The following is a 55644-nucleotide window of genomic DNA, read 5'->3' as shown; positions in this document are numbered from 1 at the left end:
GGGATCGACGTTCTACCGCTGTCGGTGGACACGTTTCGGCTCAATCATAGAGCGGCGATTGGTGTAAGCGGCGATATTCGCACAACCAGACGTGGCGACGTCGAGCAGATGACCGGACTCAAGGCCGGGGATGTCGATGTGATCATAGGAGGCCCTCCATGCCAGGGCTTCTCTTCTATCCGGCCATTCCGCTCATCTAAAGATGACGACCCCCGCAACACCTTGTTCGAAGAATTTGCGTCTCATGTCAATTGGTTCAGGCCTCCAGTTTTCGTTATGGAAAACGTGGTCGGACTCGGAACCCATAATGGCGGGAACCAGATTGAAAGTATTCAAGAAGCATTTAACTCGCTTGGATACGACACGGACTGGCGAATACTAAATGCGGCTCACTTTGGGGTTCCACAAAAGCGGGAGCGGCTTGTCATGATCGGCGTCGAACGAGGTGGTTCGATTCAGTTCCCTAAGCCAACCCACGAAGGATCGTTCAGAACTATCGGTCTCGCAGAGCGGTGGCGTATGCTGCGACCTGGTGAGCCTGATCTACTATCCATCGATCGACCACCGTTGCCGTCCGCTGTCACAGTCGCAGAAGCTATAGGCGACCTGCCCGCAATTGGGAGTGGCGAAGTCGCTTACTCCTACGCGCAACCGCCTGAGACAGAGTATCAACGGGCCAGAAGGGATACGAAGCTCCTAACCTGGCATTCTGCCACAAAGCACTCCGATAAGATGATGGAAATAATCCGACATTCGGGGCCAAATATATCATGCATCCCCAAACACCTCATCAGTAGCGGCTTTAGTTCGTGCTACTCAAGACTTGCCGCTGACGAGCCCGCCGTGACAATGACGGTCAACTTTATACATCCTGCATCTAACAAGTGCATCCACCCGACTCTCGATCGCGCACTCACCCCGCGTGAAGGCGCGCGACTACAATCGTATGACGACTCGTTTCAATTTGCCGGCACCAACAGAGGGCAAATCGCTAAGCAAATCGGGAATGCGGTTCCCCCGCTACTCGGAAAAGCCATCGGACGCGCCGTGCTGAATATACTCGGGGAAGGAATCTCCCGTCCCATCTCAGACGAGCTCCGCGCGGGCTAGCACCGCGGTATTGCGGAACACGCCCATCGCGGCACCGTAGCGTGGGTTAGGTTGATAAAATAACTCTCCACAAAAAGTCTTTTACAGCACTAAGAACGCTTGGGGACGCAATTCCCGTCGGCGTCAAACGGGATATACACTGACATTTAACAATACGTATACCTACGGCGGTCCAACAGAGTTTCAGGCAGGGTCAAACATCAGATGCGTTCCAAGGTGCGATTTTTAGAATAATTGGGCTTCTCACGTATAGACGAGGCATACCGCAGGTCCCCATCTCGCGGCCCACCTGTTACGTAGCGCCCGCATTTCGTTGATCCGTTTTCGCAACATCTTTCGGAATGGCTTCGGCTCGCAATGCTTCTAATGCAGCAGCCGCAACTCGACGGTGACACCCACGACCACGTCTTGCCGTGGTCGCGGGTGCCCATCGACGGACCGACGAGCTTGGTACCCGCTTGCCAGCGGTGCGATGGAGACAAGTCCGATCTGCTCCCAATCCCAGCTCATTGCAACGGGCCCTGGCACATGGCAGGCAGACTCTCGAGAACCTGGCCTCATGATCAACAGGCCCAGTCAGTTCGGCCGGGTCGAAGCCGCGGCCAGCGGCATCTACGCCACAACTGCCGAAGGCAGTCCGACGTGACAGGCTGCGAGGGACGTTTGCCTCAGCTTGCGCGCTGACTTCAGCTGGTGATCCGACAAACTTCCCCAGCGAATCTGCCAACGTGCATGGCCGATTTGTGATGAGCTAACGCGGTGGGCACAAAAATTGGAATGTGGCGAATTGATGGTATACCGACCAGAGTAGCTCCGGGAAAAATGGCTCTTGAGACCCGGCTTGAAGATATCGTCGAGGCAGAGACCGATATTCTCGGGCAGACTATGCTGATCATAGGACGCCAGGTTCCGACGAAATACGGAAAATACGTTGACCTACTCGGGGTCAACGCCGACGGCGACGTGATCATCATTGAACTCAAACGAGACAAAACACCTCGCGACGTCGTTGCTCAGGTACTTGATTACGCATCGTGGGTTCAATATCTGTCGAACAACGACGTGCGCGAGATATACGAAGAATACCAGCGCACCCAAGAGACGAGTCGCTCGTTTGATGAAGCGTTCGACGCCGTCTTCGGTGAAAGCGCACCCGAGGAGCTCAACACGCGCCACGAACTCGTTGTCGTAGCGAGCGACATGGACGATGCGACCGAACGTCTGGTTGGGTACTTATCGGGCGGGTACAACGTTCCGATCAACGTGCTTCTGCTCGACTATTTCCGAGACGGCGACCGCGAGTACCTCGCTCGAACCTGGCTAATTGACGATGCGACGGTGGCGGCTACGCGCACCGGATCGACGAATTTGGGCGGCAAGCAAGCTCAATGGAACGGTCACGACTGGTTTGTTAGCTTCGGCGAGGAATCCGGCGGTCGCGCCTGGTCTGATGCCAAGCAGTACGGGTTTGTGTCCGCCGGAGGGAAGACGTGGTTCTCTCGGACTCTCCGGCAGCTTCCTGTCGGCGGCCGAGTGTTCACTCACGTTCCAAAAAATGGATACGTTGGCGTCGGCGAGGTCATCGGAGAGGCACAACCCTTCGAAACGGCCACGGTCGAATACAACGGAGACACCACGCGCCTAGCCGATCTCCCTTTGCGCGGGAACTATTCGTTTCAGGCATCCGATCAAGACCCGTCCCAAGATTACCGCGAGTGGGTGGTACCCGTCCAATGGATTGCCACAGTTGATGTTAAGGAGGCATTTTGGAAATCCGGTCTTTTTGCAAACCAAAACTCGGCTTGTCGCTTGAAATTCGATTTCACAATTACCGAGGTGACTAAGCACTTTGACATTGATTGACTACTCCGGACCGGAGAAAGCGGCTCACATAAATCTAGCGCGGCCCCACCCCGCTGAGTCGCTTCATCGGTGAGAGCATCGATAGCGGGGCCAGGTAATCTATGCTCTGCAGCTTCGTCGGTGCCACTTGTTCCGTCGATCTCCGAGCCCACAGGCCCCAACGAGCCCTTGAACACACCGCCACCTTCGACGGTCCCGAAATCAAGTTTCGATGCAACGGTTGGAAATCCAATGGGCGGAGCAACCGACAAAGGGATGTCGACCGATTGCGGGGCAAGCTCGGTTCCCGGCTCTGTCGAGCCATCCGGGTTGGTGGCGTTGGCCGTCGTGACCTTCAGCGTCAGCCGGAGCGTTGCCTGACCTGGCGGTACCGAGGCGAGGTTGAGGTCGACCGTCTCGCCGATCCGATCTTTGGTGATGTCTGAGGCCACGGTGCGGGTCTCACCGTCCGCACCAGTCAATTGCACCGTGAGAGACGCCTTGCCCAGCAAAGATTTTGACCGGCGCACCTCTTCGCGGCCCCGGCTTGAAGACGATGCCGGTCGGCTTGTCATCGCGACCTTCTCGCTGCCCTGGTTTCCGCCAAGCTGTAACCCAGCCAACCGGCGGAATCCGTCCGACCGCGACTTCGCCGATGCGGCGGGGGCTACGTTCGCCGAGCGGCTTCCTCAGAACGGGTTCGTCTTCATCACTCGTGCAAACGGCGCTGCCGCCGACGGCATGCAGATTCACCAGACCTCGAGCGGTTGGCGGCTCATCGAGCTCGATTGTTCCGCCATTCCGAACAGCGATACGTGAAGTACATCGACCCCACCTCGGTCTCCGCCGTCCATCCCCCTCTCCTCTCCGAGAGACGCATCGTAAACAGGCCGGCGCATGACAGAAAGCTCCCGCGGCGTTCGGTCTCCGATGGTTCACCGGCGACATGGGTGACGCATCGAAGCGACGGCCGCGACGTTGGGCCGATGTCCGCAGCCGTCTTCGGGCGTCGATGTCGCCAACGGCTCCCACCCCCACCGAGACACCGCTGCAGGCGCTCGCGCGCGAGCTGACCAGTCACTACGTGGAGCGGTCGAAGCGGAGCACCGCGATTCGCGATGCGACCAAGGCGTCGATCAAGAAGCGCGATCGGCTCGCCGACCGCGACGTCCACGCACTCGAGGCCGTGGCACTCGACGTCTGGCACGGTCGAGACTTCGCCCGCCGCAATCGCTCCCGGGCGTGGAGCTGGGTTCCGTTCTATGACGGTGAGCTCGATCCGACACCGGACACCCCGGACACCACAGCGGCCCGGCTCCGGCGGACCTACACCTTGAGCGGTGACGAGCAGAAGGACCACGCTGCGATGGTCGCTGATCCCATCGGCCAGTTCGCCGTCACCGCCGCCGTTCTAGCCGCCCGCATCAATGCTTACCCAGTGTGGCGGCACGACTTCTTCGACGAGCACTCCGTGCGAATCGACCTCGCGAACGAGGTGTCGGTCTTCACCGACCGCGCGCGGCGATTGCGCCACACGCAGAAAGTGCTGGGTCCTCAGCCGACCGGCGATCTCCGGCATGACACCAAGGTGGTCGACACCTACATCAGCAAGGCGACCGCGATCGACCGCGGCATCGGCGCGCTGATGGAGCGACTCGAGGCCCTCGACAGCTATTGCGACGTGGTGGCGAGCATTCAACGCCGAAAGAACAAGTACGACTATCTCGCTCGACTCAACGGGATCGACGACCTCGAGCTACTCGTCGACGATGATCTCGACCGCCGCGAGAGCGAGCGCGTCCGCGACGCCGGCAGCCTGTCGGATGCCCTGGCGGTGGTCTACCTCGACACGCGCGCGCCGCTCACCAAGACGTTGGCGGGGACCGACTGAGTCGTAGTCCATCGAGGTCGACCATTGTTGTCGGTGCCCCGCGTTAGCTTCTTTACAATCAGAAGGAGCGGCCAACCATGCCCGTAGAAGTCACTGGGTCGTCACTGACCTTCAGCTTTCCCACTATTGCCGCCGACGCATCGATGTCTGTGACTTTCGAGCGCGCTAAGGGTTCCCGACGACGCGACGACCTACGGACTCCCGCCATCATTGGGAACCTTCGAGGTGAGAACGCTCGACAACGCTACTGATGCGCTCATGCCCATGTGGCAGTCGGAAGCATCGTGGATCAATTTCTCCGAACCTACGCTTGGCAGCTAAGGTCGTCGAGGCCTACGTTCGCAACCGCTTTCAAACGGCGTCACTTGTCAGGGCAGACTCGGGCTTGATCTCGGACCCGCAGAAGAAATTCGCGGCATGTTTCACCCACTGCCTCCGAGTTGAATCGGATTCCCATATTGAGCAGCGTCTGCCTGATATCGACTTCTTGCGTGCGGCGAGACAGAAGACGATCGATGTCCTGTACGAGTTCACGCGATCGAGCAGTTCCCTCGTCGCCCAGAAATCTTTGTAGTGCGCCCCACTCGTCTCCCTCGAGATCGAAGTCCTGATGTAGATAGGCACCGATGAAATGCTCCAATGCGCCGCTTGCGTCGGACATCTGCTCCCTCAACCATCAACTGCCAAGACGAATCCGGTCGGCAACTCTCTAATCCTCCGGCGCTCGGAGGCGAAATCTTTTGCGGGCTTGCAACCGATGCCCGCAGGCTCCTCAGCTGCTAATGAGTGCCGAGACCACCCAGATCAGGCGAGTGGCCCCGCTCGAGCGCTGCGGTGGCATACGTATTAAATTCTTCACCGCATTAGGGTGGACCCAGACATCTCCGCCCATCCGTCGTTCTGAGCGGTTTGCCAGACGCCTCAACCCCGTCTGGGCCTCGGCAGTGCTAGAGGTCGACATGAGGGCGCAGTTCTTCTCGCGACCACGCGGCGACCGCACTGCCGCATTGAATTCGGAGACTTCGCGACCCTTCCCATTGACACAAGAGCACAGTGTCTGCGCCCTCCGTGCTGACCTCGACCAGCGCAACTTCGCTCAAGCCCCAGTTGACCGCGCCTGGATTCGCCTTGATGTGATCATTCAGGCCGCCATGCATGACAATCTCGGCTACACCGACCAGCACGATCCGCAACGTCCGCTCCTCTGTGATCGGCCGACCGGACGCATCGACGATGATCTCGAACTCGATGAGGGCGGAGAACCCATTGTTGACCAAGCAGAAGCCCGTCATCAGGGACTCCGACAGCTGGCCATGCGATGACAGGACATCGCGAAGCTCTTTTGCACCGGTGAATATCATCGCGAGTAGGTCTCTATTCCGTGTGAGTCCGGCTGTCTTTGAGTGTTACCCAGAAGGTCCATTCGCCGGACGCTGCTTTCAACGCCGTCACGAACTCTGCCATCCACTCGGTCGCCGGCCCGCGTTCCTGATGAATCGTGTCCATGCGCCGCTTCTAGCTGTCGACGACGCTGTAGGCGCCCCACGTCGAAAGTTGAAGTCTTCGAAGAACTCACTGCTCTCGCAAAAACGCGCTTGACCTCCGGATCCAACGTGATTCACTGACGTAACCCGCCGAACAGCTATCCGTTGGGACTCGAGCGCTTGACTATCTCAAGATCACCGCGCCCCACGACACCCTGAAACAGCGTCTCGCCCGTGTCGTCAACAACCTCCACTTCGTACCCTTCGCGTGGCGATGTGTATATCGCCAGCACGACCGCCAAGGACCCCGCCGGGATGCCGAGCTTCTCGATGCCCGCTGTGAGCCTCACAGTGTCATGTTCCGCAATCCGATCCCTCATCGCGGGATCACCGTTGTCAGGGAGGGGGTGGATGACCCGGGGGTGTAAATCCAGCCGGTCCTTATCAAGCCGGATCCCGTCGGTCCCTCAACGCGCATGTCAACTGTGAAACGTTGCCCCCACTCATCAGATTTTCCAAGAACAGGGTTGTTCTCCATAACTCCCTCGCGGATCTGTCTCATCAAGTCTTCTGCGTTAGATTGATTGAAGCCGAAAGCAGAATCAAAGACCCGAGGAGCTTGACCCGGTTCTCCGGACACTTGATCTGTAGCGTTGCCGCTGCAGGAGAGGAGTCCACGTCATGCCAGCTGCCCATCCTGAGGAGTTCCGTCGCCGAGCGGTTGATCTTGCGCGTCAGCCGGGCGCGAGCGTGATTCGTATCGCTGCCGATCTGGGTATCAGTGAGTCATGTCTGCGTCGATGGATGAAACTCGACGACGTCGATACCGGTCGGGTCGACGGCCTGACCTCGACAGAGCGCGCAGAATTGGTGCAGTTGCGCCGCGATAAGAAGCGCCTGGAGACCGAGGTCGAGATCCTCAAGCGGGCCAGCGCCTATTTCGCGCGGGAGAACATCCTCCCAAAATAGGTTTCCGGCTCGTCCATGAGTTGGCCGCGGACGGCTATCCCGTCGCGGTGACCTGCCGGATCCTGAAAGTGTCAACGTCGGGCTACTACGAGTGGCGTCACCGACCTGCTTGCGCGCGAGACCAGTCAGATGCTCTGCTGGCGAACGTGATCCGAGATATTCCCGCTGGCTCGCGTGGCTGTTACGGGGCGCCGCGGGTGCACGCCGAGTTGCGGCTGGGCAACGCTGAGCGGGTCGGCCGTAAACGGGTTGCCCGGTTGATGCGGCTACTCGACATCACCGGTATCGGCGCCCGCCGTAAACGCCGTGACAGGCCCGCGCCGGCCGTCCATGACGACCTCGTTGCCCGCCAATTCGTCGCCGAGCGCCCCGATCAGATCTGGTGCACCGACATCACCGAACACCCCACCGCGACGGGAAAGGTGTACTGCTGCGGGGTACTCGACACGTTCTCCCGTCGCATCGTCGGATGGTCGATCGCGGATCACATGCGCACCGATCTCGTCGTCGACGCGTTACAGATGGCGCTATGGCGACGGCAACCAGACGCCGGCACAATCATGCATTCGGACCGCGGATCGCAATACACCAGTTGGGTTTTCGGCCAACGACTACGTACCGCCGGGCTCCTCGGATCCATGGGTCGAGTGGCATCGAGCGTGGACAACACGATGATGGAATCGTTCTGGTCGACCATGCAACGCGAACTGCTCGACACCCGAACCTGGGAAAGCCGAGACCAGCTGGCATCAGCCATCTTCGAATGGATCGAAGCCTGGTACAACCCCCACCGTCGACACTCAGGAATCGAGTACTCCTCGCCAGCCGACTACGAACACGCCTACCATCAACAAGCCGCCACTGCGGTGGCCTGACCGCCAACACCAGCAGTCCGGGAAACCGGGTCAAGCTCCCTGCGCGAACAAGCCACCCATCACCCGTTTAACCAACCTGTCGGGTCAGTACAACTAGATCCGTCAAGAAGATTACTGGCACTTCTGAGCGGCTCGCTTGCGTACTTCACCCAGCCAGCCGCGGTAGGTCTCCTCTTCCGGACTGGGAACTATGCCGATGCCCCATGCTCTGAGCTGATCCGCAATCTTGCCGTCATCTCCGCCCGCCGCGGAGAGCAGGTCATCTATGTCGCTCACGAGGTTCTCGACCGCAACAGTCCCGCCATACTCGCTGACAAAGACGGCCAAAGCACCCCATTCGTCGCCGTACAGATCGAAATCCTCATGCAGATAACCTTTTACCAGCTGCTCAAGGTAGTTCACTGCCCTCCTCAATAGCGGTGGGAACGCGGTCAGTATGTGGTACCCCAGCGAATCGAGTCCGCCCGCACAAAGAAATACTCTCAATTTCGACGTCGCCACACAGCCGTCCGAATATCGGGTCATCACCAGCACGCCGTGCGCACTCGCCGAACCCTGCGTTTCAAATCGACTGGGCACAAGGGCAATACCGGAAGTCTCAGCGGTTGCGGCAACAGCAATCGGTTCCGGACTGGTCGTCGTCGGTGTGTTGGGCGTTCGCCCTCAACGAGTTTCAGCGAATCTCGCCAGGCACATTCATCACACTATTTCTCGCGCACCGGCAATCTCGAGCCGAAGAGGGCGTGGCGGTAGACGAAAGTCAGGCCCACCTCGCGGTCATCGAACTCACCAAACGGAAACACAACGAGGTCGTCGCCCGTAACCCGACCCCTCAGCCATACCCAACCCCCTTGCCGTTGATCAATACCGGGAACTCGTGTCGCAGCGATCGGCGTGCCCGACGGACTCGGCAACTTGCCCGCGGCCAGCAGTCCGATGGCGTCACTTCGGATCGACAAGACCTGAAGCAAATCCTCAACTCCACCGAGTTGAGCCACGGAAACCATCCATTCCCGTCCGCCAACCGGAATCGAGGTCGTCGAGCGATCCGCTTCCTGCGTCTGAACTCCTGCTTCATGAAGCGCGCGCCACAACGCATCGCGGCCGCGCCGGCGCATCAGTTCATTCTCCGGCTTCATTTCGCGTTGTGACAGCACCACACGCGGTGTCAACCTCAAATCTGCCTCGTCATCAACCCAAGGGGTAATTCGACCAGAGATTTCCTGTCGAAGAGTGGTCGCATCCTCACCCGGCTCGCGCTTTACGATCACTTCAGAAACGATCAGAGATTCAACGGTCCGCTCCAGCACCGGCGCCAACAGTGGCCAGTCTGACGCTGGGCTGTGGACGACGTGAAGGTCCTCAATAGTCATAGTGTGCGCCATCTGGTGTGTTGAAATGCGGGCCGCGATTCTGCACTGGGTCGTCGGGGAAGATGTGTCCCTGCGCGTCATCTCGGATAGCTCGCTCTACTATCTCGCCTGTAAGCGACTGATCTTGAAAAATGTACTGCCTGCCGGGTTGCAGGTTGCCGCGTCGATCGAAATTGGGCCGAACCTCATCAGGTTGGCGCGACACAGGAATCCCCATGTCCCTCTTAGCCGCGCCGAACGCACCCCTCCGACCACTACCCTCAGGTGCCAGATTCGGCGGTCGGGCATTCCTACATCCATCGGGCATCAGCCCCAGCGGATCGCACTCGACTGTCGGATTAGGCGGATACGAGTACGGATTCGGGGCGGGCGCAAGGCCAAGCGGGTCCGACGAGAGGTAGCGGCCGGTGTCGGGGTTGTAGTAGCGGAAGAGGTTGTAGAACAGACCCGATTCGACGTCGGCGTACTGACCGGGGAAGCGCAGCGGTGTCGATTCACCCGTCCACGTCGACTGGCCCCACAGGCGCGTGACCGCTCGGCCGGCGAAGCCACCGCTGACCGGATCGACGAGCCCGACCGGCATCCCGATCTGGTCGGCGACGATCGCGAAGAACCGCCTGTCGACCTCGGACTGCGTCAGACCGGTCGACAGAACCGAATCACCTTCGGCGCCCGCCATGTTGAGCGAGCCATCGACAGCAACCGCGTCTCCGACGGAGCCGGCCCGACCGACGATCTGCGCCACAGGGGTCAAGCCGTCGGCGCCATAGACCCAGCTGATCGACTCACCGGTGAGCTCGTCGATCTGCTCGACAAGCTGCGTACCCGACCACGCGAAGCGGACGTGAACCGAACCGTCACTCGACCGCTTTGATACCCGCCGACCCAGGGGGTCGTACTCGTACTCCCATCGCACGCCGGCCGGATCGACCAACGCCTGCAAACGATCCCAGGCATCCCACTCGTAGCGCCAGACGTCGGGTGTGCGGCTCAAGCGTCGCCGCACCACCTGCGTCACGCGACCTGCACCGTCGTAGGAATACGTCGACTTGCCGTCCGAGGCCAATCGGCCGGCCTCGTAACGCCACTGGTCCCCGGGCGACGCGGCACCCGCACCTACGATGTTGTGGCCTCCGTCGTAAGCGAACGACTCCACCACCCCACCCACGGCGTCGCTCACCGATTGCACGCGGCCCATCACATCGAGGTCGAAACGCGCGTCGGGGACGAGTGACTGCACCGCCGGCCCCTCGGCTCCGGTCGACACGAGGGACCCATCCGGTCGATAGCTGAAACGCGTCGCAGCCGCGACGGTTTCAGTGTCGGTCCCAGCGGTGCCGAGGTTGAGCCGTCCGGTGTCGCGGAGGCCATTGATTACCGATCGGCCCACCAACCGACCGACACGATCCCACAGCGAGTCGATCGCGACGGTCCCGACAGTGCGCCTCGTCTCGCGGCCGGCGGCGTCGCGGGACACGTCGATCACCGTGCCGTCGCACACCACCGCCGACAACGCGCCGCGGCCGTCGTAGCTGAGTTCTGTGCGGACGCCCGACGGCGTGCTCTGCTCGGTCAGCGACCCGTCGCGATCCCAGCGCGACCCCACCGTGCTGCCATTCCACGACTCCCCCACGGTGCGGCCCATGACGTCGAGCGCGATCTCGAGGCGTCCGGAACCGCTGAACGCGGCAATCATTCGTCCGACGGCATCGAACCCATAGGTCACGATGTCGTCGCCACTGGCCTCGCCGATGCGGCGGCCCAGAGCGTCGTAGGTGAACTCGATCCGTTGACCGGCACCGTTTGTGCGACTCGCGACTCGGCCCGCGTCGTCGTAGGTGTAGACGGTCTCCGCGCCGGAGAAGTCGACCTCGCGCGCAATCTGCCCATCCGCGAAGTACTCATAGGTCCACCGCCGGCCGAGCGGATTGAGGACCGCCACCAGCCGCCGCGCCCTGTCGTACGCGAACTCCGTGCGCGACCCGTCAGCATCGATGCGGGCAATCGGGAGGTCGAAGAACCCGTACTCCCAGCGTGTCTGTGCCCCCGAGGCATCGACGTGCGCGACGCGGTTGCCCTCACCGTCGTAGGTCCACTGCTGACGACCACCGTCGGGTGCGACCACGGCGATCACGCGGCCGTCGATGTCGTACTCGCGGAGTGTCTGCGCGCCGTCGGGGCCGGTGATGCGCACTGGTCGACCCAGGTCGTCGTAGTCGATCTCGGTCGCGTTGCCCAGGGCGTCGGTCGCGCGCACCGGCAACCCGGCCGCGTTGTTGTCGATGGTGACGAGCCGCCCGGCCGGATCGCGCTGCTGGGTCACCGCGCCCGTCGGGTCGTAGTTCATGGACGACACTGCACCGGCTGCGTCCGTCACCTCGATGACGTCACCGGTGTCGTTGTAGCGCAATGACTGTTGCGCGCCGTCGGGTGAACGCATCCACACGGGTTTACCGACCGAGGCGTAGCGAACCTCGGTGGCGCCGCCGACTGCGTCGGTCACCCGGACGATGTCGCCGTTGTCGTCGGCGTCGAAGGTGGTGGTGGCGCCGGCCGCGTCGGTCACGCTGATCGGGTTGCGGCGCAGATCCCATCGCCGGACCGTGGTGCGGCCCATGGGGTCCATGACGCGCTGGGGACGGCCGTCGACGTCGATACCGAAGAACGTGGTGGCCCCGAGGGCGTCGGTGTAGGCCGTCACGCTGCCGGTGCCGTCGGGGAGCTCCCGGTAGTCGTATCGTCCCGACCACACACCACCGGGCCCGGTCTGGAACACGACCCGTCCGCTGTCGTCGTACACGTTCTCGTAGCTCTGGCCGATCGAGTCGGTCCAGCGCACCATCTGGTGCAGATCGTCGTAGTCGAATCGCGTGGTGGCACCGACCCCGGTGGTGACGCTGCTGAGTTCGCCATCGGTGTAGCCGAACTCGCGCAACACCGTGGACGTGACGCCTGACTCCGACAGGCTGATTGCGCGGTAGCGCACGATGCGGCCGGCCGCGGTGTCGACGGCAATGCGATAACCGCCCGAATGCTCCACCGACACCGGAGCACCGAGCTCGTCGTGGCCGATGACCATCCGGTTGCGGTGTCGATCGGTGATGGCCGACAGCGAGAAGGCCCCGGCGCTGACATCGAGTCCGTCGAGTTGCGGCTTTGGATCGAACCAGAGGTGGCGTTCACCGGCGCGGTCGCGTAACGCGTACCCGCCGAGCGGCGTTCGCGACAGGAACCAGGAACGACCGGTGATCGATTCGACCTCGGCGTCCCCCTCGACCGGCGGGAATCGCAGCACCACTCCGTTCGGGTCGACGGTGATGACGCCGTCGTCGTCGGCGACGGCGCGCGCGTCGAACGTGCTCGACCACGACGGACCGAACCACTGGCCGCCGGTGTTGCCCGAGCGGTGGTCGCGCACCAGCCGCAACGGCAGTACTCCGGGAAGGTCGACATCGATCGCCGGCAGCAGATACTGACCGGTCGCCACATCCACCGGGTCGCCGCAGGTGGTCTGCTCACGCGGCTCGGTCGAGGACGCCGATGTCGAATCGGGCTTGTCGGCGTTGACCTTCGCGCCATCGCCGTTGTCGCTGACACCGTTCGGCGAATCGGGTGTCCGGTCGCCACCGGGGCCGTCGCCGAGCGACCGGTCTGTACCGGTCGACGGCGTACGCGGCCCGCCGTCGGCCACCCTCGCCGGCCCGGGCGATTCCCCCACCGGCCGAACCGGTGTCGCGGCGACCGGACCGGAGTCGGGCGTCCGGTGAGCGGGACCCGACGGCGCCGGTGAGCCCGGAGTGTGGGCAGCGGCGGGCGGCGGTGTGGAGTCGAACGGTGCGGTGCGCGGCGACAGAGGCTGCCCGGCATCGGGCATCCGGTTCGGGACGGGCGGATCGATGCGATTCGGCGTCTGCGACACAGCGTTCGGTGTCGGCTCGACACGGCTGGGGCCGGCATCTGCGCGCGACGGCGACACGTCGGGCGATGTGTGGGGCGTCGTCGGGTCGTGCAACCCGGAACTCGGCGGGTGTGCGGCCGGTGGTGCCGCGCTTGCCGACTGGGTGCTCGCCGGCGTCGAATCATGCGGCGGCGCAGTGGTGTCGTGCAGTGCGGACGTCGGGTCGTGCACCGGCCCGCGGTCAGCGGGGAGATCGGTGTCGTGGGGACGTGGCGTGCCGGTGTCGATGTCGTGTGGCCGTGCGGTCGCCGGCTCCGCGGTGTGCGGCGACGAACCCTCGGGGTCATGCGGGTGCGACGCCGGCGGGTCGGGATCATGCGGCGTCACCGGATCGGGGTCACGGGGCGGCGGCGTCGTGTCCGCGTCGTGCGGGTGCTGTACGGCCGGATCGGGATCCGCCTTCGGCGGTGACGGATCCGGGTCCGCCTTCGGCGGGGGCGCGTCGGGCTCGGTGGGCTTCGGTCCGTCGTGCGGCGTGGACGGCGCCGGATCGGGATCGGGCTTGTCGTGTGTGGGAGTCGTCGCCGTGTCCGGGCGCTCTGGGGCGCCATCGCCGGAATGTGGTGCGGGTGAGTCTGGCTTGTCGGCCCCAGGGGTGTCGGCGTGAGAGGGCTCTGAGCGTGCGGGACCGGTTGTCTCGTGCTGGGGTGCGGCCGGCGAGTCCGCCTTCGCGGGTGCGGCGGTCGTGTCGTGCTGTGCGGCCACCGGGCTCGAATCGCGAGGAGCTTCCGCCGAGGGGTGTGCCGACGGAGTCGCCCGCGGGATCTCCGGTGCACGCGGCGTGGCGGCGCTCGCCGCCGAACGCGCCGACGACGACGCCTCGCGCGTCGCGGCCGACGCAGCATCACGTGCGCCCGTCGACGCGACCGATCGTGCCGCGACGCCCGCTTCGCGTGCTGCACCACCGCCCACACGCGCGGCCCCCGACAGCGCACCTGCACCTTTGGGACCGGGTGCGGCCAACGACAAGATGTTCGCGGTCAGAGCACCCGATGCCTTGGCCGGGTCTTTGCTCCACCCGGTACCGACGAACGACTTCACGAACTGATCGGGATGAGCGGCCATGGTGACCAGCCCGGCGCCGACCCCGGAGGCGTTGCGGGCGTAGTCGACCGGGTGCGCCATGTTGTACGGGTCGGTCGGGTTGACCGTGCGGATCAACTTCACGGTGTCCGTCGCGACACCGATGACACCGGCACCGAAGTGATCCTTGGCGATTCCAAAAGCGGTGGAGGCATCTTTGACGTCGTCGAACAGTCGACTGGCGGCGCCCTCGAGTGGCGGCGCCTGGCCCGCGGCCCCCTCCAGCGCGCCGGACGCGCTGGCGGCAGCGGCATTTCGGTGCTCGCGGGCACCACGCAGGACTTCGTTCGCCTGATCCTTCAGCGCCGGACCGGGGTCGGGGGCGAAGGTCGGCATCGTGGGCTTCACGTCGGTGGCGCCGCTGTTGTAACTCGCGGCGGCCGCGTTGTACGAATCGGTGCGCGTGTTCACGTCCGACAGCCACGAGTTGTGTTGTGTCTCCGCCTCCTTCCACAATCGCACCGCTTCGGCGGCCTGTGTCTGCGCCCATTCGACGGCGTCGGCGAGCTGGGTGAGCGCAGTACCCGCCGATTCACAGGCGTCGGATGCGGTGAACCACTTCGGGAACTCCGCCGACGTCTTCTCGTGGTAGCCATCGGCCGCCTCACCGGTCCAATCGCCCACCGAGATACCACGCAGGCCGTTGCCACCCTGCTCGAGTGAGCCGGCCATCGTCGACAACTTCGACGCACGGTCGCGCAGTGCACCGGCGTCGCCGTGGACGAGCTCCTTCGGGTCGTCGGTCTCGTCGAGCGACTTCTCGTCGGGTGTCGCGCCGAGCTGGTCGGCCATCTTGTCACCGAAGTCCTCGACCGCGTCGGCGGCGCCGTCGAGACCGACGGCGCGCAGTCCGTCGCCGACGAGGTCGGTGCCCTTGTCGACGACCGTCCCGACGGCCTTCTCCCCCGCGTCGAGGAGATCCTCGCCGGTGGAGACCAGATCGTCGAGAAAGCCCACGTCAGTCGCCGGCGATGGCGTTCGCGGCACCCACCGCAGCCCCGCCCGGCACCATGTTCATCCCGGCCTGCGGCAGTTCGTTCACCGCCTGCTCGAGGTTCGGCTTCGCCGCGTCGACCATGTCGCCGAAGGTGTTCTCGTCGATGTCAGGGTGGGCGAGACGGTCCTTGTTGTAGTCCAGCAGGTCACTCGCGGACATGTCGTCGGTGCCGCGAACCACGATGTTGCCGTCGGCGTCGCGCACCGATTCCTGTTGCAGGCTCGGGTCGCCCACCAGATCGTTGGCGATGTCCTTGAGCATGTCCCGGTTGAAATCGTCCTGCTTCTCGTACATGCCGGCGCCGAGGTGGAGCTTGTGGGAGATGTCGTTGGCGCTCTGCACGATGGCCCGGATACCCCACTCCCATCGCTCGCAGAAGTTGTCCATAGCCGACTTGGCCTGGGGCTTGCTCATCTGTTGTCCGGTGAGGGCGAGGTCATCGAAGCCGCGGCCGGTCTGACCGGTGTACGACCCCACGACGGGCGCACCGGAGAGTCCGTCGATGACGCCGTTGATACCGTCGGCGGCTTGCTTGAGCACCGCTGGATCGACGTTCACACTCATACCGACCCCCTGCCCTGGTCCAACACGTCCGGCGGGAACACCATCACGTCACTGCTGTGAGCATCTACGACGAGACCGGTCGGCACCGGTCCCCGAGTAATCACTTCGTCTATCAAAACGCCTGCTGCGACCTCGGTCAAACGAACAGCGACCGGGTCGCGCTCGGCGGCGTCGGAAAAGGCGCGCAGCCGGTCGATGGACGTGAATGCGACCATCCACGGCACGTCGGCGAGCATCAGTGTGAACAGCTGCCCATCGACGTCGAGCGGCACGAAAAGGCGCTGATCACGCAGCGAACTCATCAGCGAATCGGCCTGCCCGTAACCGGCAAAGAACGCGGCACGTTCCTGCTCGAAATCCACGCCGCGATCACTCCCCTCTGGCCTCCGCTCCGTCCGAACAGGTTGACACATGGTCTCCCCTGAATCGGAAACATCAGTCAGTCAGTCAGTCGGTCTTGCTCTGGGCCCGCATGCCCGGCCCCTTCTTCGCCATCGCCACGGCCAGCTCACCGGAGAGCTTCGCACTGTCGGCCGCGGCACGGTTGGCGGAGGCGAAGGCGCGGATGATCGAGTCGACCGCCGCACGCTGCTCGTTGGTCATCAGGTCGGCCACGGTGGGCGGCGTCTACGGCTCGAGTTCCTGGCCGCGACGACAATCTCGCAACGAGAGTCGTGATGGTCTGCTCGAAAAAGCGTTCGTCAATCCAGCACTGGCAGAACGATGTCGACCAAGTATGCACGTAGCGCCGGCACATCGAGTGTGGCGGTCCGCCACACTCGATGCGGATCGAGATCGTCGTACTGATGAGCGGCGAAGTTGCGCATACCCACGATCTCTCGCCACGGTTGGCCGTCGAATCGCGCGAGAACGTCGTCGGGAACCCGGGTGACCCCCTCTCCAATACGAATCAGCCCCATCTCCACGGCCCACTGACTGCGGGTGTCGAGTCGAAAGGACTCGAACCCGACGTCGGTGAGGTCGATGAGCCGGTCGCACACCGCGATCACCCCGCGTACCGCGTCTCCAGCCTTGGACGTGTCACTCACACAGCCACCGCTTCGCTCAGCAACCGGTCACGGATCTCACCGTGAAGGGAGTCGGACGCGATCACGTCGACCCTCACCCGAAGGAGTTCGGTGAGCGCCAGACGCATCCCGACCTCATCGAGCAGCGTTGCCTCGTCGGTGAAGTCGACCAAGACGTCGACATCGGACCCCGGATGGTCCTCGCCACGAGCGATCGAGCCCACGATCCGCGGACTGGTGGCACGGAACCTCTCGACGACGGCGCGAATGTCGTCGCGATGACGCTCAACCCGCGCAGACGGCCGACCCTCCAGCGCGGCCGCAATCCGGGTGAGCACCTCCGGACTGGGAACCCTCCGCCCGTTCTCATAGGCAGACAGGTTGGGTTGCGACACATTGGCAGCACGCGCGAGCTGCGACTGACTCAAGCCCGCCGCCAACCGCTCCGCACGAACGTCCATGACGTCAGGATAGCCGAGGGTTATCGCGATCGATATGGCGTCGATGTAGCGAACGCCGAGCGGACAGCGTGGTGTGCAACGACGCGGAACGCGGCGCGCCTGTCGTTCCCGAAGAACCGACGACCCGATTACCCGATGACCCGATGACGGTCAGGGCACCATGGCCGCGACCGTGGGGATCCTCGCCGCCCGCATCACCACCTACGCGGTCTGGCGGCTCGACTTCTTCGACGACCCAGAACTGCTCATCGACGACAGCATGGACCGGCACGAGACGACCCAGATCCGCGAAGCGGGGTCTATCTCGGACGCACTCGCCGCCGTCTTCCTAGACTCGCTCGCCCCGTTGCGACACTCGCGTCGCGACACTGACCGCGACGCGCCTTGAGCATCCGCGGCTCGACGATGTGGACGACATGACAACCCGGATGACCCTGTCGCTGTCGTCGCTCGATGTGTCTCGTCCGACGACCGTTCCCACGGTCTGGGAACTTTCACCACACCGACGGCATCCAAGGCACGAAAAGCGGCAACACACCGCCACCGCACACGAAACGGAACGGGCACCGGGATCCCATGAGCACCCTCGACACACAGCCCGGTCGCCGACGCCTCACTGCAGCCAGTTGGTCACTCGCTGCGCTCTTCGGCGCCGCAGCTCTCGCGCTGAAGATCCACATCACGATCGGAGTGATGGCTCTGTCAGCCGAGGTGCACCGCAAGTGTCACGAGACTCGGTCGGGCGCCGACCTCGGTGCACTGGACTCCATCGTGATGATGCTCGCGGCGGTGGCGACCGTAACCTCCATCAGCGCAGCGATCCTCGCATCGCGCCCGCTGTCACGCATGGTGGCGATCCTCCTCACCAGCTTTTTTGCCCTCTTCTTTCTCGTGGCCTGGTTCGGCTTCGCTCACCGGCATGACACCATCGGTCCCTACTGCGGCGGGTGACGTGCGGCTCTGGGCGCCCACCTCGACATCGAGGTGGATCCGGGCACGATGACCGCAGCGCTGAAACCATCCGGTCGAGCTGTCACGAAGGAGTTCCCGATTACCGACATACCCGAGGCGCAACTCCTCGGCGAGCAGCCGATTGCCAGTGTGCGTGCGCGGCTCACAGCGGCCGCGATCGACATCGCGCTGTTTCTCGCGGCATTCTTCGCGACCGGCCTGGTCACCATCTTTGTCGCAGCTACATCGGGCGGCGACATCGCCTGGGCGTGGCCGATCCAGATGACGGTGCCGGCGCTCTTCGGATTCACCAACCTCGCTGTGCTGCAGGGACACAGAGGGACGTCCCTCGGGAAAGCCACGCAGGGGATCGCCGTTGTCGATGACATCGATGGTCGACCCATCGGCGTCCCTCGCGGTGCCACGCGACTCGCACTCCACGTCCTCGTCGACCCGATAGCTCTCATCGGTCCCATCCTCATGCTCGCCGACCCCGTGGAGCGCCGAACGGTCGCCGACCGCGTCTGCAGATCAGTGGTCGTCTCCACGCGGTGAAGTCGGTGCCGGCGCGACCACGGCCTCGTCCCGGTCCGGCGCAACGTACATTTGACCGGTGAGCAGCACACAGCGCAGATTTGTCTGGGTCGGGGCCGCGCTCGGGGTGGTGATCGCGGCAGTCGTGGCGACCGTCGTGATCGTGGGGTCGGGTGGCGACGACGAGGCCCCCCGGGTACCGATCACAGAACCGAAACAGGGTCTCCTGCAGAAGAGCGACCCGCCCGATGGATACACACTCGAAACTGCCGGGACAGCCACGGGTTCGGCCGAGATAGGCGCGGTGTCACCACCTGAATGCGCGCGGGCGTTGCAAGCGCAGAACACCGCCGACGCGAAGAAGGTCAGCGTTCTGTTGTTCGCCGAACCGCCGAGTCCCGACCTCGTCCGCTACCAACAGACGGTCTACCGCGATGGCGCCGATCTGGCCGCGATCCGAGAATCCGCCCGGGCCTGCCCACAATCGGTCGAGACGTCAGGCACGATCTCGAGCACCCTCAACAACACACTTCAGGACACGCCGGCAGGGTGCCCCGATGGCGCCGTCGTCGTCGAAACCCGGTCGGCCCTCAAAGCCGCCGGCACCATGAACCGACAGTTGACCACCGCCTCGGTACAGAACGGCCGGGTCGTCACACAGCTCGCCCAAGAGTGGACATCGGCCAAGAAGCCCGACCTCGATGAGCGGTGTCGGCTGACATCGATTGCGCTGAAACGACTTTCGACCACCGCCGGCGTCACCGCGCCACCATCGTCGCCGGTGCCGCAGGCCTCCGAGTTCTGTCGACACCTCACCGCCGACGATGTCGCCACGGTGTTCGCCGACACGTCCTTGTCGAAGGAACTGACCTATCGCGACGACGCGCCCACATCGCCGACGTCGCAGCAGTGCAGCTGGCTGGTGAACATGAACACCCTCGACATGGAGGTCGCCGACGCCAGCGGCGGCCCGAGTTCGATCACCGTCACCGTCGACAAACCTGTGGACGTGGGCGGCGGAGCCACGTTCTACCGATCCCGCGCCGAGCTCGACGGCACCTGCTCGGGCGAGTTCTACGTGACATCGCAACCGGACAAGAGCCTGAAGGTGGCTGCGATCCCCCTGACCGACGTGGACGAGCCGGCGAAACCGGTCGAGCCCCTGTGCACGGCACTCATCACCGCCGGTACGAAGGTCCTCCGAGCGCTCGGGTGGACGCAGTGACGCGGTCGATCTGATCGTCCTCGTCGGGAATGCCTCGAAGCAGCACTTCGGGGTCCGGGATCGGGATCCTTCGCTCAGTCCGGCGACGTCGCGTCTGAGACGAATCCGACACCGGCGAAGTCGATCTTGCCGAAGCCGAGACTGTCGTCGCCGCCGAGTGTGTTGTCGATGACGTAGGCCACCGCGATAGGCATCGCGTGCATACCCGCGTGCAGTTGTTGCCCCATGAAGTGCGACGCCACGACGTCGTCGTCGCGGTCCGGCCCGGGTATGGTTCGCCTCGGCTCGAGGGTGATCGGCACTTGTGCGGCCAATCCCTCGACCGTCCCCGGGAGGCCCCCTCCACGATGCGGCGTCGTCAGTACGTCACGATGCGATCCGTCGGGCGGCCGCTGCGACCACCTGACGGAACACCGCCTCGTCGGGTGCACCCCGGAGTTTGCTGACGCTGACCAGCACCGCCCCATCGGGAACGGGCAGCACGGCGACGAACTGGGTCGCGTCGATGTTCGATCCCGAGGCTTTCGCCATCGAGCGGATGCGAGCGGCAACAACGCCGTTCACACCCGCGGTGTCGACCTCGATGGGCGCCGCCGTCTGCGTCGCCGTCACCTGTGCACCGTCGACTTCGGCGGTCAGAGTGTGTGTTGCGCAATCGCCCAGGTTGTAGCGGCGGAACGACTCCACTGACCCGTTGACACCGGCTGACGCCTTCCCGACTGCCGCGACGATCGTCGTGCCGCCAACCCCATCGCCGAACAAGGCCGCCGGCGCAGAAGCCGCTTCCTTCGCTGCCGCTGCCGATTCCGGCGGCTTGCACGATGTCGGACTCACCTTGGCTCCCGCAGTCACGTCAGCCAGCGGTGACACCGTTGCACCACTCGGGATCTGCTGCTTCTGGAAGCCCGCAGGGACATCGCTTGGCTGTAACAGGTAGTCGGTCAGCGATTTCGCGGCGACGGAGGCCGATGACGTTCCGTCGACCGGCATCGACGACTCGGAGCTGCACGCCACCGCGAGCACACAGCTCATTGTCACCATCACGGCCGTCCCTGCACGCCTCTGCCACATATCCCGACCCCTTGATCCGATGTCGATTCGTTCAATCGAACGAGAGCCTAGCCGAACCACTCTTCCGCGAGCGTCCCTGCCTTTTCACAACGCCTGATGAGCTGGTCGTCAACGCGAGTCGGGCGGCAATTCACGCTGTAGGCGCGCTCACGCAGGTCGGCGGCCTCCCGCGCCGCCTCGGCGCGCTTGAGGCCACACGCTCGAACACGAGATACACCACGGCGATGGCCGACAACGCAACGATCACGATGAGCAAAGCGGTCCCAGCGGACAACCTGTCGTTCTTACGTTTGCTCTGCGAGGTCGCATCCACAGGCGACGCCGAGGACCCCGCCGAGTCCAACGGTTGGTGGTCAGGCGACATCGAGGACGATCTCGACGCTCTCGCCCTGCTGGAGCGACGTCTGGTCGGGTACCGCGGCCATCTCGGCGATTGTTCTGCCGTCGACCTCGATACCCTGCGAGTTCCATTGGCGCAGTTGCTCGATCAGTGACATCAACGTGTTCGGATGGATCCCCCAGAGCCGGTAGTTCATCTCGTTGGTCGCGCGCTTCTCGCCGGGTGTGCGGTGCTTGAGCGTGACCACCGCTTCGGTGCGAGGGAGCTGGCGGATCACGACCTCGTCGTCGTCCACCGAGAAGGTCATCTTCGGCGCCACATCGATCCGCTTCTGGCCGATCACCAGTTCGCCCTGCCACCGCACAGCGAACACCGCGGTCAGCGCGCCTACCGCGATGAAAGCGGTCGCGCCATAGAGGTAACCGCGGTCGACCGGATCCGAGATCAGCGCCCAGAACAGCAAGAATGCGCCGCACACAACGAGATTGACGGCGATCCACGCACGTGGATTGCGAAAGAATGGCTGCGGCAGAACGCGCACGCGGTCACCGTCCGGCACCGTCCGCAGGGTTGGCCCCATCACCATCTGGGGCGTGATCATCAGAACGAACAGCCCCAGGGTCACGACGTACCAGGCGCCGTCGAGCGCCGGCATGACCATCAGAAACACCGCCACCGGCACGGTGAGGAGGACAATCGCGCGGCCGGTCAACGCCGACGACCGGTGTCGCGTCCAGCGGAAGCTGCGTCCGCCACCGCCAGATGAGTCATCCACTGCACGTCCCTCCGATGCGCTCAGTTCGTTCAGCCCGGTACCGTACAGGCGCCCGACAGAACCCTCGTCATCGCTGGACGTCCAGTTCGACCAACAGCCGAGCGACCAGGAGGTTCAACCGCGTTCGTCGGTCGGACCGGTCCGGCTCTGTGCGCGCCGCGCCGGCGCCTTCGTCGCGATTGCCCTCCCCAACGCCACCGACGCCTTGACGTCGTCGGCAGCGGCCCTGTTGGCCGTGGCGAAGGCGCGGATGATCGAGTCGACGGCCGCGCGTTGTTCGTTCGTCATCAGGTCGGCCGCGGCGGGCGGCGTGTACGGCTCGAGTTTCGCCCACGCCGCATCGATCCACCCACCCACCTCGCGCGCCGGCTTTCCCAGCGCCTGCGCGAGCTGGGTGACGACATCCTTCGTCGGCCCCTTCACGTTCTGACCCTTCACGATCCGCGAGATCGTCGAGACGTGGATGCCGGTCGCCTCCGACAACCTGTTCATGCTCGGCGTGTCCCACGGACTCACGAAACCTGCCTCGGTCAACGCCGTCGCCCACGGCTCAGGAATTCCATGCTTCAAGTTCATAGGTTGTAGCTTGTCTCATGTGCCGCGCAAAATCAAGAGCCTCGGGGGGTTCACAGCTTCAGAGATTCGACACTCAACCTGCACCGCAGCGAGCGAATAGCGCGCACACTTGATGCATGAGAGTGGTTCGAGCATCCGGTTGTTTCACCGTCGCAGCGCTGCTGGCCATGAGTGTGGCCTCGTGTTCCAGCACCGATGGCACCGCGACACCCGCACCGTCGACGCGGGTTGTCACGGTCACGGCGTCACCCGGCGCGTCACCGAGCTCGGCGACGCCCTCCACCACGGCCACCACCAGTCCGTATAGCGCGACCACCACTCGCATCACCGGCGCGAACCAGCGCGCCACCTGGGACGTCACCATTCCGCAGCTCTCCGGCGGCACGCCCGCCGTCACCGACGAGTTCAACCAGTCGATGCGCGCGGCGCTACAGGACCAGATCGAGGCACAGTACGACCCGCACTTCGGCTTCACGCTCAGCGACGGGTACACGAAGGGGCCGTTCCGCATCGGCCAACGCGTCATCAGTGCCGAGCAGATCACCGGCTGGATCGCCAACCCACCCGGCGCACATGGCGACTCGCTGATCTCGACGGTCACCATCGACACCGACAACGCCAAGCCCATCACGCTGCAGGACGCGTTCGGCGACCTCGACGCCGGCTTGCAACGACTGTCATCGGAGGCCGCGCGGATCCTGCCGACCACCAGCGCCGGCCCCGACTACGTACGCGAGGGCATGGCCCCCACTCTCACCAACTACGCCAACTGGACCGCGTCGCCCGAGGGCATGCGGATCCATTTCGGTGACTACCAGGTGGGCGCCTACGCCGCCGGCCTCATCACCATCACCGTCCCGTGGTCGGCACTGTCGGACGTGCTGGCCCCCGGCATGCAGGACGTATTGAGCAGCTGACGAACGGCGGCGCTAGTCGAGTCGGTCGGCGACCAGCGACGCCAGCCTGCAGAAGTCGTCGGGTAGCGGCTGCTCGGGCTGGGTGAGCGACGCGGTCAGGATGCCCACCGTGGCGCGACCCTGGATGTAGGCGCGCACCGACGTGGAGTCGGAATTGCCTGTCGGTGAGACGAACCGGGTCCGCACTCGGATGACCACGGCGTCGCGGGGGCAGGCGGCAGGTGTCGGGAGGATCGACGAGATCGATTCCAGCGACTCCGTGTCGGTCTGCTGACGGTAGGAGGAACACCTCCGAACCACTCCGATGGTGTCGGACACCGACTCGCCGCCGGTCACGATCGACTGCGCGAAGGTGGGCTGGGCTTCATCCGCAGGAACCGCGAGTACACCGACTGTCGTGGAACGTAATTCGCGCGCCGCCTGATCGGCGATGACCTGCCCGCATTCCGCGGGAGTCGTGGCACCGCCGATACCGGATGGGGCCGTGTTCGACAGCCGCGAGACCTGGTAGCCGGACGGAAAGTTGTCGGAGGTGAGAAAGGGACCGTCGGAGTCCGGTGAACTGTCGCCGCGGCCCCAGATCGCGGTCGCGACCGCCGCAGCGGCGATGATCACGGTGACGATCAGCGCGAATCGCATTCGACGCGGCGTCACGATGCGTTCCCATCGGGGCTGACGTCTGACACCGAACAGCTCCCCTCCGCCGCCCGGCTCCCGGACGAGTACGTGTCTTCACCGTACTGATTCGACCCATCGTCGACGCGGCGCCGCGTGCATACCGAGCAAGACCGATCCGGCGGATCGGCGCGGGAACTTCGGGGCCCCGACTCTGCATCCAATGTTGTGAGGCCGCAGACCGCAGGCCCGACACCGTCGACGAAAGATGCACACATGACCCAGCCCAGCGCCTACCGTCCCGACCAGTACAACGCCGGCCGCACAGACAACCGTTACGGCGCAGGCCCGCAGCCCACATCCACCCCGACCACGTCCGCACCGAGCACGAACGGTGGATGGGCCGCAGCCACGGTGATCTTCTTCTGGCCCCTCGCGTTCGCCGCCTTCAGTCGCGCTCTGTCGATCCCGATGCTGTGGTCGCAGGGCCGTCACGCCGAGGCTCACGAGGCGTCGGCGACCGTGGCGCGATTGGGCAAGATCGCCGTCATCGTCGGCATCGTGCTGATGATCCTGGTGGGCGTTCTGTACGCCGTCGCGCTCTCGTCGATCGACGACGCGGCCAACAGCGTGCGACCGTTCAGCGACTACTCGAGCCTGTCCTCGCCGTACTCCTCGGGCGGGAACTGATCGCCGAGAGAATCAACCACCGTCTCACGAGAAGCATCGTGCCCCCGCCCCTCGAGGGCGGGGGCACGAAGCGTTTCGTCTCACCGCGCCTCGCGGAGAGCGCTCATTCCTCGTCGGTGTATTCGTAGGCGCGAATCCGCTCGGCCAGCTGTTTGCGGGCCCGATTGAGTCGCGAGCGAACAGTTTGGACCGGCACCCCTTGATGATCGGCGATCTCGTCGTAGCTCATGTCCGCGAACTCTCGGAGCACCAGCACTTCCCGGAAGTCGTCGGAGAGTTCGCCGAGCGCGAGACGCAATTGGTCGGATAGCGCGAGGTGCTCGTCGAACGGGGTCGGGCCGGCATCGATCAGGACCGGCCGTTCAGGGTCGTTGAAGTCGACGATATCGGTGTCGGCCTTGCGTTTGCGCACGATCGACAACGCGGCGTTGGCCGCAACCCGGTGGATCCAGGTGGTGAACTTCGCCTCCCCGCGAAACTTGTGGATGTTCTGCCAGGCCGCGACGAGCGTGTCCTGGAGAGCGTCCTCGGCGTCGGCGGGATTGCTCGTGATGTTGAGACATACCGCCCACATCCGGTTGCGGTGTCGGGTGATCAGCTCGGTGAAGGCACTCTGGTCGCCCGCACGCGCGGCGACAACGAGTTCCGCGTCGTCCATCTCCGTCGTCATCGACACGCTCATCCGTGCCACGCTCCCGGGTCGTGGTGGTCACCGTGGTCGGCGGGATCGTGGTGCTCCCCAAGCTCGGGATGACCCGCGTCGGAGTGGACGTGCGCATCGTCGAAAGGACTGTGGTCATGGGCATCCGGCCCACTCGTGTCGCCGTGCTCGTCGCCGGTGGGATGCGGTGGCGGGTCATCGGGAGCACCGACCGGGTCGTCGGGCAGAGTCCCGTCGTCGTCCATGGTGGGGACCAGAGAACTGTCCGCTGCAGGCGTGGCCGGATCGAACGCGATGTCGAGCAGGCGGGTCCACACGTCATCGGCGGGCGGTGGCGCCGTGTCCGGAGACAGGCCCAGGGTGGCGAGGATGGATTGCGGATCCGGTGCGCTCATGAGTTCATCTCCGTGGCTGCGTGACCCAGCGCCGCGAGGGCCCGTGTCCACACGTCATCCGACACCGCGTAATCGGTGTCGACGTCCAGTTCGAGTGCGACGAGGACGGTGGGCGTCATGGATGCATCTCCGTTCGTCGTCGGCAGGAACACGCGATGCGTGCCCGATTCACGGTAGCCGACCACCCGTCGACCGCGCGGGGTTCCCATCGTGCATGCAGCCGGGGCGATCACGGCAGCAACCCCAGGCGTTGGAGGAACTTCTCGGCGTTGTCCTGGCTGGCGAACCTGCCCGCATCCAGCGACAGGAACGTCGCACTGTTGGCATAGCTCACGAACCAGTTCGGGCCGGCGTCGCCCTTGTACTGCTGGACGAGCGCGCCGCTTGTGTTCTCACTCCCTGGCACATAGGTCGCCCCGGTCGCGTTCGCCTTGTAGGTGGCGAGATTACGTTGGCTGCCGCGTTGATCGACGTATGCGCTGACGGTGATGTCGGTGCTGGTGTCGGCGATCCCTTGGAGTAGCGAACTGTCCACCCGGACCACACACTTCACGGCGTAGGCATTGAAGGTGCCGTTGCTGAACGAATCCTGCGCGCAGTTCTGCAGGTCGCCACGCAGCGACGCGGGAAGTGCCGCGAACACCTGTTCCTGGTTGTAGGACAGGGTCACCGGCGCAGCAGACGACGACGGGCCCGCCGACGCCGAACTCGGTGTCGACTCCTGCCGAGTGGTGAGCACCACCACGGCGGCGACGGCCACCACGACCGCCGCGGCGACCGCGCCGGCAATCAACAACGGGGTGCGGCGGGATCCCGACCGCCGGGCCGCGGGAGGCACCGAGTCAGCCCGACCCCATCCGACCGGTGTCGCAGGATCCCCGCCGCTGATCGGCGACGTTGCCGCCTCACGACCACCCGACAGATCCGGCATCGACGGCGCCCGATCGACCACCGGCTGCGGATTGGCCGCCAACCATGTCGCGAGAGCTCCCTGCGCCACAACCGTTTTCGGATCGTCCAGGGTCGCCACCGGCCCCAGTCCGGCAAGCTCGGCATGGACCAACGGAATCCGCGACGTCCCACCCGTCAGATACAGTGCCGCGAGATCATCGGGCCCGGAGATACCCGCATCCGACAGCGTCGCCTGCGTCAACTGCCGCGCAACCGTCAGTGGCGGAGTGATCAGCTCCTCGAACTCGTCGCGCGTCAGCTGCAACGTCTCCTGGAACCCACCCCCCGACACAGAGATCGCCGCCGACGGCGTCTCCGACAACAGCTCCTTGGCCCGTCGAATGGAATCGTCGAGCTGGACCCGGACACCCACCGGCGCATCCCGACGCAGGAACTGCCCCAGTTCAGGGTTACGAGCACTGAGCTGCTCGTCGACCCACCGCCGAATCAGTGCGTCGAAGTTCTTGCCACCCAACGAGTTCTCACCTCGGGCCGCCAGCACGGTGAAGGAACTGTCGGATTGCTTCTGCAACACCGCCACGTCGAGCGTGCCGCCACCGAAATCGAACACCGCCACACGGGCACCCGCAGGCAACCGCGCCGAACGCGCATAGTGGGCGACCGCAGCCCGAGGCTCCGACACCGTCGACACCGATCCGGCCGGCATACCCGCCGAGACCGCCGCATCGACGAGAACCCTGATCTGCGGCCCCGACCACGCCTCCGGATGCGTCAGGACCAGGTGCGCCGGCAACTCACCGGCGTGCGCCGAGCTCGCACGCGAGATGACCGACGAGAAGACCGCCGACACCGGCAACCACGTCGGAACACTGAAGCCGTTCACCGAGATCGTCGGCGGACCGATCAGGCGCTTCGGCGACGGGATGAACGCGGCGGGATTGCGCTGCGACTCGTTCACCGCATGATCACCCACGGCGATCCGATCAGGGCTCTCCACGAACACCCCTGATGCCATCAGAGTGCTCGCGTGGGACAACGACAACGACTCGATCGCCCCACTGACCGCCGCCGAGTGCGCCGCCGCGGTGTTCGACGTGCCGAAATCGATACTCAGAACCCAGTCCGAACCCATGAAACGTGCCGTCCCCTCGTGAGATGTCAAAGCTGTCCAGTAGCGGCGATAGCAGAGTAGGCGCGTGCGACATCGACGAGCGCAGCGTCCTCGGCAGCGGTCACGGTCGACAGAGCCCGCGCCTGCGCGGCCGCCAGGCGCGCGGTCGCGGCGGAGTGGACCGCTCGCGCGTCGGCATCCGACGGCAGTCCGACGCAGCCGGCGATGTCGGGAGCGGTGAGCAGGGTCTTGATCTCGTCGACGAGCGCCGAATAGGGATCTGCCACCAGCAGTTTCTGGAGATCATCGAGCAGAGCGACCCGCAGCATCGCCGGGCTCGTGCGCATCTGGTGCACGATCAGCCGGATCTGGTCGCGCGCGGGATGGTTGTAGGCGAGCTGGTCGACATAGTCGACGACGCGTCGCGCACGATTGAGCAGCGCGAAACCACTCAGCGACGACTGCATGAGTTGGTGCAGCTGCGGCACACCCGACCGCTGCGAGAGCCAGTGGTTCAGTGCGGCAGCACCGTCGCGCGCGATCATCCGGCCATGCAGCACACCGTATTCGCCGAGAAGATCGAGCAACTCGTCGCGGTCCCCGGCGGCGATCACCCCGTCGCCGTCGCGATCGAGTTCGTCCACCAACGACTCGGGGTCGAGGGTCGACAGTGCAGCGAGGGTCCGGGCATGGTGCTCCGACAATGCTCCGGTGTGGCTGGTCTGCGCCATCAGGCCCGAGATCGGCACCACCGCACTGACAGCGTGCGCGAGACGCCGGGCGACTCGCCCGGCGTGATGCGCGGCGTGGTCGATCGGATCGCGGCCCCCGAGTGCACCCTCTCCGAAACTGTCTGCGCGCGAAAGCACTCCGAGGGTGTTGAGTGGCGAGAGCGGTAATTCCTGCAGGAACGCCAGCTCGTCGGCGCGCGGCGTGGAATCGAACAGGAACACCGCGGCGTCCGCGTCGACCGATGCGGTGCGGGTCTGCTCGAACCCGTCGATGAGAACCCGTCGGGTCGCGGTCTCGTTGCGGGTCGTCAGCGTGGCCAGACCGGGTGTGTCGATGAAGGTGAGGTTGCGGATCGCGGCCGACGGCAGCCATCGGTTGACATACGCGATGCGCTCCTCCTCGATCGGCATGCGCGCCGCCTCACCGCGAACGATTGAGACCGGGTGGCGGGTGCCGTCGACGGCGACCGCCTCGGCCCGCGACGGCGCACCGTCCTGGTACACCGCCACCAGGCGGGTGGCCTCGAGCGCTGCCGTCTCGGCGACCGGAGCCCCGATGAGTGCGTTCACCAGAGTTGATTTACCGGCCTTGAGTCGCCCCACGATGACCACGCGCGGCGGGGAGAACAGGGTCGCGCCGATACGGTTGGCGTGATCGACCAGATCACCGCCGAGGCCCGCGAGACCACGCAGTCCGTGGTCGAGTGTCTGCTGGACGGGGTCCATGGCCACTGAGGTCATGCTCCGACACCTCCGGTGTGCATCCGTTCGATCATGGTGTCCACCTGGCGAAGTCGCTTGGCGACCACGTCGGCGTTGCCGGTGAGGCGGGAGATCTCCTTGTCGCGCTCGGCGGCGGACGTCGCGGCCGTGTCACGCGCCGTCTTGACCTGTTTCTGCAGATCGTCGATGGAGGTCCGCAGATACTCGCGGTAGCGGACCACGATGTCGGGTCGTGCCTGGGCGATCGCGGCCTCGAGCAGGCGCGCGGTGGCGGTCTTCGTGATGCCGACGGTCTCGCGGAGCCAGTTGAGAAGGTTGGTCTTGCCCGTCCGCATCGCCCGGAAGCCGAGGTTCACCGACACCCACACCGCGCCGACAGCCGCACCCACACCCAGCACACTGGACAGACCGATCACGCCGGCGAGGGACGTCGACCCCATGACCCCCATGGAGACGATCGTGGGATCGAAGATGCCGTGACGTTTCGACGCCACCTGTGGTCCCTCGATCTTCTGTCCTCCCAGCGCGACGGTGAGCTGCGCACAGATGTCTTCCCACACCGTCGGGTCGTCGAACCGCGGTTCGACGATCTGCGTGTACAACTCGTTGAGGAATCCGGTGAGGCTCGCCATCATCGCGCGCTGCAACTCGGTCTGCATGTCGGCGGTGAACCGCTGCGGCGACCGCCGGAGCACCTCCATGCCGTTCTTGTTGATGCGTTCGGTCCAGCTGTTGCGGATTCCCTCGAGTCGCCGGTCACTGTCGTCGATGGCCCGCTGGCGCATGGCTGCCAGGTCGCGAGCGAGATACTGCTCCCATTCGCGACTCTGTTCGCGCAGCGACTCCAGTCGCGCGAGCTGTTCGGTGAGGTCCGGCAGTGCCGCCTCGGCATCGCGGACCGTGCGCAGTTCACGACCGATGCGGTCCTGCAGTCGCCCGAGACCACCTCGCACCGTCTGCAACGCATCGAGGATCGGCAGTTCCTCGGCCAGTTCGAGCCGGCCCAGGATCGCCGCACGCAGATCCGCTATCCCCGAGGCGATCTCGCGACATTCACGGTCGGGTCCCGCGGGCAACTCGGATGCGGCGACCGCACGCAGACTCGACACCCCCATCACGGTGACGTCACGCCCCAGATGGGTGCGCAGGAGCCGTCGATCGTCTTCCACGATCGCCTTCCACCGGCGGATGTTCTTGTCGATCTTCGTCACCGCCACGATGAGGCCGTCCACCGAGCCGCCGGCCTGCTCGATGAACGTCATCTCCGGGGCCGTCAGTGGACTCGACGCGTCGCAGACCACGACCACCACACACGCCTGCTGCGCCGAGGCCGTCACCAGTGCCGCCAGGGAGGGATCGAGTCCGCCGACACCTGGGGTGTCGATGACCGTGACATCCCCCAACGCGGTCGCGGTGACCGGGATGTTGGCCCGGGTCGGCAACGAATCGAGGGCCGAGTTGCGCACGTGTCGACCGTCGGTGGTGACCCACTCGTGCAGCGTGCTCAGCGGCACCTGCTCGGTACGGTCGGGGAACAGCAGGTCCGCGGTTCCGTCCAGCGGAGGGTCGGTCGCCGGACAGATGCTGATGGGGACGGTGGTCGCGACGTCGACACCGGTGGGCGACAGTTCACGGATTCCCACGAGCGCGTTCACCAGCGAGCTCTTGCCCCGCTCGATCTCCCCGACCACGACGATCGACCGGACCTGACGGTCGCGGTCCGCCTTCGCCTCGGCGAGATCGGCGACATCGTCCATGCGATATGCACGAAGGAGTTTGATACCGGCGGCCATCGCCGCGCGGGCAACGGCATGGGCGTCCTGTGCGTCGCCGACCTTCTCCAGATCGGGCGCGTGCGGAGTACTCACCTGACGTCCTGTCGGTCGGGGCCGTGCGGCCGGTGTACAGATTAGCGAGGCCGGAGTCGGAGGCCCCGGACGCAGTGGTGCCCCGAGGATCCGGTCCTCGGGGCACCAGTTCTGCGGACCTGGTGGGAGATCGGGGGAACCAGGGACTCCGCCGAACTCAGCCGGCGTGGTAGTCCATCGTGCTCGGATCGAGGTGGGCACCGTCGACCGCATCGGTGTAGTGCTCGGTGATCGCGCCGGTGGTGTCGTACGTGCCGTCGCCGTCGACGTCGGTGTGCTGGGTGTCGAAGACGCCATCGTGATCGGTGTCGTCGACCTCGATGTTGGCGGTGCCGTCGCCGTCGGTGTCGATGAGCCGCTCGTCGGTCGTGCCGTCGTGGTCGGTGTCGACCGACTGGATGTTGGTCCTGCCGTCGCCGTCGGTGTCGTACTGGGCGAGGTCGATCTTCCCGTCTCCGTCGGTGTCGGAGATCTTCGCGTCGACGCCGTTCACGGTGCCGGTGTAGTAGCCGCCGGAATGGGTGTCCGGCGTCGCCGGGGTGTTCGCCGAGGCGCTGTGGGTGTCGCCCGAGGAGTAGGTCGACGAGGGCGAGGGCGACGAGTACGGGGACGAGGAGGACGAGGAGGACGAGGAGTGATCCGGCGCGCTCGAGCTGCCGTAGGAGCTCGATCCGCTGTAACCGCTCGCCGAGCTCGATCCGCTGTAACCGCTGGTCGAGCTCGATCCGCTGTAGTCGCTCGACGAACTCGACCCGCCGGGCTGATCGATCGGCATGCCGAACGCCGAGACCGACGGTCCGGTGAAGCCGTCGCCGGAGTCGATCTGCACAGTGTCGCCGGTGCCGTCCTCGTTGCTGTCGACGTACCGCATGTCGGCCTTGCCGTCGCCGTCGCTGTCGACGTACTCGACGTCGGTGCGGCCGTCGTTGTCGGTGTCGACGAGGTGGACCTCCTGGCCCAAGATGTTGGTGCTGTCCTGCTCAGCCATTGCCTTCTCCTTGTGTCTGCTGCCGGGGCCGTCATCGGCCGGTCAAGTGATCAGATGCGGTCTGTGACCAAAAAGTTCCCGCGCCCGCGCACAAACCTCGACCTCGTTCGTGCGAACAATTGACCGTAGAACATCCTTACGGTTACGGCAGCTTTTCAACCGGTACCGTTACCGCGACTCACGTACGACGAAGGGGATTGCATGCGCAGGACAGCAGAGGTGACCGCCGTACTGATCGGTGCCGTGATGGTGGTGGCGGGATGTAGCAGCGGATCGACCAATCGCACCGACGGCTCGGCACGGCCCGCTGCATCGACAGCGTCGTCGGCGCCGTCGGAGTCCGCATCGGCCGCCGGGCCGCTCGACACAGGCACCTACGCCACCACCGCTCGTGCACCGTTCGGCACCGCGAACGGCGATGAGCTACCGGAGCTCGAGAGCCAGCGCCTTGCCGAGTTCGTGACCCTCCCCCAGGAGATCGACAATCGGTTCACACAGGCGGCATTGCCGTTCGGCGCGGTCGTCAACACCGCCGCGGCCACCGACCTGCTCGGCGGAGCCGACGCGGCGGCGGCAGCCATCGGGAACAAGTTGATCGCCGGGTTCTACGGATCGGCGAGCGCCCCCAAGGACAAGGCCGATCAATCGGTCGCGTCCATCACCCACGGCGTGATCCGTTTCAAGACTCCCGCCGACGCGGATCGCGCGGGTCAGGCGATCTACACCGCGATGCTCGCCGCTCGCACGGACCGGTTCGACAACCCCCAGCCGGCGCCCCAGAAGGTGGCCATCCCGACGCTGGCCGGTTCACTGGTGCTCCGGTACTCGAACCCGCGGCTGCCCGGTTACACCGCGCTCACCGTGCACAAGAGTTACCTCGTCGTCGACCAGTTCGTCGAACCCCCCACCGAGAACAACGCCGCTCGCGCTCTCCGGCGCAGTCTCGATCTGCAGATCCCGCTGCTCGACAGGTTCCCGGCAACGGCCACGGGCAGTGGCGCCAACATCGTCAAGGACCAGAACAAGGTCTTGATCTACGCCCTCAGCAACCCGAATCCACGAACCGCGCTCAACGACGGCGTGTTCGGGCCGCGTGGTTTCGCGTTCGCATCCGACAAACCACTCGAGGTGGTGCAACAACTCCAGGATGCCGGTGCCGAGCACACAGCGGTCGCGGGAACCATCGTGTTCCGAGCCGCGACCGCTCAGAAGGCCCAGAAGTTGTTCTCGCAGCGCGTGGCGTTCTTCGCCACCGACCCCGCGGCATCGCCGCAAGGACTCCCCTCGGCGAAGTGCATCAGTGACGGCGCGACGAAGAACATCTGCTGGATCGTCAACGGGCGCTACATCGGAGAGGCACAGAACCAGGACCTCAAGGCCGCACAGCAGGCGATCTCGGCCCAGTACAAGGTCCTGCTGACCGCCGACCAGAACGCGAACTGACGGTGTCGATGGCCGCCCGCGAACCCGATGCGGCCATCGACCCCTCCGCTCACTCGTGGAACAGCTGATTGGCGTCGTGCTCGTCGACGGCTGACGGGCTGCTCGTGTCCATGAGATCCATGCTGATCCCGTCGCCGCTCACGTCACCGGCGTAGTCGATGTGGCCGTCGTGGTCGGTGTCGAGGTACTCGGTGTCGGCGTACCCCGAGTCATCGGTGTCGACGTAGACCTTGTCGGGCGTGCCGTCGAAGTCGATGTCGATGGCCTCGTGGTCGGCGAAGGTGTCAGATGGATCGTCGGACGACAGCCACACATCGGGCCGGCCGTCGTCGTCGGTGTCGAGCGTGGTGTGGGTGGACATCGTTGTTCTCCTCGAGTGGTGACGCGGTCTGGGGGCGACAGAGGTCGGTGCTCGCCCTTCCACCCGTTGAGATGCGGCGACGAACGCAGTAGTTCCCCCGGGGCTCACGAGCGCCGGTGTGGCAGCCATCACACGCCCGATGTGGCGCGTGGTGAAACCGAACTGCCCTCTCGCGCATCCAAGGGTCATGAGTACACGCGAGAACCGACATGTGTCCGCAGTGGTCGAATCGGGGAGAATCCGGGTGATGTTCGAACGCACCGGTTCGAGCCTGCTGATCGCACCCCGACGAACACTGCTGGCGCACGAACACTCCGGACTCCTCCCCGACCTCGGCGAGCTGGAACTCCGACCGGCCGGCAACATGGTCGGGCCTGAATTGCTGATGGTCGACGTGCCACTGTGGCGCGGGGACGCCGTGTGGCTCGATCTGACGCTCCGTTCGGAGCACCCCGTCGAGGTTGCGGTCCGTCTCGACGGCGGACCCGAGAACACCTGCGTCGTGCCGTCGGACCCGTGGCTCGAACGATGCCGTCGCCGCGACGGTTCGACCACCCAACTGGTCGCGCCCGAGGGCGGTGTCGCGCGACTGGACGTTCAGATCCGCGATGTCGGCGAATCTTTCATGTTCACGCTGCGACTCATCGACGCCACAGCACCGGCGAATAGCCTGCACCGACGCCCGACCCACGAGCCCCTCGAACCGATCGACTACGCCCAACACAACGTCGCCTGGCCGTTCGACTGATGTCTCCTCCTGTGCCACAACGACGCCCGCGGGGCGTCGCGGTTCACGATGTACAGGCGTCGACGATCGCAGGGATCGCGACGGCCGCCGTCGAGCGGATGGTGATGTCGCAGGCGTCGGAGAGGTCGGTCTCGTGGGGATTGATCTCGATGATGGTCGCGCCGGCCGCGCGGGCGATATGCGGCAGGCCGGCGGCGGGGTAGACCACGCCTGACGTCCCGACGAGGACGAAGACATCTGCCGCCTCGGCACGAGCGGTCGCCTCGGCGAAGGCGTTCTGTGGCAACGCTTCCCCGAACCACACGACACCGGGCCGGACGAGTCCCCCGCAATCGCACTCCGGTGGATCGATGCGATCGGTGTCGAGGTCGACCACCTCGGGCTCGTACGCCCGTCCGCAGGTGTCACACCGACATGCGAACAGGCTGCCGTGGACATGGACGACCTCGGTGCTGCCCGCTCGCTCGTGGAGGTCGTCGACGTTCTGGGTCATCACTCGGATGTCGGCCGATCGTGCCCACCCGGCGAGGGCACGATGACCGTCGTTGGGTTCCACCGCGGTCACCATCGCCCGCCGGCGCTGATACCAGGCCCACACCAACGCCGGGTCGTCGTCCCACGCCTCCGGGGTGGCCAGCGTCATCGGGTCGTAGCGCGCCCACAGCCCGGTCTGGACATCACGAAAGGTCGGAACCCCGCTCTCGGCGGACATCCCGGCACCCGTCAGGACGGTCACGGTGCGCGCCGGCGCGATGGCGTCGACGACCGACCGGAGGTCCACGGAGATGCTCATGAGGTCATGATCGCTGCCTGACGACCGAGGGTCCATCGGCGCGGCTGAGTAGATGTACCGATGACGTCTCACCGCTCCGGCTGTGGAATGACGACATGACACAGACACGCGACGCCGTCACCCGACTCGACAACCGCTCCTCCCCCGAGTCCGATGTCCCGAAGTATGCCGCGGTCCTCGGCTGGTCGTTGTTCTTCATCGTCCCAGCGTTGTATCTCGCGGCCATGGGCGAGGCGTTGGGCGGGGGAACATCGGACGATTCGACATCGCTTTTCGTGATCACAGCCGTACTCGCGGTGGTCTCCTTGGGATCCGCCGTGATCGGCGTGACCCGGGGACGAGGCCGAACGCGGAACGCGTGCGTCGTATTGCTTGCGCTCCAGGCCTATCCGCTGATCACCCGGCTCGCCGGTGGCGGGTGGTGATCCGGCGCCGTGCGGCGATCTGCGGTCAGCACCCGCCCGAGTCGCCGCCGCCCGATCCCCCGTCACCCGGACCGCAGGAACCGCCGTCGAAGCCTCCCGACCCGCCGTCCGACCAACTCGTCCCGCCGAGATAGCCCACGCCACCGCCGATGTCCATCGGCGAGGAACGTTTGTAGATCGGGGTGATACCCGCCCGGCCGACACGCTTCGCAGGCTGCTCGGATTGCTCACGATTGGTCTGCTTCACCATCACGCCCACGCCGAGCACGAACGCACTGAGCACCAGAATTGCGATCACCATGTCCGAACCTCCTCGTGTGGGCCTCGTTGATTGTCGCGCAGTCAGTACGAGAAAGCATGGTTGATCGTCGTGGTCAGCCCGTCACGCGCTTCGCTGCGGCGTCGACGACGGTGGAGAACAGCGACTTGTCGGGAGCGGTGCCACCGAGGACGTTGCCGACCTGGACGGTCATGGTGCCGCCGGGCACCGGGATGAGGGCGATCAGCAACACCGAGGTCCGCGGTCCGACGCCGGGGATCTGTGTCCGACTGGTCTGCTGAACGGTCACCGAGTTGTCGATGCCGGGCACCTCGACGCCCGCATCCTCGGTCTGTACCGACGCGGTGAACGACTGGCCATCCACCGACGACGTCAGCTGGTAGCTCGAGCACTCCCCCAGGTTGTATTTTTTGAAGCTGCTCACCGATGCGTTCGAGTTCGATGCAGGGTTGACCGCGGAGATGATCGACGTACCCGCAGAAGCATTGGTGAACAACGCCTTCGGGGCGTTCTCGGCGTCGTCGGTCGACAGGCCCGACAGATCGGGCTGGCACGAGGCGGGTGTGATCGTGGCGTTCTTAGTCGCGTCGAGCACCGACCCGCTCAGGTCACCCGCACCCGCAGGCACCTGCAATGCGGTGAACCCGGCGGGCACGTCGGACTGCTGCAACAGGTAGCTCGACAGGGGCTTGCCGTTGCTCTGCGCGGTCGCGCCGGCGGCGGTGTCGGCGCCCTCCCCCGCGCCGGACGGCAGGGCCGTGGTGCCGTCGGACGAACATCCCGCCAGCACCCCCACACAGGCCGCGACACCGGCGATCGCACCGATGGTCTTCGTGTTCATCGTGACTCCTGGGGCTGCCGGTCGAAAGTACGGGACGAATCGGACGTGAGGTTACCCGAGCGCACGACCTCGTCGACTGGTGCGGAGTCCTCAGCCCACAGGAGCGGTGGTCGGCGCCGCGGCCGCCGTACTCCACACACCGGCGACGCGTGTCAGCGTGGTGACCGTCCCGTCGCGCGCGGTGACGCGCAGGGTGGTGTCGTCGACCCAGCTCACCGACGCCGCCGACAGATCGGCGCGATACTGCTCCGCGCCCGACGCGGTGTCGCGGATGACGACGACACCGTCGGTGACCGACACGGTGCTCGCGCCGTCCGGCGAGGCGACGCCCGGCGCGGCCTGCGCCGTGGGAGCCGGTGACGGCGTGGAGGTGGTGGGTGTCGAACTCAGCCCCGCGGTCGTGGGAGACGACGTGGTCGACGACGGTGCGCTCGAGGCGGCACTCGCGGCAGGTGCCTCCGACGAGGGCGACGTCGAGGTGGATGGTGTCGACGATGTCGTGGCGGGTGCGGCCTGGCGTGCGGCGGCAGCGGTCTGCGACGGCGTCCCGGAGCTCGAACCGCAGGTCACGCTGCCGAGAAAGACCGTGAGGTTGATGGTGACCCGGCCCGTGGACACGAAATTGCCGACCTTGCTGCGCAATTCGACGGAGTACGTGCCCAACAAGCCCAGTCCGAGGGCGCCGGGGGTCGAGGTACGGGACACGAGCAGGCTCGCGGGGTCAGTGGTCGACGCGGCCACCACCGTCGTGATCGGGTTTCCGCCGAGAAAGGTGGGGGTGAACACCAGTTGATAGTCGTAGCCCTGGCTGGCTGCGGGGTTGGGCCACGACAGCCGCGCGCTGGTGGACTGGTTCGCACACGACAGCGACGCGGGTGCGGTCGGTCGGATCGCCGACACGGTTCCCGACGCGGTGGCCGAATCGGTGAGTGCCGCGAGCGTTCCGCTGGTGCGCGCGAACCCGGTGACCGCCGCCGCGACCACCAGCAGTGCGGCCACGACCTGGACGGCGATCGTGCTGCGGCGCAGCGACGTCGGCTCGGGAGCGGCGTGGCGGGCATGGCGCCCGGGCGCCGGGGCATGGGGCGTTCGACGGTCGGGGCAGAAGGCGATCCACAGCAGTCCGAGGGTCGCCAGCGTCGCCAACACCCAGGCGTACGGACTGGCGAACACGCCGAGTACGTACCCCAGTTTCGGGATGTCGAACATCACGCGGTCGACCGCGGTCACCGTGTACGGCGCGGCATCGGCGACGGTGTTCGCGTCACCGCGCAGAGTCATGGTGGTCGAGTTGCCGACGCGGGCGTCGATCGACGCCACGCGGTGGGTGACACGCTCGCCGTCGGGTCGGGTCACGCTGACGATGTCACCGACGGCAACATTCGACGCGGGGACCGACCGGGCGATGGCGACGTCGCCGACACCGATGGTGGGCGCCATCGAACCGGTGCGGAACATCAACGGCGACAGCCCGAATGCGACGCCGGCCACCGCGGCGAGCACACACAGCACACCCGCGATCGCGCCCAGGGTGAGGGCGGTCTCGGCGACGTATCGGCGTGTACGCGGCGTCATCTCAGACACCTGCCGTGCCGGTGAAGGTGAGCGTGACGGTTCCGGACGTACCGGCCAGCGTCGCCAGGGCACTGATGGGCAGGTTGACCTGCACACAGAGGGTTTCGGCGCCGGTGCCGGCGGCGAGCGGGCCGCGTCCGGTGACGAAGGTGGTCGGCGTCGCGGTGATCGTCGCGCCGGTGGTGAGCGCGGTACCCGCAGAGCAGACACCGTTGGTGGCGGTGGCGTTCGGCACCACGGTGAGGGTCATGCCCTGACCGAGGGCGTCGTTGCTCGCCACCGCAGCGGAGTACTGCAGTGCGGTGGTGCCGGCGTTGGATACCGTGATGACCTTCGCGGCCGACTTGCCGGGCAGCAGCCCGTTCGGGGCGAACGCGATGGTCGCGCTCTTCGAGTTGTCGGCGAGGATCGAGATGGTGGCGGTGGTGAAGGTGCCCGAGGTGGTGGTCACCGACGACGACCACAGCGCCAACGTCCCGACAACCCCGATGCCGAGCACCATCCCCACCGAGAGGACCGCCCGGAACCGACGGCTGATGAGCGCGAGACCCAGTGCCCGCAGTCGCATGGTCACGACGCCTTCGTCGCGCGGCGTTCGCGCACAGAGCGCACGAACTGCCATGCCGCGTAACCGAACAGCACACCGGCGATCCCGTAGACGAGGATCAGGCGGGCCGAGCCGGTGATCCAATTGTTGACGTAGCCGAGGTACGGGATCGAGTACCAGAGTTCGCCGCGGATCTGCGCTCGCTGCACCGGCCGGGCGTCGGGCTTGCCGACGGCGTCGCCCTGGGTGGTGAAGATGCGGTTGCCCTGCTGGTCGAACGTCACCCCGACGATGCGGTGGGTGATGACATCGGGTTCGCCCGAACGGATCTGGTAGGTCACGACGTCACCGATGTCGAGATCGGCGGCGACGACCGGACGCACCACGATGAGGGTGCCCGGCGGGTACTTCGGCGTCATCGACGAGGTGAGCACGGTGTACGGCTGCGCGCCGGCGATCTTCGGCACCACGATCGCGGCGAGCAGGATGCCCACCAGGAACAGCAGGACGAGCCAGGTGACGGTCTGCCACAGCCACCAGAGCGGTCCGGTGCGCCGCTGATCGCGTGCGGTGTCGGGCTCGTCGTGCAGGGTGGTCATGGCCTGATCTGTTCTGTTCCGAAGGTGAGAGCGACCTTGTAGGTGGATGATCCGGTGCCGGTGGCGACCGACTGGAGAACGCTGCGGACGCACCAGGTCTCCGACGCGCCGCGGGCGAGCGTCCGCCAGACACCGGTCGTCGCGGCCGGCGTCGAGGTGGTGATCGGCGTGAACGTCGCGGTGCCCGTCAGGGTCCCGGCACCGCACGTCCCGCCGACCGCACCGGAGACCACGATCGTGGCCGCAGGCCCCGAGGTGAGGATCGGTCCGGCGGTGGTGAGCCGATACCGCAGCGGGGTCGATCCGCCGTTGCTGATCACGAGCGGCGCCTGAACCTGCTGACCGGTGAGGACGTTCGCACCCGACAGACCCGGGAACTGGTACGACGAGCCCGACCCGCTACCCGCGACGAGCGTCAGCGCGCCGGTGGTGGCGGTGGCCGATGCGGCGTTGGCACGGTCGGACCACAGGGCACCGGTGGATCGCACCGTCGCGAGCGACAGTGCGACCACCAGGCCCGCGACTGCGACGACGACCAGCCGGGTGAGACCCGACCGACTCATCGTCAGGGACGGATCTGGTTCAGGCTCACCGTCATCCCGGACACGTTGACCGGGGTGTTCTGACTGGTGGTGCCGGTGACATCGGCGAAGGCGACGGTGACCTTCACCTCGACGGTGCGCGCGGCGCCCGGGACGATGGTGACGGCGGTGCCGGGGGTGCCCGCGGTGCCGGCGACGGTCGCGCTCGGTGTGAGAGTGACGCCGGTGGGCAAGGCGCCCGCGGTACCCGGATTGACCGTGACCTCGGCCTTCATGTTCTTACCAGTGGCCAGCGCGGTGTAGGTGGTCGTGTACTCCCAGGTGTCCTGCGGCACGAGGAAGTCGGTGACCGGGTTGATGGTGGTGCCGCCGACGATGCCGTTGGTCGACACGTCCTTCCACGTGGGGGTCCCGACTGCGGTCAGCTTCAACTGACCGGTGGTCACGGTGCCGTTGGCGCCCGTCGCGGTGTCGCTCCACAGCGCGTACGAACCGGCACCGCCGAGGAGGACGACGACGGCGGCACCTGCAGCGAGTGCACCCTTGGCATTGCGATTCATTTCGACCTCTGGACAGTCATGGGCTCCACGCGGAGCCGGGTGATGGGGTGACGAGCGCATGGGAGTCGTGAACCTCTGCCGCTTCGTCTGCACCAGATGGACGCCACGCGCGCGCGGGTTCACGACAGTGAACTCGCAGTGGCCTCACATGAATCTCACGGGGATTGTCGCAAATGTCGGCCTGCCCGTTACATCTTTTCCGAAAACGTAATTTCGATGTGGCCGCAACGTCCTGACCGCTGCTTTTACGACTGCGGACCCCTGCGGAGTCCTCGGGGTTCGGCTCAGCGCTGCGGGAAATCCTCCGCCGTCGCCGCTGGGTGCCGACACACACCTATCGTCGAACCCATGCTGCCGGTGATCTCTCTCCCCGACCTCGACACCGCCGCGGGACGCAGGCGCCTGGCCCAGGTGAGCAGCGAGGTCGGGTTCTTCCACCTCGTCGACCACGGAGTCCCGGACTCGTCGATCAACCGCATCCGTGACGCCGCGCGGGCCTTCTTCGCCCTGCCCGACGCCGACAAGCAGGCCATCGCGATGATCAACAGCCCCCACTTCCGGGGCTACAACCAGCTCGGTGGCGAACTGACGAACGGTTCGGTCGACCGGCGCGAACAGATCGACATCGGACCCGAACGGCAACCACTGCCCGACGCCCGCGGCCCGATGCGACTACAGGGCCCCAACCAGTGGCCCGCCGCACCGCCCGAACTCCGCGAGGCCGTCGCCGCCTACGACACCGAGTTGGCGCGGGTGTCGCGGGACCTGCTGTCGCGGTGGGCGGTGGCGCTGGGCGCATCGGCCGACACCTTCACCGAGTCCTTCGCCCTGCCCGCGACGCTCATCAAGCTCATCCGCTACCCGGCGCGCACCGACGACCGCGCGGTGGACGACCAGGGCGTCGGCGCGCACAAGGACTCCGGGGTGCTCACCATCCTGTTGCTGGAGAACGACTCCCGCGGGTTGCAGGTCGAGCGCGCCGACGGCACGTGGATCGACGCACCCGCGGTCGAGGGCGCCTTCATCGTCAACATCGGCGAGATGCTGGAGGTCGCCACCGACGGCTACCTCAAGGCCACGCGGCATCGGGTGCTGACCGCGCCGCACGCCCCCGAACGTCTGTCGATCCCCTACTTCTTCGCCCCCTCGCTCGACGCGGTGATCCCCACCATCGGCGCCCCCGACGGCGCGCAGGCCCCCGGCATCACGGCCGACCCCGCGAATCCCCTGTTCGCGACCTACGGCGAGAACACGTGGAAGAGCCGTACCCGCGCGCACCCCGACGTGTACCGCCGCTGGTATCCCGACGAGGCGTTCACCGCGCACTGACCGCCTTCTCCCCAGTTACTTCGGGCCACAGTGGGTCTGTGCACGGAGGGCACCGAGCTCGCCGCCTCGGACATACCGGACAGTTAGTGTGGCCACACCACCATCGGCCCGACCGTCAGCGAGGAGTGTGCACCGTGTCCGACGTGATGAAGGCCGACCTCGACGCCATCCGCGCACTGGCGGGCAAGCAACACACCAGCGCAACGACGATCCGCGGTCTCGACGTCGGAAAGGCCTTCAGCGCAACGATCTCCGGGTTGGCCGGGTCGGACGTCGCGGCCGTGTGTGCTCGCGCCGAAGCGTCCGTGGAGTCCGCGCTGGCCGAGGTGGCGGCACGGGTGGACGCTCTCGCCGCCGCCAACCGCGCCGCGGCCGACACCGTCGGCCTCGCCGACGACACGTACGCGGCCGGTATCCGCGCGACGCTGAACATGGAGCCGTAACCACCGATGAGCAGTCCGACGGTGTCGCAGGTGCGCGCGTGGAGCACGCAGGGTTCGGCACTCACCGACACGGCCGCGCAGATCGACTCGACGGTCGACGCCTTCGACGCCGTGATGAACGACCTCCTGCGCGGCGTCGACGCGGTGTCGCAGAGCTGGCAGGGCGACGCGGCGCGAGCATCATCGGCGCAGGCCGATGCGGAGAAGCAGTTCAGCAACCGTCTCGGGATCGCGATCCTCGACATCGCCGATGACATCAATCGCCTCGGCCCCACGTTCGTCCGCTCGTGTGAGGTTGCCCGTTCGCTCGCCGACTCGCTCACCGGTGGCGGTTACCTCGTCGCCGACAACGGGACGGTGACCCCACCGGCCGACGCGCGTCCGGGGCATCCCGTCGACGTGCCGGCCGGCGCCGACGGGGCCGTGGCCGCGACCATCGCGGCGACGAATGCCGCTGTGCACCAGCAGGACCTGATGGCGGCGCTCGCGACCGCCGGGCAGGCCGACGCCGATCTCGCACGACAGGTCGAGGCTGCACTCGTCGCGCTCGGTCAGGCCGCCGACCGGGCGACGACGTCGGTACCGGTACGTCCGGAGGTGTCGGCGATCGTCGACGGTCGTGCGTCGCTGCCGTCGGACCCGAAGGCGCTCAACGCGTTCTGGGACACGTTGAGCGCGAACGAGAAGGCAGCGCTGTGGAACGCCGATCGATCGGTCGGCAACCGGGACGGGATACCGGCGGCCGATCGCGACCACTTCAACCGCCGCCACCTCGCCGAGATGGAGATCGCCGAGCGCGCGAAGGTCAACGACTACATCGCGGCGAACCCCTACATCAAGGACGGGAAGGTGACCGCCGCACCCGGCCCCGGCGGCTACGTCGCCGACGGTCGACGAGAAGACGAGTTCTCGAAGGTCACCGAGAGGTACCGAGCCCTCACCGGGCTGGAGAAGGCACTCGACGACCCGACCGGCTCGAATCCGCGGTTCCTGCTGCAGGTCGACGACCGAGGACGCGGCGCGGTGGCGGTCAACAACCCCGACACCGCCGCGAACGTGACCACCTACGTCCCCGGCACCGGCTCGAACCTGGGCAACATCGGCGGCGGCATCGACCGCGCCCAGACGATGGTGGGCGCGGCCGAACGCGCCGATCCGCGCGCGGCGACCTCGGTGGTGGCCTGGTACGGATACGACGCACCGCAGGGTCTCGGCGCGGCCGCGGGTCCGGCGTCGGCCGCCGGTGCGGCCGGCCCCCTCGACTCCTTCCAGGACGGGCTGCGCGCCACCCACGAGGGCGCCTCTCCCTCCCACAACACGGTGCTGGGCCACAGTTACGGCACCGTGGTGGTGGGCGAAGCCGCGTCGGAGGGGCACACCCTCGACGCCGACGACCTGGTGTTCCTCGCCAGCCCCGGCATCGGTGGCCCGAACTCACCCGACGACCTGTCGCTGACCGGAGTCGCGCCATCGGACATGGCGCAGCACGTGTACGCGAGCACCTCGACCACCGATCCCATCGGGCTCACCGAGGGCATCCACGGCATCAGCCCGAACAACCCCGAGTTCGGCGCGCAGCGATTCACCTCCGACCACAGCAACCACCCACGCCTGAGCGACCACAGCGCCTACTGGGACACCCACCCCGACGGCACCCAGAACCAGGCGTTGACGAATATGGCGCTCATCATGACCGGACGGGGAGACGAGACCGAATGACCGCGTGGCGCAGCATCGCATCGCTGGTCGTGTGCCTCGGCGCGCTCACCGCATGTACCGACGAAGGGAACTCCCCGATGGTCACCAACGACGAGGCACACAAGCAGATCATCACGCGATTCCAGGAGCTCGCCGATGGGCTGTCGTGGCCGGGCGCCACGCTCACCGTGGAGTTGCCCGGACTCCCCAACTCCGAGCAGACGCCGAATCCGGCGCCCTGCAACGGCAACGACGACGATCCCGACCAGCCCTACCGCTGGCAGTTCGCGATGTGGGTGCTGCTGCCCGCCGACACCGACGCGGCGCGCGCCCGCACCACGACCGCCGACGCGCTGACCGCCGCGGGATGGACGGTCACCACCAGCGGCCGCGGCGTCATCGACGGCACCGGATTCGACGGCTACACCGTGAACGTCCTCGCCAACCCCGATACGGTCCCGGTGTCGATCAGCTCACCCTGCTTCCCCAAGACCCAGCTCGATCGCGCGATGCAGTGGCCGCGGACGATCACCGGTCAACCCTGAGGCCCTGCCTCAGGTGAGGTCGCGGCGCATGACGAGTCGCGGCATCTTCGACGCCACCGCATCGGTCTCGCCGATCACCTCGAAACCGGAGGCTGCGAACATCCTCCGCGTACCCACGAAGGCCATCGTCGTGTCCATCCGACCGGGAGGGTCGACCGGATAGGCCTCCACCGCAGGGGCTCCCGCCCGCCGCGCGTACTCGACGGCACCGTCGATCACCTGGCCCGCCACCCCCTGCTTGCGGTGACCACCCCGCACCACGACGCACACGATGCTCCACACCGCGACGTCGTCGACCGGCCGGATGAGCTTGCTGTTGACCAGCCGCGTGATCTCCGACCGGGGCCCGATGTTGCACCACCCCACCGGGACCCCGTCGCGGTAGGCGACCACGCCGGGTGGGTGTTCGCGCTCGGTGAGTCGCCGCATCGCCTGTTCACGACTGCCCTCGCCGAGCTCCTCGATCTCGCGCAGCCTGATCCGATGCGACAGACACCAACAGTGGGTCGCGCGCCGATTCGGGTTGATCACGTCGGCGAAATCCTCGAACCGATCGGGCGTGACCGGATGCGTCTCCCATGTCATGCGTCCAGGATCGGCGATCCCGGCATTCCGGGCGAGTGGTTTCCGCGCATTCGACGTGAGTAGAGCTACTCTGCCGCGATTCGCCGCGCGGCGGTGGAATCAGGTCATGCTCACCACCGAGACCACACACCAGCCCCTGCCCGACGAGCGCCGACGCGCGATCGGGACCGTCGCCGCCCTCATCGCGGTGCTGGGCGCGATCGTCGCTCCGGCCCTCGTCCTGTCGCTGCTGGGTCAACCCGAGTTCGCGTCGGACTTCGAATCGGGCACGCACGACGCCGATTACAGCTCGATGCCCCTTGCGTTGTGGGCGGCGATCATCGCCACCGCATCGGCGTTCATCGGTGCCGTCGGCGGCCGGGGACCCGGCCAGATGGTCTGTGTTCTCCTCTGCATCCCGCCTGTTTTCGTGCTGCTGGCCGGACTACTGGGCGGAGCGCTCTGAGACGGCCGGTTCGTCGTGCGCGGTGACCGTTCCACGCCAGCCGCCGATGATGCGCATGGCGTGGAAGATGACCAGTGCGGCGACGGCACCGAGGGCGATGCCGCCGAAGCTGAGATCACCGATGGTCCAGCTGAAGTCGGCGATACCGATGACCAGCGGGATCGCCGCGGTGAACTGGTTGATCGGCTTGGAGAAGTCGACGCGACTGCTGACCCAGATGTTGACACCGAGGATGCCGACGAGGCCGTAGAGCGCGGTGGTGACGCCACCGAGCACACCCGGCGGGATCGACGCGATGACCGCACCCACCTTCGGCGACAGTCCGAGCAACACCGCAGCGATGCCGGCGACCCAGTAGGCGGCCGTCGAGTAGACCTTCGTCGCGGCCATCACACCGATGTTCTCGGCGTAGGTGGTGGTCGCCGAACCGCCGCCGCTGCCTGCGAGGACGGTGGCGATGCCGTCGGCGGCGAGTGCACGACCGATCTGCTTGTCGTAGTCGATCCCGGTCATGGTCTGGATGGACTTCACGTGACCGATGTTCTCCACAACGAGCACCAGCACGACCGGGATGAACAACGGCAGCACCGACAGATGCAGTGTGGGGGTGGTGAAGTCGGGGAAACCGACCCAGCTCGCGGCGCCGATCGCATCGGTCTCGACCTTGCCGCGCGCCAGCGCCAACAGGTAGCCGAGCACCACGCACGCGAAGATGGCGAGACGTCCGACGAGTCCCTTGAACAGGACGAGCACCGCGATCAGGAGGACCAGCACCACGGTCGCGGTGAGCGCGTCCTTCTCGTAGTTCGTCTTCGCGGTGGGCGCGAGGTTGAGGCCGATGACCGCGACGATGGTGCCGGTGATGATCGGCGGCATCAACAGTTCGATCCAGCGGATACCCGCGACATGCACGATGACACCGATGACGACGAGCAGCAGGCCGACCATCACCAGACCACCCAATGCGGATCCCATACCGTCGGACGCTGTCGCCGCGGTGACGGGAGCGATGATCGCGAAGCTCGACCCGAGGTAACTCGGCAGGCGGTTGCGGGTGATGAGCAGGAACAGGATCGTGCCGATGCCGGAGAAGAGCAGTGTGGTGGCAGGCGGGAACCCGGTGAGTACGGGCACGAGGAACGTGGCGCCGAACATGGCGACGACGTGCTGCAAGCCGATGCTGACCGTGCGCGGCCAGGTCAGCCGGTCACCGGGAGCGACGACGGCGTCGGTGCCCGCGACCTTCGTCCACCGGAAGGACGACGCGAACGAGGGGTCTGAGTCTGGCATGACGAACAGTCTGGGCCACGCGCGACGATCTCGCCGTACATCCGTGGATCGGCGGATCGAACCGTGTTAGCCTTTTGTGGTCAGTTCGACTACTAAAGGTTCGGAGGGTGTCATGGGCCTCATCGATTGGCTCGGAACGACCGCGGTGAGCGCGTTGGGGACCCCCGTCTCGTGGGCGGAGTTGATCGGTTTCGTGACCGGCGCCGTGTGCGTATATCTCGTTGCTCGACAGAACATCTGGAACTGGCCGATCGGCATCGCCAACAACGTGGTGTTCATCCTGCTGTTCTTCACCGCCGGCCTCTACGCCGACTCGGCACTGCAACTGATCTACATCGCGTTGGCGATCTGGGGGTGGTACCTCTGGGCAGCGGGGCGCCAGTCGTTGCCACGAGCGGTCACCGGCACCACCGCTCGTCAGTGGGCGGTCCTGGCGGTGGTCGGGGTGATCGCGACCGCCGCGCTCACCGTGCTGCTCGCGACGGCCACCGAATCGACGGTGCCGTTCTTCGATGCCGTGACCACCACACTGTCGCTGCTGGCGACCTGGGGGCAGGCGAAGAAGAAGTGGGAATCGTGGATCCTGTGGATCACCGCCGACGTCATCTACGTGCCGCTGTACCTCTACAAGGAGCTCGCGCTCACCGCTCTGCTCTATGTCGGTTTTCTCGCGCTGTGCGTCGCCGGACTCCGGGCGTGGCGGCGCGACCTCGCCCGACCGGCGGTCGCCGAACCCGTTGCGGTGGCGTGAGACCCGTGTACCGACACGCTCTGGTCATCGGCAAGTTCTACCCCCCGCACCTCGGACACCACCGTCTCATCCGGCACGCCACGACCGTGGCCGATCGGGTCACGGTGGTGGCGATGTCGTCGGCCGTCGAGACCATGCCGCTGGGCGATCGTGTGGCGTGGCTGCGCGAGTCCCACCGCGATGACGCCACGGTGCGCATCACCGGGATCGCCTGCGACGCACCGATCGACCATGCGTCGCCGACCGTGTGGGCGGCCCAGGTCGCCTGCATGCGCGCCGCCGCCTGTGCGGTCACCGACGAGCCGGTCGACGTGGTGGTGAGCAGTGAGTCCTACGGCCCGCAGCTCGCCGACTGGTTCGAGGCTGCGCACGTGTCCTACGACGCGGCGCGGTCGACGACGCCGGTGTCGGGAACGATGTGCCGAGCCGATCTGGCGGCGCACTGGCGTTGCCTCGACGCACCTGCCCGCGCCGGACTCACCACCCGGGTCGTGGTGGTGGGCGCCGAGTCGACGGGTACGACCACGGTCAGTTGCGCTGTGGCCGAGGCCTTCCGATCGCGCGGCGGGGCGTGGGCCGACACGCGATGGGTACCCGAGTACGGGCGCGAGGCGACCATCACGAAACTCGACCGCCTCCGCGCGGTCACCCCGACCGCCGACATGCACGGCGTGACGTGGACCGGCGACGACTTCGCCTCGATCGCCCGGATGCAGCAGGCGATGGAGGACGCGGCCGCGCGGACCAGCTCACCGCTGCTCGTCTGCGACACCGACGCTTTCGCGACCACGGTGTGGGAGCGGCGCTACCTGGGGGTGGACTCCGCGCACGCGACCGCCGAGGTCGGCGACACCGCGACGGTCTACCTGGTGACCGACCACGTCGGGGTCCCGTTCGTACAGGACGGCATCCGGGACGGCGAGCACGTGCGGGCGCAGATGACGGGATGGTTCATCGAGGCGCTCACGCAGTCCGGTCGCTCATGGGTGCTGCTCACCGGCAGTGCCGACGAGCGCGTCGAGCTGGCGGTGCGGGTGGCCGATCAGGCACTGGCCGCCCGCATGCGGTTCGCCGATCCGCTGGTGGCGTCGTGACGTACTCGGCGCAGGAGTTCCCGCCGTTCGCCGTCACCGTCGACCTGGCGGTGCTGACGCTGCGCGCGGGGCGGTTCTGCATTCTGCTCATCACCCGCGGGGAGGAACCGTTTCGCGGACGTCTGGCGCTGCCGGGCGGGTTCGTGCGCGTCGACGAATCCGCCGACGCCGCCGCACGCCGCGAACTGCTCGAGGAGACCGGCGTGGCGACGTTCGACGGCCACATCGAGCAGCTGGCCACCTACAGCGACCCTGCGCGCGATCCCCGCATGCGTGTGGTGTCGGTGGCGTACGTGGCGTTCGCCCCCGACCTGCCCGAACCCCGAGCCGGCACCGACGCCGCCGACGCGGCCTGGGTACCGGTCGACGAGATCGCCGACGGACTCGCCTTCGACCACCGCACCATCCTCGACGACGCCATCGAGCGGGTGCGCGCGAAGCTGGAGTACTCCACGTTGGCAACGCAATTCGTGGGCGACGAGTTCACCCTGCGTGATCTGCAGACGGTGTACGAGACGGTGTGGGGGGTCGTTCTCGATCGCGCGAACTTCCGGCGCAAGGTGCTCGGGACCCCCGATGTCGTGCGCGCCGTCAGCGGGGCCACGGCCTCGACCGGTGCGCGGGGGCGTCACGCCCAGGTCTATCGCGCGGGCGATGCCTCGCTGCTGTACCCGCCGATCCTGCGTGGGTGAACTCTCGGCATCGGCGACGGTCATTCCTTCCCGTGGTGGCATCGAGGTTGCCAAGATGAGTCCATGACCGACTTCAACGAGATGATCATCAACGAATTCCGCGCGAACAACGGGCACGTCGAGACCGCCGGGTTCGGCGACAACCTCGTGGTGCTGCACTCCATCGGCGCCAAGAGCGGCGACATCCGACTCAACCCGCTGTTCGCTCTGAGCGAGAACGACACCTGGCTCATCGTCGGCTCCGCGGCCGGCGCGGTGAAGCACCCGGCGTGGGTGCACAACCTGCGGGCGAACCCGCGGATCGAGATGGAGATCCCGGCCGACGGGAAGGTCGCCACCATCACCGTCGACGTCACCGAGGTCGGAGACAGCGAGTGGGACGCCGACTGGAAGAAGTTCACCGACGCCTCGTCGGGCTTCGCCGACTACACCAAGACCGCCGAGGGCCGGAAGTTCCCGATCTTCCGCATCACCCGCGCCTGAGAGGGTTCTCCCCCGGTTACTCCTGCGATTTGCGGGCGTAGGCGAGGGCCTCGAGGGTGTCCTTCGCCGAGAACTGCGGGGTCCACCCGAGGACGTCGCGGGCCTTGGTGGTGTCCATGACGACCGACGTGCGACCGATGTGGATCCACTCGAAGAACGACGGCATGAACGGCAGGCGCTTGACCGCCTCGGCCGCGATCTTCACCGCCGACGACGGCACCGGTACCGGTCGGCCGCCGAGCGCGTCGACGATCTCGGTGAGGCTGACCGTGCCGTCACCGGCGATGTTGTAGGCGCCGGCCGGTGCGTCGGTGGTGGCGCTCAACGCGATCGCGGCGGCGACGTCGTCGTGGTGGACCAGCTGCACCGGCACACCATGATCGGGGAACGGGACCTTCAATCCGGGAACGGCGTTGATCGCCGACGTCGCGATGCCCGGCAACATGTTCCACGGCATCGCGTTCGCAAGTGCGGGAGCCTTCGGACCGGCGACGATGCAGGGCCGCAGCATGAACAACTCGAGGTCGGTGCCGGCGACGAGATCGGCGATCGCCTCCTCGCACTGCGCCTTCTGCGCCGAGTAGTAGTGCTCCTTGGTCCCCCGGATCGGGGTCTCCTCGGTGAGCGGCAACGGGTTGTCGGCGTGATAGCCGTACGCGGCGACCGACGAGGTGTAGACCATCCGCGTCGGGCGCTTCGCGTCGATGGTCGCCGAGAACACGGTGCGCGTGCCCGCGAGGTTGATGCGCTCGGCCTCCTCGCGCGAACCGATGACGATGAACGCCAGATGGATCACGACGTCGGCGTCGGCGACAAGCGCGTCGACGGCGTCGCGATCGAGGATGTCACCCTGGCGGTACTCGGTTTTCGTCCATCCGTGCTCGGCCGGGTCGAACGGTCGACGCGCCATCCCGAGGATCCGGTCGACCTTCGGATCGGCCTCGAGAGCCGTCACCGCCGAGATCCCGATCTCACCTGTCGGACCTGTCACCGCCACCGTCAATCCCATTCGCCCATCGTGGCACGGATGACCCGGGGGCCCGGGGCACTTCGGTCGAACGCCCGCCTCGGGCACACTCGAACCTATGAGCACCGACGTCACCCACCGCACCGTCACCTACGGCGATCACGCCGACCAGCACATCGCGGTCCGCACGCCCCCGGCCGATCCACGCTGGACCGCGGTGTTGATCCACGGCGGCTACTGGCGTTCGAAGTACCGGCTCGACCTCATGGACCCCCTGGCCGATGCGCTCGCCGACACGGGGTTGGCGGTCTGGAACATCGAGTATCGCCGGCCCGACGAGAACGGGTGGGCGGCGACCACCGCTGATGTCGCGGCCGCGCTCGGTGCCGTCGAGGCCACCGGTCCGGTCGCGGTGATCGGACATTCGGCCGGCGGCCAGCTGGCCCTGCGGGTCGCCGCCGACACCGATCGCCGGGTGCTCGGGGTGTCGTTGGCCGGGGTGATCGACCTGCAGACGGCCGACGACCGGCGGATGGGTGACGGCGCGGTGCAGAACGCGATGAAACATCGCTTCGATCCGAAGGCCGCCGACGACGTGGCGTCGTCGCCGCGGCACCGACTCCCACTCGGGGTGACACAGGTGATCGCGTGCGGCACCGACGACGACCCGAACCTGATCGACATCAGCGCCGAGTACGTCCAGGCGGCGACCGCGGCCGGCGACGAGGTGACGGCCGTGACCGCGCCCGGTGACCACTTCGCGATCATCGACCCGACCACGCGCCTCTGGGCGATGACCCTGGCCGCGATCGAGCGGGCGCTACCGCACTAGGCCGGTTTCTCGAGCTCCGCGGCGATCGCCTCGATGCCGGTTGCCACATCGGCGAACGAGGTGCTCAGCGGACTCAGTCCGAGTCGGATCCCGCTGGGGCGTCGGAAGTCCGGGATGATGCCCCGCTCCCATAGTCGTGCCGTGATGCGTTGCGACTCGGGGTGGTCGATGGTGATGTGACCGCCGCGACGGTCGGGGTCGCGGGGTGTCGCGACGGTGACCCTGTGGCCGGCGAGGCGTTCGTCGACGAGGTCGATCGCGAATCCGGTGAGCGCCGTCGACTTCTCGCGGATCGCGTCGACACCGGCCTCGTCGATGAGATCGAGCATGTCGATCATCGGCTGCATAGCGACGATCGGCGGTGTCCCGCTCAGGAGGCGTCGAACACCCTGCGCGGCAACGTAACCCTGCCCCATCTCAAACGATGCGGCCGCGCCCATCCATCCCCAGATGGGCTGGGTGACGTCGGCGAGGTGTCGTTGCGCGACGTAGGCGAACGCCGGCGAGCCCGGCCCACCGTTGAGGTACTTGTAGGTGCAGCCCACGGCGAGATCGACGCCCCACTTGTCGAGGTGGATCGGCAGGGCCCCTGCGGAGTGGCAGACGTCGAGCAGGACCAGCGTTCCGTGGGCGTGCGCGGCATCGGTGATCGCCGCGGCGTCGAGGAGATGCCCCGAGCGGTAGGCGACCTGGCTGACCAGCACCAACGCCGTCTGATCGCCGAGCACCGGCTCGAGGAGGTCGACGGTGACCCCGGCGTCGTGGTCGGGGTCGATCCAGCGCAGTGTCGCGCCGGTCTCGGCGGCGATGCCCTCGGCGAGGTAGCGGTCGGTGGGAAAGTTGCCGCGGTCGACGACGATGTCGGTGAGGCCGGGACGCAGCGCGAGGGCCGCGCGGATCAGCTTGTACAGCAGGACCGTCGTCGAATCGGCGACGACGGTCTGTCCCGCGGCTGCGCCGAGGGTGACCGCACCGATCCGATCACCCAGTCGCAGCGGCAGATCGAACCACCCCTCGTCCCAGCCCCGGATGAGTCGGGTGCCCCACGCCTCGTCGACGAAGGCGCGCATCCGCTCGGCCGTCACCCGCAGCGGGCGTCCCAGCGAGTTGCCGTCGAGGTACGCCTGCACGTCGCCGCCGGTGACGAATCGATCGAGATGCGAGCGCAGCGGATCCGCGGCATCGAGGTCGGCGGCCCGATTCTGCGCGGTCGATCGTGATGTGGTGCCCACCCGACGAGGTTACGGGCCCAACTGCGGGTTTATCTGCCCAACTGCGGTCGTTACGTGCCCAACTGGCGGGGTGGGGTGGGGCGGGTCAGGGTGTGGCTGCGGGGATCTTGGCGTTCGCCTCGATGAGGATGGTGCCGGCGAGTTCGCGGAACTGGTCGAACTGGGTGCGGCCGTACTTCGCGCGCAGGGTCGGGTACTCGGCGAACGCCGCCGCCGCCGCGATCGCGTTGGCCTCGCCGAGGTAACCGGGCAGCACGTTCTGGATCGACGGGTCACGACGCAGCCGCGTCACCGTGTCGCGATGGACCGCGGAGTTGGCCTTGTACTTCGTGATCACGACACCGAGTTCGACGAGCCGACGACCGATCTCGTCGCCGAAGCGGCCGATGTAGGTCTGCACCTGCGGGATACCGTAGGTGGACAGCACATCCGGGATGGTCGGGATGATGTAGGCATCCGCCATGGCGAGGCCGTTGAGGGTGATCGGCCCCATGTTGGGCGGGCAGTCGATGAGGACGATGTCGTAGTCATTCGCGATGGGCGCCAACGCATCCCGCAGCGCCGACACCCCGGCGAGGGTGTCGTCGGTGCGCACCCGCATCGCGCTGACCTCCTCGGTCACCTCGATGAGGTCGAGCGACGACGGGATGAGATCGATGCCACCGATGCCGCGCACCGTCGACACGTTGTGCTGACGGGTGTTCTCGAGCGAGAACTCGGCGGTGCCGTCGACGGCGTCGGCGAACAGGGTCGCCAGGGTGTGCCCGGCGGAGTTCAACGCCAGCCACCGCGCGTCGCCGAGGAACATGGTGGTGAGGTTGATCTGCGAGTCGAGATCGACGAGCAACACGCTGCGTCCGAACTCCCCGGCGAGGAACTCCGCGACCCCTGCGGTCACGGTGGTCTTGCCGACACCGCCCTTGAGGCTGATGGTCGCGATCACCGCGGTCACGCGCGCACCCCCGCCGGGGCCGGTGTCCGCGGTGCGCGCATACCGATGAGACTAGGGAGCCGATCGCCACCACGGCGACCGGACGCGCGAATTCACCGCGGCGTGCCGACCGCCTTGCGCCACGCGCTGAACGACCGGACCGGCGCCCGCCGCGGCGTCACCAACCACGGCCACGGGTGCAGCTCCACCGGCGTGACCTGCGCGGAGATGCGGCCGAAGCCGGGAACGGGCGCCCAGGTGGCGGCCAGCGAACGGCCGTCGAGTTCATCGGCGACGACACCGCGGCGCACCTCCACCTCGCGTCCGGCGGCGATGTCGCCGAGGCACTCTGCGAGGAAGACCAACCGCTTCCCCGACAGCCGCAACCGTCGGAGCAGGGGCTCGTCGAACACGAACACCGCGGGCCGGTCGGCGTCGGCGGCGAGAGCGGGGTCGTTGTGTCCCAACGATTCCGCGGTCAACCAGACCTGGTCGGCGCCCGCACCGTCGACCTCGGTGGGTCCGGTGGGGATGTCGGAGGCACCGAGATACGGCCCGTCGAGAGGTGCACCGTGGTCGCTCGGTGGCCAGTCCTCGATGGGGCAGTCGGCGTTCAGCGCACACTCACCGCACAGCGACGGCGATCGTTTCTGCACCTGCCAGCGACTGAACCCGTAGGGCTTGCCCGAGCCGGTCCCGACGGTCCACTGCCAGCCGAGCCGGTTGGCCGCACGCGATCCGTCGAGCAGGTGGGCGAACATCTCGTCCTCACCCTCGCGCCATGACGCCCCGACCCGCACCGTCCACTGCGACGCCATCCACATGCGGGTCTGGTTCACCAGCCACCCGTCGTCGTGCAGCTCGTCGAGCGTCGCCGACATGCAGTTCATCGCGG

At 66.3% G+C, this 55644-nt stretch carries 64 protein-coding genes (2 of these 64 running past the window's edge); 25 read left to right on the top strand and 39 right to left on the bottom strand.

Annotated features, from left to right (window positions below; genetic code table 11):
• From ASG12_RS21155 to ASG12_RS07685, 4 genes are all read left to right on the top strand, one after another.
• A protein-coding gene (locus ASG12_RS21155; protein WP_200932736.1) for a DNA cytosine methyltransferase crosses the window boundary here: on the top strand, positions 1 to 1110 show its 3' portion. The gene continues 87 nt to the left of window position 1, outside the view; the window shows 1110 of its 1197 coding nt (coding positions 88–1197); its start codon lies off the left edge, out of view; it ends in the stop codon at positions 1108 to 1110.
• 759 nt (positions 1111 to 1869) lie between these two features.
• Complete coding sequence (locus ASG12_RS07690) at positions 1870 to 2973, top strand: endonuclease NucS domain-containing protein (RefSeq protein WP_156377973.1); 1104 nt, start codon at positions 1870 to 1872, stop codon at positions 2971 to 2973.
• Positions 2974 to 3441: 468 nt separating this feature from the next.
• Entirely contained in the window at positions 3442 to 3771 is a 330-nt protein-coding gene (locus ASG12_RS21615; RefSeq protein ID WP_156377972.1) for a hypothetical protein, read from the top strand.
• A 193-nt stretch (positions 3772 to 3964) separates the two neighbouring features.
• Positions 3965 to 4843 (top strand): hypothetical protein, encoded by an 879-nt coding sequence (locus tag ASG12_RS07685; RefSeq protein ID WP_055787083.1) that lies wholly within the window; start codon positions 3965 to 3967, stop codon positions 4841 to 4843.
• Between the two features lie 361 nt (positions 4844 to 5204).
• Here ASG12_RS07685 and ASG12_RS21610 read toward each other — a convergent pair whose 3' ends face one another.
• From ASG12_RS21610 to ASG12_RS22325, 4 genes are all read right to left on the bottom strand, one after another.
• A complete protein-coding gene (locus ASG12_RS21610; RefSeq protein WP_156377971.1) occupies positions 5205 to 5504 on the bottom strand; it encodes a contact-dependent growth inhibition system immunity protein in 300 nt (99 codons plus the stop codon).
• A 286-nt stretch (positions 5505 to 5790) separates the two neighbouring features.
• Complete coding sequence (locus ASG12_RS07680) at positions 5791 to 6204, bottom strand: hypothetical protein (RefSeq protein WP_055787079.1); 414 nt, start codon at positions 6202 to 6204, stop codon at positions 5791 to 5793.
• A 281-nt stretch (positions 6205 to 6485) separates the two neighbouring features.
• Positions 6486 to 6677, bottom strand: a complete 192-nt coding sequence (locus ASG12_RS07675; protein ID WP_162243408.1) for a DUF4926 domain-containing protein — start codon at positions 6675 to 6677, stop codon at positions 6486 to 6488.
• Positions 6678 to 6703: 26 nt separating this feature from the next.
• The gene (locus ASG12_RS22325) at positions 6704 to 6967 is read right to left on the bottom strand and encodes a DUF6883 domain-containing protein (RefSeq protein ID WP_443089077.1); all 264 of its coding nucleotides are present in this window, start codon (positions 6965 to 6967) and stop codon (positions 6704 to 6706) included.
• Between the two features lie 41 nt (positions 6968 to 7008).
• On the opposite strand from ASG12_RS22325, the gene ASG12_RS07670 reads away from it, so the two are divergent.
• Positions 7009 to 7296, top strand: a complete 288-nt coding sequence (locus tag ASG12_RS07670) for a transposase (protein ID WP_055787073.1) — start codon at positions 7009 to 7011, stop codon at positions 7294 to 7296.
• A 47-nt stretch (positions 7297 to 7343) separates the two neighbouring features.
• Positions 7344 to 8171, top strand: a complete 828-nt coding sequence (locus ASG12_RS07665) for an IS3 family transposase (RefSeq protein WP_055787070.1) — start codon at positions 7344 to 7346, stop codon at positions 8169 to 8171.
• A gap of 111 nt (positions 8172 to 8282) precedes the next feature.
• Here ASG12_RS07665 and ASG12_RS07660 read toward each other — a convergent pair whose 3' ends face one another.
• From ASG12_RS07660 to ASG12_RS21150, 8 genes are all read right to left on the bottom strand, one after another.
• Positions 8283 to 8573 carry a contact-dependent growth inhibition system immunity protein gene (locus ASG12_RS07660; protein ID WP_055787068.1) on the bottom strand — a complete coding sequence of 97 codons (291 nt, stop codon included), beginning with the start codon at positions 8571 to 8573 and terminating at the stop codon, positions 8283 to 8285.
• Between the two features lie 302 nt (positions 8574 to 8875).
• The gene (locus ASG12_RS21605) at positions 8876 to 9490 is read right to left on the bottom strand and encodes a hypothetical protein (protein WP_156377969.1); all 615 of its coding nucleotides are present in this window, start codon (positions 9488 to 9490) and stop codon (positions 8876 to 8878) included.
• A gap of 43 nt (positions 9491 to 9533) precedes the next feature.
• Positions 9534 to 15542, bottom strand: coding sequence for a putative T7SS-secreted protein (locus tag ASG12_RS07650; RefSeq protein WP_055787063.1), 6009 nt, complete (start codon positions 15540 to 15542; stop codon positions 9534 to 9536).
• Between the two features lies 1 nt (position 15543).
• Complete coding sequence (locus ASG12_RS07645; protein ID WP_156377968.1) at positions 15544 to 16146, bottom strand: hypothetical protein; 603 nt, start codon at positions 16144 to 16146, stop codon at positions 15544 to 15546.
• Positions 16143 to 16508, bottom strand: a complete 366-nt coding sequence (locus ASG12_RS07640) for an SseB family protein (RefSeq protein ID WP_055787056.1) — start codon at positions 16506 to 16508, stop codon at positions 16143 to 16145. Before ASG12_RS07640 ends, ASG12_RS07645 begins: the two co-directional genes overlap by 4 nt.
• An 85-nt stretch (positions 16509 to 16593) precedes the next feature.
• On the bottom strand, positions 16594 to 16749 hold the full coding sequence (locus ASG12_RS21600; protein WP_156377966.1) for a hypothetical protein: 156 nt from the start codon (positions 16747 to 16749) through the stop codon (positions 16594 to 16596).
• Positions 16750 to 16847: 98 nt separating this feature from the next.
• A complete protein-coding gene (locus ASG12_RS07635) occupies positions 16848 to 17195 on the bottom strand; it encodes a HepT-like ribonuclease domain-containing protein (protein WP_082501715.1) in 348 nt (115 codons plus the stop codon).
• Entirely contained in the window at positions 17192 to 17635 is a 444-nt protein-coding gene (locus ASG12_RS21150) for a helix-turn-helix domain-containing protein (RefSeq protein WP_082501714.1), read from the bottom strand. Before ASG12_RS21150 ends, ASG12_RS07635 begins: the two co-directional genes overlap by 4 nt.
• 160 nt (positions 17636 to 17795) lie before the next feature.
• On the opposite strand from ASG12_RS21150, the gene ASG12_RS07625 reads away from it, so the two are divergent.
• From ASG12_RS07625 to ASG12_RS07610, 4 genes are all read left to right on the top strand, one after another.
• The gene (locus tag ASG12_RS07625; protein WP_055787052.1) at positions 17796 to 18023 is read left to right on the top strand and encodes a hypothetical protein; all 228 of its coding nucleotides are present in this window, start codon (positions 17796 to 17798) and stop codon (positions 18021 to 18023) included.
• A 188-nt stretch (positions 18024 to 18211) separates the two neighbouring features.
• Entirely contained in the window at positions 18212 to 18586 is a 375-nt protein-coding gene (locus ASG12_RS07620) for a hypothetical protein (protein ID WP_055787049.1), read from the top strand.
• A gap of 48 nt (positions 18587 to 18634) precedes the next feature.
• Positions 18635 to 19141 carry an RDD family protein gene (locus ASG12_RS07615; RefSeq protein ID WP_156377965.1) on the top strand — a complete coding sequence of 169 codons (507 nt, stop codon included), beginning with the start codon at positions 18635 to 18637 and terminating at the stop codon, positions 19139 to 19141.
• A 58-nt stretch (positions 19142 to 19199) separates the two neighbouring features.
• Positions 19200 to 20345 carry a hypothetical protein gene (locus ASG12_RS07610; protein ID WP_055787044.1) on the top strand — a complete coding sequence of 382 codons (1146 nt, stop codon included), beginning with the start codon at positions 19200 to 19202 and terminating at the stop codon, positions 20343 to 20345.
• Positions 20346 to 20419: 74 nt separating this feature from the next.
• Here ASG12_RS07610 and ASG12_RS07605 read toward each other — a convergent pair whose 3' ends face one another.
• The 4 genes from ASG12_RS07605 to ASG12_RS07585 form a co-directional block, all read right to left on the bottom strand.
• On the bottom strand, positions 20420 to 20659 hold the full coding sequence (locus ASG12_RS07605; RefSeq protein ID WP_156377964.1) for a hypothetical protein: 240 nt from the start codon (positions 20657 to 20659) through the stop codon (positions 20420 to 20422).
• A gap of 52 nt (positions 20660 to 20711) precedes the next feature.
• On the bottom strand, positions 20712 to 21368 hold the full coding sequence (locus tag ASG12_RS21595) for a hypothetical protein (RefSeq protein WP_156377963.1): 657 nt from the start codon (positions 21366 to 21368) through the stop codon (positions 20712 to 20714).
• A 401-nt stretch (positions 21369 to 21769) separates the two neighbouring features.
• Positions 21770 to 22531 carry a hypothetical protein gene (locus ASG12_RS07590; protein WP_156377962.1) on the bottom strand — a complete coding sequence of 254 codons (762 nt, stop codon included), beginning with the start codon at positions 22529 to 22531 and terminating at the stop codon, positions 21770 to 21772.
• 114 nt (positions 22532 to 22645) lie between these two features.
• Entirely contained in the window at positions 22646 to 23107 is a 462-nt protein-coding gene (locus ASG12_RS07585; protein ID WP_082501713.1) for a helix-turn-helix domain-containing protein, read from the bottom strand.
• A 116-nt stretch (positions 23108 to 23223) separates the two neighbouring features.
• Here ASG12_RS07585 and ASG12_RS07580 point away from each other — a divergent pair, with 116 nt between their 5' ends.
• Positions 23224 to 24024 (top strand): RsiV family protein, encoded by an 801-nt coding sequence (locus ASG12_RS07580; protein ID WP_055787029.1) that lies wholly within the window; start codon positions 23224 to 23226, stop codon positions 24022 to 24024.
• 12 nt (positions 24025 to 24036) lie between these two features.
• On the opposite strand, the gene ASG12_RS07575 is transcribed toward ASG12_RS07580, so the two are convergent.
• Entirely contained in the window at positions 24037 to 24678 is a 642-nt protein-coding gene (locus ASG12_RS07575; RefSeq protein ID WP_156377961.1) for a hypothetical protein, read from the bottom strand.
• 237 nt (positions 24679 to 24915) lie between these two features.
• On the opposite strand from ASG12_RS07575, the gene ASG12_RS07570 reads away from it, so the two are divergent.
• Positions 24916 to 25329 carry a CD225/dispanin family protein gene (locus tag ASG12_RS07570; protein WP_055787024.1) on the top strand — a complete coding sequence of 138 codons (414 nt, stop codon included), beginning with the start codon at positions 24916 to 24918 and terminating at the stop codon, positions 25327 to 25329.
• 103 nt (positions 25330 to 25432) lie between these two features.
• Here the strand turns inward: ASG12_RS07570 and ASG12_RS07565 are convergent, their stop codons facing one another.
• From ASG12_RS07565 to ASG12_RS07535, 7 genes are all read right to left on the bottom strand, one after another.
• Positions 25433 to 25987: an RNA polymerase sigma factor gene (locus tag ASG12_RS07565; RefSeq protein ID WP_055787908.1), complete on the bottom strand. Its 555-nt coding sequence runs from the start codon at positions 25985 to 25987 to the stop codon at positions 25433 to 25435.
• 20 nt (positions 25988 to 26007) lie between these two features.
• On the bottom strand, positions 26008 to 26385 hold the full coding sequence (locus ASG12_RS21590) for a hypothetical protein (protein ID WP_156377960.1): 378 nt from the start codon (positions 26383 to 26385) through the stop codon (positions 26008 to 26010).
• The gene (locus tag ASG12_RS22225) at positions 26382 to 26504 is read right to left on the bottom strand and encodes a hypothetical protein (protein WP_268810428.1); all 123 of its coding nucleotides are present in this window, start codon (positions 26502 to 26504) and stop codon (positions 26382 to 26384) included. The genes ASG12_RS21590 and ASG12_RS22225 overlap by 4 nt, the downstream gene beginning before the upstream one ends.
• Positions 26505 to 26614: 110 nt before the next feature.
• The gene (locus ASG12_RS07550) at positions 26615 to 28429 is read right to left on the bottom strand and encodes an Hsp70 family protein (RefSeq protein ID WP_082501712.1); all 1815 of its coding nucleotides are present in this window, start codon (positions 28427 to 28429) and stop codon (positions 26615 to 26617) included.
• Between the two features lie 26 nt (positions 28430 to 28455).
• Complete coding sequence (locus tag ASG12_RS07545; RefSeq protein ID WP_055787015.1) at positions 28456 to 29880, bottom strand: GTPase; 1425 nt, start codon at positions 29878 to 29880, stop codon at positions 28456 to 28458.
• Positions 29877 to 31730 carry a dynamin family protein gene (locus ASG12_RS07540; RefSeq protein ID WP_235456111.1) on the bottom strand — a complete coding sequence of 618 codons (1854 nt, stop codon included), beginning with the start codon at positions 31728 to 31730 and terminating at the stop codon, positions 29877 to 29879. Before ASG12_RS07540 ends, ASG12_RS07545 begins: the two co-directional genes overlap by 4 nt.
• Positions 31731 to 31887: 157 nt before the next feature.
• Positions 31888 to 32718 carry a hypothetical protein gene (locus tag ASG12_RS07535; RefSeq protein ID WP_055787011.1) on the bottom strand — a complete coding sequence of 277 codons (831 nt, stop codon included), beginning with the start codon at positions 32716 to 32718 and terminating at the stop codon, positions 31888 to 31890.
• A gap of 219 nt (positions 32719 to 32937) precedes the next feature.
• Here ASG12_RS07535 and ASG12_RS07530 point away from each other — a divergent pair, with 219 nt between their 5' ends.
• A complete protein-coding gene (locus ASG12_RS07530) occupies positions 32938 to 34161 on the top strand; it encodes a DUF7373 family lipoprotein (protein WP_055787008.1) in 1224 nt (407 codons plus the stop codon).
• 49 nt (positions 34162 to 34210) lie between these two features.
• Here ASG12_RS07530 and ASG12_RS07525 read toward each other — a convergent pair whose 3' ends face one another.
• Positions 34211 to 34522, bottom strand: a complete 312-nt coding sequence (locus tag ASG12_RS07525; RefSeq protein ID WP_055787007.1) for a hypothetical protein — start codon at positions 34520 to 34522, stop codon at positions 34211 to 34213.
• A gap of 247 nt (positions 34523 to 34769) precedes the next feature.
• Here ASG12_RS07525 and ASG12_RS07520 point away from each other — a divergent pair, with 247 nt between their 5' ends.
• Positions 34770 to 35270 carry a hypothetical protein gene (locus ASG12_RS07520; protein ID WP_156377958.1) on the top strand — a complete coding sequence of 167 codons (501 nt, stop codon included), beginning with the start codon at positions 34770 to 34772 and terminating at the stop codon, positions 35268 to 35270.
• A gap of 43 nt (positions 35271 to 35313) precedes the next feature.
• On the opposite strand, the gene ASG12_RS07515 is transcribed toward ASG12_RS07520, so the two are convergent.
• The gene (locus ASG12_RS07515; protein WP_055787002.1) at positions 35314 to 36063 is read right to left on the bottom strand and encodes an SIR2 family NAD-dependent protein deacylase; all 750 of its coding nucleotides are present in this window, start codon (positions 36061 to 36063) and stop codon (positions 35314 to 35316) included.
• 95 nt (positions 36064 to 36158) lie between these two features.
• Here ASG12_RS07515 and ASG12_RS07510 point away from each other — a divergent pair, with 95 nt between their 5' ends.
• Entirely contained in the window at positions 36159 to 36488 is a 330-nt protein-coding gene (locus ASG12_RS07510) for a hypothetical protein (protein WP_055786999.1), read from the top strand.
• A 25-nt stretch (positions 36489 to 36513) separates the two neighbouring features.
• On the opposite strand, the gene ASG12_RS21965 is transcribed toward ASG12_RS07510, so the two are convergent.
• The 7 genes from ASG12_RS21965 to ASG12_RS07475 all read right to left on the bottom strand — a co-directional run bounded on the left by ASG12_RS21965 (position 36514) and on the right by ASG12_RS07475 (position 41432).
• Positions 36514 to 36789: a hypothetical protein gene (locus ASG12_RS21965; RefSeq protein WP_055786997.1), complete on the bottom strand. Its 276-nt coding sequence runs from the start codon at positions 36787 to 36789 to the stop codon at positions 36514 to 36516.
• A 73-nt stretch (positions 36790 to 36862) separates the two neighbouring features.
• Positions 36863 to 37609: a hypothetical protein gene (locus tag ASG12_RS07500; RefSeq protein WP_055786994.1), complete on the bottom strand. Its 747-nt coding sequence runs from the start codon at positions 37607 to 37609 to the stop codon at positions 36863 to 36865.
• Positions 37610 to 37699: 90 nt separating this feature from the next.
• Positions 37700 to 39184, bottom strand: a complete 1485-nt coding sequence (locus tag ASG12_RS07495; RefSeq protein WP_055786991.1) for a signal peptidase I — start codon at positions 39182 to 39184, stop codon at positions 37700 to 37702.
• Position 39185: 1 nt separating this feature from the next.
• The gene (locus ASG12_RS07490; protein WP_055786989.1) at positions 39186 to 39752 is read right to left on the bottom strand and encodes a SipW-dependent-type signal peptide-containing protein; all 567 of its coding nucleotides are present in this window, start codon (positions 39750 to 39752) and stop codon (positions 39186 to 39188) included.
• Positions 39753 to 39754: 2 nt separating this feature from the next.
• Entirely contained in the window at positions 39755 to 40330 is a 576-nt protein-coding gene (locus tag ASG12_RS07485) for a signal peptidase I (protein WP_055786986.1), read from the bottom strand.
• Positions 40327 to 40893: a hypothetical protein gene (locus ASG12_RS07480; RefSeq protein WP_055786983.1), complete on the bottom strand. Its 567-nt coding sequence runs from the start codon at positions 40891 to 40893 to the stop codon at positions 40327 to 40329. Before ASG12_RS07480 ends, ASG12_RS07485 begins: the two co-directional genes overlap by 4 nt.
• 2 nt (positions 40894 to 40895) lie before the next feature.
• Positions 40896 to 41432 (bottom strand): alternate-type signal peptide domain-containing protein, encoded by a 537-nt coding sequence (locus tag ASG12_RS07475; protein ID WP_055786981.1) that lies wholly within the window; start codon positions 41430 to 41432, stop codon positions 40896 to 40898.
• 348 nt (positions 41433 to 41780) lie between these two features.
• Between ASG12_RS07475 and ASG12_RS07470 the strand changes: the two genes are divergently transcribed.
• The 4 genes from ASG12_RS07470 to ASG12_RS07455 all read left to right on the top strand — a co-directional run bounded on the left by ASG12_RS07470 (position 41781) and on the right by ASG12_RS07455 (position 45447).
• Positions 41781 to 42761 carry an isopenicillin N synthase family dioxygenase gene (locus tag ASG12_RS07470; RefSeq protein ID WP_055786978.1) on the top strand — a complete coding sequence of 327 codons (981 nt, stop codon included), beginning with the start codon at positions 41781 to 41783 and terminating at the stop codon, positions 42759 to 42761.
• Between the two features lie 134 nt (positions 42762 to 42895).
• The gene (locus ASG12_RS07465) at positions 42896 to 43204 is read left to right on the top strand and encodes a hypothetical protein (RefSeq protein ID WP_156377957.1); all 309 of its coding nucleotides are present in this window, start codon (positions 42896 to 42898) and stop codon (positions 43202 to 43204) included.
• Between the two features lie 6 nt (positions 43205 to 43210).
• The gene (locus ASG12_RS07460; protein WP_055786974.1) at positions 43211 to 44923 is read left to right on the top strand and encodes an alpha/beta hydrolase; all 1713 of its coding nucleotides are present in this window, start codon (positions 43211 to 43213) and stop codon (positions 44921 to 44923) included.
• On the top strand, positions 44920 to 45447 hold the full coding sequence (locus tag ASG12_RS07455) for a hypothetical protein (RefSeq protein WP_055786972.1): 528 nt from the start codon (positions 44920 to 44922) through the stop codon (positions 45445 to 45447). The genes ASG12_RS07460 and ASG12_RS07455 overlap by 4 nt, the downstream gene beginning before the upstream one ends.
• Positions 45448 to 45456: 9 nt before the next feature.
• Here ASG12_RS07455 and ASG12_RS07450 read toward each other — a convergent pair whose 3' ends face one another.
• The gene (locus tag ASG12_RS07450) at positions 45457 to 46032 is read right to left on the bottom strand and encodes a GNAT family N-acetyltransferase (protein ID WP_055786969.1); all 576 of its coding nucleotides are present in this window, start codon (positions 46030 to 46032) and stop codon (positions 45457 to 45459) included.
• 106 nt (positions 46033 to 46138) lie between these two features.
• Here ASG12_RS07450 and ASG12_RS07445 point away from each other — a divergent pair, with 106 nt between their 5' ends.
• The gene (locus ASG12_RS07445; RefSeq protein WP_055786966.1) at positions 46139 to 46477 is read left to right on the top strand and encodes a hypothetical protein; all 339 of its coding nucleotides are present in this window, start codon (positions 46139 to 46141) and stop codon (positions 46475 to 46477) included.
• Here ASG12_RS07445 and ASG12_RS07440 read toward each other — a convergent pair.
• A complete protein-coding gene (locus tag ASG12_RS07440) occupies positions 46457 to 47767 on the bottom strand; it encodes a uracil-xanthine permease family protein (RefSeq protein WP_055786963.1) in 1311 nt (436 codons plus the stop codon). The genes ASG12_RS07445 and ASG12_RS07440 overlap by 21 nt on opposite strands.
• A 112-nt stretch (positions 47768 to 47879) precedes the next feature.
• Between ASG12_RS07440 and pnuC the strand changes: the two genes are divergently transcribed.
• The 4 genes from pnuC to ASG12_RS07420 all read left to right on the top strand — a co-directional run bounded on the left by pnuC (position 47880) and on the right by ASG12_RS07420 (position 50787).
• Positions 47880 to 48518, top strand: a complete 639-nt coding sequence (gene pnuC / locus ASG12_RS07435; protein ID WP_055786960.1) for a nicotinamide riboside transporter PnuC — start codon at positions 47880 to 47882, stop codon at positions 48516 to 48518.
• A 5-nt stretch (positions 48519 to 48523) separates the two neighbouring features.
• A complete protein-coding gene (locus ASG12_RS07430; protein WP_055786957.1) occupies positions 48524 to 49612 on the top strand; it encodes an AAA family ATPase in 1089 nt (362 codons plus the stop codon).
• A complete protein-coding gene (locus ASG12_RS07425; protein ID WP_055786954.1) occupies positions 49609 to 50304 on the top strand; it encodes an NUDIX hydrolase in 696 nt (231 codons plus the stop codon). Before ASG12_RS07430 ends, ASG12_RS07425 begins: the two co-directional genes overlap by 4 nt.
• Positions 50305 to 50367: 63 nt before the next feature.
• Positions 50368 to 50787, top strand: a complete 420-nt coding sequence (locus ASG12_RS07420; RefSeq protein ID WP_055786951.1) for a nitroreductase/quinone reductase family protein — start codon at positions 50368 to 50370, stop codon at positions 50785 to 50787.
• A 16-nt stretch (positions 50788 to 50803) separates the two neighbouring features.
• On the opposite strand, the gene ASG12_RS07415 is transcribed toward ASG12_RS07420, so the two are convergent.
• Positions 50804 to 51796 carry an NAD-dependent epimerase/dehydratase family protein gene (locus ASG12_RS07415; RefSeq protein ID WP_055786948.1) on the bottom strand — a complete coding sequence of 331 codons (993 nt, stop codon included), beginning with the start codon at positions 51794 to 51796 and terminating at the stop codon, positions 50804 to 50806.
• A gap of 76 nt (positions 51797 to 51872) precedes the next feature.
• Here ASG12_RS07415 and ASG12_RS07410 point away from each other — a divergent pair, with 76 nt between their 5' ends.
• Positions 51873 to 52586 carry an alpha/beta hydrolase gene (locus ASG12_RS07410; protein ID WP_055786945.1) on the top strand — a complete coding sequence of 238 codons (714 nt, stop codon included), beginning with the start codon at positions 51873 to 51875 and terminating at the stop codon, positions 52584 to 52586.
• On the opposite strand, the gene kynU is transcribed toward ASG12_RS07410, so the two are convergent.
• From kynU to ASG12_RS07395, 3 genes are all read right to left on the bottom strand, one after another.
• A complete protein-coding gene (gene kynU / locus ASG12_RS07405) occupies positions 52583 to 53818 on the bottom strand; it encodes a kynureninase (RefSeq protein ID WP_055786942.1) in 1236 nt (411 codons plus the stop codon). The genes ASG12_RS07410 and kynU overlap by 4 nt on opposite strands.
• Before the next feature lie 85 nt (positions 53819 to 53903).
• Positions 53904 to 54770 (bottom strand): ParA family protein, encoded by an 867-nt coding sequence (locus tag ASG12_RS07400; RefSeq protein WP_055786939.1) that lies wholly within the window; start codon positions 54768 to 54770, stop codon positions 53904 to 53906.
• A gap of 92 nt (positions 54771 to 54862) precedes the next feature.
• Positions 54863 to 55644: the 3' portion of an FAD-binding domain-containing protein gene (locus ASG12_RS07395; RefSeq protein WP_055786936.1), read on the bottom strand. The gene runs 469 nt beyond the window's last position; the window shows 782 of its 1251 coding nt (coding positions 470–1251); its start codon lies off the right edge, out of view; it ends in the stop codon at positions 54863 to 54865.

The sequence above is a fragment of the Williamsia sp. Leaf354 genome, assembly GCF_001424365.1.
Lineage (GTDB): Bacteria > Actinomycetota > Actinomycetes > Mycobacteriales > Mycobacteriaceae > Williamsia_A.
This window is presented reverse-complemented; position numbering and strand designations above follow the sequence as displayed.

Excerpts from the sequence above, each read along its gene's own strand:
- ASG12_RS07685 (WP_055787083.1), top strand. The coding sequence starts at position 3,965 with ATGTCGCCAACGGCTCCCACCCCCACCGAGACACCGCTGCAGGCGCTC.
- ASG12_RS21610 (WP_156377971.1), bottom strand. The coding sequence starts at position 5,504 with ATGTCCGACGCAAGCGGCGCATTGGAGCATTTCATCGGTGCCTATCTA.
- ASG12_RS07680 (WP_055787079.1), bottom strand. The coding sequence starts at position 6,204 with ATGATATTCACCGGTGCAAAAGAGCTTCGCGATGTCCTGTCATCGCAT.
- ASG12_RS07670 (WP_055787073.1), top strand. The coding sequence starts at position 7,009 with ATGCCAGCTGCCCATCCTGAGGAGTTCCGTCGCCGAGCGGTTGATCTT.
- ASG12_RS07645 (WP_156377968.1), bottom strand. The coding sequence starts at position 16,146 with ATGAGTGTGAACGTCGATCCAGCGGTGCTCAAGCAAGCCGCCGACGGT.
- ASG12_RS21600 (WP_156377966.1), bottom strand. The coding sequence starts at position 16,749 with ATGACCAACGAGCAGCGTGCGGCGGTCGACTCGATCATCCGCGCCTTC.
- ASG12_RS21150 (WP_082501714.1), bottom strand. The coding sequence starts at position 17,635 with ATGGACGTTCGTGCGGAGCGGTTGGCGGCGGGCTTGAGTCAGTCGCAG.
- ASG12_RS07625 (WP_055787052.1), top strand. The coding sequence starts at position 17,796 with ATGGCCGCGACCGTGGGGATCCTCGCCGCCCGCATCACCACCTACGCG.
- ASG12_RS07620 (WP_055787049.1), top strand. The coding sequence starts at position 18,212 with ATGAGCACCCTCGACACACAGCCCGGTCGCCGACGCCTCACTGCAGCC.
- ASG12_RS07615 (WP_156377965.1), top strand. The coding sequence starts at position 18,635 with ATGACCGCAGCGCTGAAACCATCCGGTCGAGCTGTCACGAAGGAGTTC.
- ASG12_RS07585 (WP_082501713.1), bottom strand. The coding sequence starts at position 23,107 with ATGAACTTGAAGCATGGAATTCCTGAGCCGTGGGCGACGGCGTTGACC.
- ASG12_RS07580 (WP_055787029.1), top strand. The coding sequence starts at position 23,224 with ATGAGAGTGGTTCGAGCATCCGGTTGTTTCACCGTCGCAGCGCTGCTG.
- ASG12_RS07570 (WP_055787024.1), top strand. The coding sequence starts at position 24,916 with ATGACCCAGCCCAGCGCCTACCGTCCCGACCAGTACAACGCCGGCCGC.
- ASG12_RS07565 (WP_055787908.1), bottom strand. The coding sequence starts at position 25,987 with ATGGACGACGCGGAACTCGTTGTCGCCGCGCGTGCGGGCGACCAGAGT.
- ASG12_RS21590 (WP_156377960.1), bottom strand. The coding sequence starts at position 26,385 with ATGAGCGCACCGGATCCGCAATCCATCCTCGCCACCCTGGGCCTGTCT.
- ASG12_RS22225 (WP_268810428.1), bottom strand. The coding sequence starts at position 26,504 with ATGACGCCCACCGTCCTCGTCGCACTCGAACTGGACGTCGACACCGAT.
- ASG12_RS07550 (WP_082501712.1), bottom strand. The coding sequence starts at position 28,429 with ATGGGTTCGGACTGGGTTCTGAGTATCGATTTCGGCACGTCGAACACC.
- ASG12_RS07545 (WP_055787015.1), bottom strand. The coding sequence starts at position 29,880 with ATGACCTCAGTGGCCATGGACCCCGTCCAGCAGACACTCGACCACGGA.
- ASG12_RS07535 (WP_055787011.1), bottom strand. The coding sequence starts at position 32,718 with ATGGCTGAGCAGGACAGCACCAACATCTTGGGCCAGGAGGTCCACCTC.
- ASG12_RS07525 (WP_055787007.1), bottom strand. The coding sequence starts at position 34,522 with ATGTCCACCCACACCACGCTCGACACCGACGACGACGGCCGGCCCGAT.
- ASG12_RS07520 (WP_156377958.1), top strand. The coding sequence starts at position 34,770 with ATGTTCGAACGCACCGGTTCGAGCCTGCTGATCGCACCCCGACGAACA.
- ASG12_RS07515 (WP_055787002.1), bottom strand. The coding sequence starts at position 36,063 with ATGAGCATCTCCGTGGACCTCCGGTCGGTCGTCGACGCCATCGCGCCG.
- ASG12_RS07510 (WP_055786999.1), top strand. The coding sequence starts at position 36,159 with ATGACACAGACACGCGACGCCGTCACCCGACTCGACAACCGCTCCTCC.
- ASG12_RS21965 (WP_055786997.1), bottom strand. The coding sequence starts at position 36,789 with ATGGTGATCGCAATTCTGGTGCTCAGTGCGTTCGTGCTCGGCGTGGGC.
- ASG12_RS07500 (WP_055786994.1), bottom strand. The coding sequence starts at position 37,609 with ATGAACACGAAGACCATCGGTGCGATCGCCGGTGTCGCGGCCTGTGTG.
- ASG12_RS07495 (WP_055786991.1), bottom strand. The coding sequence starts at position 39,184 with ATGACGCCGCGTACACGCCGATACGTCGCCGAGACCGCCCTCACCCTG.
- ASG12_RS07490 (WP_055786989.1), bottom strand. The coding sequence starts at position 39,752 with ATGCGACTGCGGGCACTGGGTCTCGCGCTCATCAGCCGTCGGTTCCGG.
- ASG12_RS07485 (WP_055786986.1), bottom strand. The coding sequence starts at position 40,330 with ATGACCACCCTGCACGACGAGCCCGACACCGCACGCGATCAGCGGCGC.
- ASG12_RS07480 (WP_055786983.1), bottom strand. The coding sequence starts at position 40,893 with ATGAGTCGGTCGGGTCTCACCCGGCTGGTCGTCGTCGCAGTCGCGGGC.
- ASG12_RS07475 (WP_055786981.1), bottom strand. The coding sequence starts at position 41,432 with ATGAATCGCAATGCCAAGGGTGCACTCGCTGCAGGTGCCGCCGTCGTC.
- ASG12_RS07470 (WP_055786978.1), top strand. The coding sequence starts at position 41,781 with ATGCTGCCGGTGATCTCTCTCCCCGACCTCGACACCGCCGCGGGACGC.
- ASG12_RS07460 (WP_055786974.1), top strand. The coding sequence starts at position 43,211 with ATGAGCAGTCCGACGGTGTCGCAGGTGCGCGCGTGGAGCACGCAGGGT.
- ASG12_RS07455 (WP_055786972.1), top strand. The coding sequence starts at position 44,920 with ATGACCGCGTGGCGCAGCATCGCATCGCTGGTCGTGTGCCTCGGCGCG.
- ASG12_RS07450 (WP_055786969.1), bottom strand. The coding sequence starts at position 46,032 with ATGACATGGGAGACGCATCCGGTCACGCCCGATCGGTTCGAGGATTTC.
- ASG12_RS07445 (WP_055786966.1), top strand. The coding sequence starts at position 46,139 with ATGCTCACCACCGAGACCACACACCAGCCCCTGCCCGACGAGCGCCGA.
- ASG12_RS07440 (WP_055786963.1), bottom strand. The coding sequence starts at position 47,767 with ATGCCAGACTCAGACCCCTCGTTCGCGTCGTCCTTCCGGTGGACGAAG.
- pnuC (WP_055786960.1), top strand. The coding sequence starts at position 47,880 with ATGGGCCTCATCGATTGGCTCGGAACGACCGCGGTGAGCGCGTTGGGG.
- ASG12_RS07420 (WP_055786951.1), top strand. The coding sequence starts at position 50,368 with ATGACCGACTTCAACGAGATGATCATCAACGAATTCCGCGCGAACAAC.
- ASG12_RS07415 (WP_055786948.1), bottom strand. The coding sequence starts at position 51,796 with ATGGGATTGACGGTGGCGGTGACAGGTCCGACAGGTGAGATCGGGATC.
- ASG12_RS07410 (WP_055786945.1), top strand. The coding sequence starts at position 51,873 with ATGAGCACCGACGTCACCCACCGCACCGTCACCTACGGCGATCACGCC.